The sequence below is a fragment of the Microbacterium maritypicum genome, assembly GCF_008868125.1.
In the GTDB taxonomy this organism is placed as follows: Bacteria; Actinomycetota; Actinomycetes; order Actinomycetales; family Microbacteriaceae; genus Microbacterium; species Microbacterium maritypicum.
Map to the genome: position 1 here is coordinate 2,096,300 of NZ_WAAQ01000001.1, position 57,671 is coordinate 2,153,970.

At 67.2% G+C, this 57,671-nt stretch carries 56 protein-coding genes (1 of these 56 cut by a window edge); 14 read left to right on the top strand and 42 right to left on the bottom strand.

From position 1 onward, the window contains the following. On the top strand, positions 1-416 hold the 3' portion of the coding sequence (locus tag F6W70_RS10160) for a hypothetical protein (RefSeq protein ID WP_318278854.1). 361 nt of this gene lie to the left of the window's left edge; 416 of the gene's 777 nt are visible here — the last part of the coding sequence; its start codon lies beyond the left edge, outside the window; it ends in the stop codon at positions 414-416. 15 nt (positions 417-431) lie between these two features. On the opposite strand, the gene F6W70_RS10165 is transcribed toward F6W70_RS10160, so the two are convergent. After that, complete coding sequence (locus F6W70_RS10165; protein WP_151486529.1) at positions 432-1,157, bottom strand: hypothetical protein; 726 nt, start codon at positions 1,155-1,157, stop codon at positions 432-434. Between the two features lie 89 nt (positions 1,158-1,246). On the opposite strand from F6W70_RS10165, the gene F6W70_RS10170 reads away from it, so the two are divergent. Continuing rightward, positions 1,247-2,185 carry a 5'-3' exonuclease gene (locus F6W70_RS10170; RefSeq protein ID WP_151486530.1) on the top strand — a complete coding sequence of 313 codons (939 nt, stop codon included), beginning with the start codon at positions 1,247-1,249 and terminating at the stop codon, positions 2,183-2,185. Between the two features lie 18 nt (positions 2,186-2,203). Here F6W70_RS10170 and F6W70_RS10175 read toward each other — a convergent pair whose 3' ends face one another. Beyond that, entirely contained in the window at positions 2,204-3,190 is a 987-nt protein-coding gene (locus F6W70_RS10175) for a PHP domain-containing protein (protein ID WP_206516679.1), read from the bottom strand. Between the two features lie 2 nt (positions 3,191-3,192). After that, positions 3,193-4,263: an anthranilate phosphoribosyltransferase gene (gene trpD, locus F6W70_RS10180; protein ID WP_151486531.1), complete on the bottom strand. Its 1,071-nt coding sequence runs from the start codon at positions 4,261-4,263 to the stop codon at positions 3,193-3,195. A gap of 192 nt (positions 4,264-4,455) precedes the next feature. Between trpD and ctaE the strand changes: the two genes are divergently transcribed. The 7 genes from ctaE (at position 4,456) to F6W70_RS10215 (ending at position 10,391) form a co-directional block, all read left to right on the top strand. Next, a complete protein-coding gene (ctaE, locus tag F6W70_RS10185; RefSeq protein ID WP_131491265.1) occupies positions 4,456-5,109 on the top strand; it encodes an aa3-type cytochrome oxidase subunit III in 654 nt (217 codons plus the stop codon). Positions 5,110-5,129: 20 nt separating this feature from the next. Next, positions 5,130-5,933: a cytochrome bc1 complex diheme cytochrome c subunit gene (qcrC, locus tag F6W70_RS10190; RefSeq protein ID WP_151486697.1), complete on the top strand. Its 804-nt coding sequence runs from the start codon at positions 5,130-5,132 to the stop codon at positions 5,931-5,933. A gap of 36 nt (positions 5,934-5,969) precedes the next feature. Then, positions 5,970-7,046: a cytochrome bc1 complex Rieske iron-sulfur subunit gene (gene qcrA / locus F6W70_RS10195; protein ID WP_151486532.1), complete on the top strand. Its 1,077-nt coding sequence runs from the start codon at positions 5,970-5,972 to the stop codon at positions 7,044-7,046. Then, positions 7,043-8,854, top strand: coding sequence for a cytochrome bc1 complex cytochrome b subunit (gene qcrB / locus F6W70_RS10200; RefSeq protein WP_055867417.1), 1,812 nt, complete (start codon positions 7,043-7,045; stop codon positions 8,852-8,854). The genes qcrA and qcrB overlap by 4 nt, the downstream gene beginning before the upstream one ends. Before the next feature lie 81 nt (positions 8,855-8,935). Further along, positions 8,936-9,340, top strand: coding sequence for a RidA family protein (locus F6W70_RS10205; protein ID WP_151486533.1), 405 nt, complete (start codon positions 8,936-8,938; stop codon positions 9,338-9,340). A 2-nt stretch (positions 9,341-9,342) separates the two neighbouring features. Further along, positions 9,343-9,855: a GNAT family N-acetyltransferase gene (locus F6W70_RS10210; protein ID WP_151486534.1), complete on the top strand. Its 513-nt coding sequence runs from the start codon at positions 9,343-9,345 to the stop codon at positions 9,853-9,855. Positions 9,856-9,971: 116 nt separating this feature from the next. Beyond that, entirely contained in the window at positions 9,972-10,391 is a 420-nt protein-coding gene (locus F6W70_RS10215) for a rhodanese-like domain-containing protein (RefSeq protein WP_055867402.1), read from the top strand. A 68-nt stretch (positions 10,392-10,459) separates the two neighbouring features. Here the strand turns inward: F6W70_RS10215 and F6W70_RS10220 are convergent, their stop codons facing one another. The 5 genes from F6W70_RS10220 to F6W70_RS10240 all read right to left on the bottom strand — a co-directional run bounded on the left by F6W70_RS10220 (position 10,460) and on the right by F6W70_RS10240 (position 15,514). Then, positions 10,460-10,894 (bottom strand): cytochrome c oxidase subunit 4, encoded by a 435-nt coding sequence (locus F6W70_RS10220; protein ID WP_017830250.1) that lies wholly within the window; start codon positions 10,892-10,894, stop codon positions 10,460-10,462. Positions 10,895-10,897: 3 nt separating this feature from the next. Then, positions 10,898-12,631, bottom strand: a complete 1,734-nt coding sequence (gene ctaD / locus F6W70_RS10225) for an aa3-type cytochrome oxidase subunit I (RefSeq protein ID WP_373695310.1) — start codon at positions 12,629-12,631, stop codon at positions 10,898-10,900. Positions 12,632-12,634: 3 nt separating this feature from the next. Next, complete coding sequence (gene ctaC, locus F6W70_RS10230) at positions 12,635-13,537, bottom strand: aa3-type cytochrome oxidase subunit II (RefSeq protein ID WP_055867399.1); 903 nt, start codon at positions 13,535-13,537, stop codon at positions 12,635-12,637. Between the two features lie 140 nt (positions 13,538-13,677). Then, positions 13,678-14,040 carry an iron-sulfur cluster insertion protein ErpA gene (gene erpA, locus F6W70_RS10235; RefSeq protein ID WP_017830247.1) on the bottom strand — a complete coding sequence of 121 codons (363 nt, stop codon included), beginning with the start codon at positions 14,038-14,040 and terminating at the stop codon, positions 13,678-13,680. A 70-nt stretch (positions 14,041-14,110) separates the two neighbouring features. Then, a complete protein-coding gene (locus F6W70_RS10240; protein ID WP_151486536.1) occupies positions 14,111-15,514 on the bottom strand; it encodes a dipeptidase in 1,404 nt (467 codons plus the stop codon). A gap of 46 nt (positions 15,515-15,560) precedes the next feature. Here F6W70_RS10240 and F6W70_RS10245 point away from each other — a divergent pair, with 46 nt between their 5' ends. Continuing rightward, positions 15,561-16,133: a DUF3043 domain-containing protein gene (locus tag F6W70_RS10245; protein WP_017830245.1), complete on the top strand. Its 573-nt coding sequence runs from the start codon at positions 15,561-15,563 to the stop codon at positions 16,131-16,133. On the opposite strand, the gene F6W70_RS10250 is transcribed toward F6W70_RS10245, so the two are convergent. The 29 genes from F6W70_RS10250 to F6W70_RS10390 form a co-directional block, all read right to left on the bottom strand. Continuing rightward, positions 16,108-17,145 (bottom strand): quinone-dependent dihydroorotate dehydrogenase, encoded by a 1,038-nt coding sequence (locus F6W70_RS10250; RefSeq protein WP_055872343.1) that lies wholly within the window; start codon positions 17,143-17,145, stop codon positions 16,108-16,110. The two genes, F6W70_RS10245 and F6W70_RS10250, sit on opposite strands and share 26 nt — an antisense overlap. Positions 17,146-17,155: 10 nt before the next feature. Further along, entirely contained in the window at positions 17,156-17,626 is a 471-nt protein-coding gene (gene nrdR, locus F6W70_RS10255) for a transcriptional regulator NrdR (RefSeq protein WP_017830243.1), read from the bottom strand. Positions 17,627-17,636: 10 nt separating this feature from the next. Further along, the gene (hisD, locus tag F6W70_RS10260) at positions 17,637-18,941 is read right to left on the bottom strand and encodes a histidinol dehydrogenase (RefSeq protein ID WP_151486537.1); all 1,305 of its coding nucleotides are present in this window, start codon (positions 18,939-18,941) and stop codon (positions 17,637-17,639) included. 1 nt (position 18,942) lies between these two features. Then, on the bottom strand, positions 18,943-20,178 hold the full coding sequence (locus F6W70_RS10265) for a hypothetical protein (RefSeq protein WP_151486538.1): 1,236 nt from the start codon (positions 20,176-20,178) through the stop codon (positions 18,943-18,945). Between the two features lie 72 nt (positions 20,179-20,250). After that, positions 20,251-23,769: a DNA polymerase III subunit alpha gene (dnaE, locus tag F6W70_RS10270; RefSeq protein ID WP_151486539.1), complete on the bottom strand. Its 3,519-nt coding sequence runs from the start codon at positions 23,767-23,769 to the stop codon at positions 20,251-20,253. A 69-nt stretch (positions 23,770-23,838) separates the two neighbouring features. Beyond that, complete coding sequence (locus F6W70_RS10275; RefSeq protein WP_151486540.1) at positions 23,839-24,939, bottom strand: hypothetical protein; 1,101 nt, start codon at positions 24,937-24,939, stop codon at positions 23,839-23,841. Continuing rightward, positions 24,914-25,519, bottom strand: coding sequence for an RNA polymerase sigma factor (locus F6W70_RS10280; RefSeq protein WP_151486541.1), 606 nt, complete (start codon positions 25,517-25,519; stop codon positions 24,914-24,916). The genes F6W70_RS10275 and F6W70_RS10280 overlap by 26 nt, the downstream gene beginning before the upstream one ends. A 41-nt stretch (positions 25,520-25,560) precedes the next feature. Further along, the gene (locus F6W70_RS10285) at positions 25,561-26,691 is read right to left on the bottom strand and encodes a hypothetical protein (RefSeq protein WP_151486542.1); all 1,131 of its coding nucleotides are present in this window, start codon (positions 26,689-26,691) and stop codon (positions 25,561-25,563) included. Then, complete coding sequence (locus tag F6W70_RS10290) at positions 26,684-27,337, bottom strand: RNA polymerase sigma factor (protein ID WP_318278855.1); 654 nt, start codon at positions 27,335-27,337, stop codon at positions 26,684-26,686. Before F6W70_RS10290 ends, F6W70_RS10285 begins: the two co-directional genes overlap by 8 nt. Further along, on the bottom strand, positions 27,306-27,905 hold the full coding sequence (locus F6W70_RS10295; RefSeq protein ID WP_151486544.1) for a GNAT family N-acetyltransferase: 600 nt from the start codon (positions 27,903-27,905) through the stop codon (positions 27,306-27,308). Before F6W70_RS10295 ends, F6W70_RS10290 begins: the two co-directional genes overlap by 32 nt. Before the next feature lie 48 nt (positions 27,906-27,953). After that, positions 27,954-28,874, bottom strand: coding sequence for an RluA family pseudouridine synthase (locus F6W70_RS10300; RefSeq protein WP_151486545.1), 921 nt, complete (start codon positions 28,872-28,874; stop codon positions 27,954-27,956). A gap of 2 nt (positions 28,875-28,876) precedes the next feature. After that, positions 28,877-29,557, bottom strand: a complete 681-nt coding sequence (lspA, locus tag F6W70_RS10305; RefSeq protein ID WP_235562485.1) for a signal peptidase II — start codon at positions 29,555-29,557, stop codon at positions 28,877-28,879. Positions 29,558-29,566: 9 nt separating this feature from the next. Then, positions 29,567-30,163, bottom strand: a complete 597-nt coding sequence (locus tag F6W70_RS10310; protein ID WP_055867351.1) for a DivIVA domain-containing protein — start codon at positions 30,161-30,163, stop codon at positions 29,567-29,569. Between the two features lie 181 nt (positions 30,164-30,344). Next, a complete protein-coding gene (locus F6W70_RS10315; protein ID WP_017830234.1) occupies positions 30,345-30,644 on the bottom strand; it encodes a YggT family protein in 300 nt (99 codons plus the stop codon). 3 nt (positions 30,645-30,647) lie between these two features. Further along, on the bottom strand, positions 30,648-31,121 hold the full coding sequence (locus F6W70_RS10320) for a cell division protein SepF (RefSeq protein WP_017830233.1): 474 nt from the start codon (positions 31,119-31,121) through the stop codon (positions 30,648-30,650). A gap of 43 nt (positions 31,122-31,164) precedes the next feature. Beyond that, entirely contained in the window at positions 31,165-31,872 is a 708-nt protein-coding gene (locus F6W70_RS10325; protein ID WP_151486546.1) for a YggS family pyridoxal phosphate-dependent enzyme, read from the bottom strand. Next, complete coding sequence (ftsZ, locus tag F6W70_RS10330) at positions 31,869-33,011, bottom strand: cell division protein FtsZ (RefSeq protein WP_017830231.1); 1,143 nt, start codon at positions 33,009-33,011, stop codon at positions 31,869-31,871. The genes F6W70_RS10325 and ftsZ overlap by 4 nt, the downstream gene beginning before the upstream one ends. Before the next feature lie 165 nt (positions 33,012-33,176). Further along, the gene (locus tag F6W70_RS10335; protein WP_127482202.1) at positions 33,177-34,109 is read right to left on the bottom strand and encodes a cell division protein FtsQ/DivIB; all 933 of its coding nucleotides are present in this window, start codon (positions 34,107-34,109) and stop codon (positions 33,177-33,179) included. Between the two features lie 3 nt (positions 34,110-34,112). Beyond that, positions 34,113-35,513: a UDP-N-acetylmuramate--L-alanine ligase gene (murC, locus tag F6W70_RS10340; protein WP_151486547.1), complete on the bottom strand. Its 1,401-nt coding sequence runs from the start codon at positions 35,511-35,513 to the stop codon at positions 34,113-34,115. Between the two features lie 40 nt (positions 35,514-35,553). Further along, positions 35,554-36,630, bottom strand: a complete 1,077-nt coding sequence (locus tag F6W70_RS10345) for a UDP-N-acetylglucosamine--N-acetylmuramyl-(pentapeptide) pyrophosphoryl-undecaprenol N-acetylglucosamine transferase (protein WP_017830228.1) — start codon at positions 36,628-36,630, stop codon at positions 35,554-35,556. Then, positions 36,627-37,832, bottom strand: coding sequence for a putative lipid II flippase FtsW (gene ftsW / locus F6W70_RS10350; protein WP_055867335.1), 1,206 nt, complete (start codon positions 37,830-37,832; stop codon positions 36,627-36,629). The genes F6W70_RS10345 and ftsW overlap by 4 nt, the downstream gene beginning before the upstream one ends. Then, a complete protein-coding gene (gene murD, locus F6W70_RS10355) occupies positions 37,801-39,336 on the bottom strand; it encodes a UDP-N-acetylmuramoyl-L-alanine--D-glutamate ligase (protein WP_151486548.1) in 1,536 nt (511 codons plus the stop codon). Before murD ends, ftsW begins: the two co-directional genes overlap by 32 nt. Continuing rightward, entirely contained in the window at positions 39,326-40,432 is a 1,107-nt protein-coding gene (mraY, locus tag F6W70_RS10360; protein WP_055872332.1) for a phospho-N-acetylmuramoyl-pentapeptide-transferase, read from the bottom strand. Before mraY ends, murD begins: the two co-directional genes overlap by 11 nt. After that, a complete protein-coding gene (locus F6W70_RS10365; protein WP_151486549.1) occupies positions 40,429-41,841 on the bottom strand; it encodes a UDP-N-acetylmuramoyl-tripeptide--D-alanyl-D-alanine ligase in 1,413 nt (470 codons plus the stop codon). The genes mraY and F6W70_RS10365 overlap by 4 nt, the downstream gene beginning before the upstream one ends. 27 nt (positions 41,842-41,868) lie before the next feature. Beyond that, positions 41,869-43,638, bottom strand: a complete 1,770-nt coding sequence (locus tag F6W70_RS10370; RefSeq protein ID WP_151486550.1) for a peptidoglycan D,D-transpeptidase FtsI family protein — start codon at positions 43,636-43,638, stop codon at positions 41,869-41,871. Positions 43,639-43,663: 25 nt separating this feature from the next. Beyond that, complete coding sequence (gene ftsL / locus F6W70_RS10375; RefSeq protein WP_151486551.1) at positions 43,664-44,230, bottom strand: cell division protein FtsL; 567 nt, start codon at positions 44,228-44,230, stop codon at positions 43,664-43,666. After that, positions 44,227-45,165 (bottom strand): 16S rRNA (cytosine(1402)-N(4))-methyltransferase RsmH, encoded by a 939-nt coding sequence (gene rsmH / locus F6W70_RS10380; RefSeq protein ID WP_017830221.1) that lies wholly within the window; start codon positions 45,163-45,165, stop codon positions 44,227-44,229. Before rsmH ends, ftsL begins: the two co-directional genes overlap by 4 nt. Positions 45,166-45,267: 102 nt before the next feature. Next, the gene (gene mraZ, locus F6W70_RS10385) at positions 45,268-45,699 is read right to left on the bottom strand and encodes a division/cell wall cluster transcriptional repressor MraZ (protein WP_017830220.1); all 432 of its coding nucleotides are present in this window, start codon (positions 45,697-45,699) and stop codon (positions 45,268-45,270) included. Between the two features lie 265 nt (positions 45,700-45,964). After that, complete coding sequence (locus tag F6W70_RS10390; RefSeq protein ID WP_151486552.1) at positions 45,965-46,339, bottom strand: SCO2097 family morphological protein; 375 nt, start codon at positions 46,337-46,339, stop codon at positions 45,965-45,967. Between the two features lie 97 nt (positions 46,340-46,436). Between F6W70_RS10390 and F6W70_RS10395 the strand changes: the two genes are divergently transcribed. Continuing rightward, on the top strand, positions 46,437-47,525 hold the full coding sequence (locus F6W70_RS10395; RefSeq protein ID WP_318278856.1) for a polyprenyl synthetase family protein: 1,089 nt from the start codon (positions 46,437-46,439) through the stop codon (positions 47,523-47,525). Positions 47,526-47,537: 12 nt separating this feature from the next. Here F6W70_RS10395 and F6W70_RS10400 read toward each other — a convergent pair whose 3' ends face one another. Continuing rightward, complete coding sequence (locus F6W70_RS10400; RefSeq protein WP_327037748.1) at positions 47,538-47,906, bottom strand: Rv2175c family DNA-binding protein; 369 nt, start codon at positions 47,904-47,906, stop codon at positions 47,538-47,540. Between the two features lie 121 nt (positions 47,907-48,027). On the opposite strand from F6W70_RS10400, the gene F6W70_RS10405 reads away from it, so the two are divergent. Beyond that, complete coding sequence (locus F6W70_RS10405) at positions 48,028-49,203, top strand: lytic transglycosylase (protein WP_318278857.1); 1,176 nt, start codon at positions 48,028-48,030, stop codon at positions 49,201-49,203. A gap of 78 nt (positions 49,204-49,281) precedes the next feature. Beyond that, on the top strand, positions 49,282-51,228 hold the full coding sequence (gene pknB / locus F6W70_RS10410; protein WP_151486554.1) for a Stk1 family PASTA domain-containing Ser/Thr kinase: 1,947 nt from the start codon (positions 49,282-49,284) through the stop codon (positions 51,226-51,228). Between the two features lie 106 nt (positions 51,229-51,334). Here the strand turns inward: pknB and F6W70_RS10415 are convergent, their stop codons facing one another. Together F6W70_RS10415 and F6W70_RS10420 are read right to left on the bottom strand one after the other, a co-directional pair. Beyond that, the gene (locus F6W70_RS10415) at positions 51,335-52,675 is read right to left on the bottom strand and encodes a class II 3-deoxy-7-phosphoheptulonate synthase (protein ID WP_055867309.1); all 1,341 of its coding nucleotides are present in this window, start codon (positions 52,673-52,675) and stop codon (positions 51,335-51,337) included. Positions 52,676-52,722: 47 nt separating this feature from the next. After that, positions 52,723-53,412, bottom strand: a complete 690-nt coding sequence (locus F6W70_RS10420; RefSeq protein WP_017830213.1) for a lysophospholipid acyltransferase family protein — start codon at positions 53,410-53,412, stop codon at positions 52,723-52,725. A gap of 152 nt (positions 53,413-53,564) precedes the next feature. On the opposite strand from F6W70_RS10420, the gene F6W70_RS10425 reads away from it, so the two are divergent. Next, positions 53,565-55,397 carry an AMP-dependent synthetase/ligase gene (locus F6W70_RS10425; RefSeq protein WP_055867306.1) on the top strand — a complete coding sequence of 611 codons (1,833 nt, stop codon included), beginning with the start codon at positions 53,565-53,567 and terminating at the stop codon, positions 55,395-55,397. 58 nt (positions 55,398-55,455) lie between these two features. Here the strand turns inward: F6W70_RS10425 and def are convergent, their stop codons facing one another. Beyond that, the gene (def, locus tag F6W70_RS10430) at positions 55,456-55,947 is read right to left on the bottom strand and encodes a peptide deformylase (RefSeq protein WP_017830211.1); all 492 of its coding nucleotides are present in this window, start codon (positions 55,945-55,947) and stop codon (positions 55,456-55,458) included. After that, positions 55,947-57,644 (bottom strand): MinD/ParA family ATP-binding protein, encoded by a 1,698-nt coding sequence (locus tag F6W70_RS10435; RefSeq protein WP_151486555.1) that lies wholly within the window; start codon positions 57,642-57,644, stop codon positions 55,947-55,949. The genes def and F6W70_RS10435 overlap by 1 nt, the downstream gene beginning before the upstream one ends. Between the last annotated feature and the right edge of the window lie 27 nt (positions 57,645-57,671).

The following is a 57,671-nucleotide window of genomic DNA, read 5'->3' on the forward strand; positions in this document are numbered from 1 at the left end:
ACAACGTCGGCGTGGCCGGGATGCCGACGAACTTCATCGCAGCGGCATCCGTGCACACGCGCTCTGGCACGCTTTTCGGCGCACCGCTCAGCGTGCGCTTCACGCCTGTCGGCTATGAGTTCGTGCACGGCGACGGCACGTCCGCCACTTCGAGCACAGGCGGACAGACGTGGTCGGCGCTCGGTCAATCACCGTTCACCCCCACTTCCACCAGCCATGTGTACAGCGAACGGGGCACCTACCAGGCGCACGTCACGGTCCGTTACGCCGCCGAAGTCGACCTCGGCGGCGGCTGGTTCCCGGTGGTCGGCGACCTCACGATCCGCGGCCCCGCGCGGGAGATACGCATCTTCGAGGCGCACACCGCGCTCGTGGCGTTCACCTGCGCGCAGCGACCGTCGGCACCCGGCTGCTGAGACGACGCACCCGGACTAGCGCACGGCGGTCACGACGACCGGAGCACCGTCCGCATCCACATAGCCTTCCAGCGTCAGCTTCGCATCCGCGGCGACGCCCTCCGCCTGCACGAACGTGACCTGCGGAACCAGATCCATCGTGCAGACCTGGTTCGCGCTCGGCTCCAGCCGGACGATCCCCTCCGTCTCGCTGACGACTTCGACGGTTCCGGCGGCCGGCATACACGTCGACGACCCCCATGTCAGGATCGCGAGCTCGCGCTCATCGATCCACGTCGCCGCCGGTGTCTGCGGAGACATCCTGTCCGCAGGGATGATCTCCCCGTCCGCGAGCCCGGGCAGAGTGAGCTCGCTCTTCACGCCTGCCGCGTCGGTCACCGTCAGCTCCACCGGGCGTGAGGAATCGAACCCGGCCGGCAAGCCCATGTAGGTTCCGTGCGCGGTCTGCACGTCCGCACACGCCTCGTCCTCCCCGTCGACGAGCACGATCTCGAGCGACTGATCCCCCGCGACGATGTCCCCGATCTGCGGCACGCACGCATCGCCCCATGTCTTCAACACAAATGACGTTCCATCGAGCCACGCCGCCTTCGGGGCATATGACGTGTCAGAGGTGTTCGGATCGGACGTCGACTCCGGAACCGGAGAAGTTCCCGCCGACGTCGCGCATCCGGTCAGTGCCGCGGCGAGCACCACCCCGCCCAGGACGAGAGACGAGAACGTGCGAAGAGGAGCTTTCATACCCGTGAGTGTCCCCACCGAGCGGATCGTCTCAGTCCGCGACCGACAAGCGCCGGCCCGCGCCACATGCCCGTGCCAGACTGTCGTTCGTGACCGATCGCCTCATGCTGCTCGACACCGCCAGCCTCTACTTCCGTGCCTTCTACGGCGTCCCCGACAAGGTGACCGCACCGGACGGCTCGCCGATCAACGCAGCACGCGGTCTGCTCGACATCATCGCCAAGCTCGTCACGTTCTACGAGCCCACTCATGTGGTCGCCTGCTGGGACGACGACTGGCGCCCGCAGTGGCGCGTCGACCTCATCCCCAGCTACAAGACGCACCGCGTCGTCGAAGTCGTCGAGAGCGGGCCAGACGTCGAAGAGGTTCCCGACCCTCTCGAAGCCCAGATCCCCCTCATCCGCGAGACGCTCGCGGCGATCGGGATCCCCATCGTCGGGGTCGCGGAGCACGAGGCCGACGACGTGATCGGCACGCTCGCGACCACCGCGACGATGCCGGTCGACATCGTCACGGGCGACCGTGACCTGTTCCAGCTCGTCGACGACGCCCGCGACGTGCGGGTCATCTACACCGCACGCGGCATGAGTAACCTCGAGATCGTGACCGATGCGACGGTGGTCGCGAAGTACGGCGTGCTCCCCTCGCAGTACGCCGACTTCGCCACCATGCGCGGCGATGCCTCAGACGGACTCCCCGGGGTGGCTGGCGTCGGCGAGAAGACCGCGGCGACCCTGCTCCAGGCTCACGCCGATCTCGAGGGCATCCGTGCCGCCGCGGAGGCAGGCGAGGGCATGAGCGCCGGAGTGCGTGCGAAGCTGCTCGCGGCATCCGCCTACCTCGATGTCGCGCCGACGGTGGTGGCCGTCGCCACCTCCCTCCCCCTCACCGCACCCGACGTTCCGCTTCGAGTGCTCGACCCCGCAGAGGTGGACGCGGCCACGGCACTCGCGGAGAAGTGGAACCTCGGCGGCTCCATGACGCGTGCGGTCGCCGCGGTGTCCAACGCCGCGCTCAAAGCCGGCTGACAGGGCGACGGAGCGGGTCTACTCCGCCCAGGCGAGCAGACGCGAGAGCCCCCAGGTCGTCACGATCCGCGACGCGGGGATCCCCGCCCGCTCCGCGCGCTCGGCGCCGTGGTCCAGCAGTGAGAGCTGGCCGGGAGCATGAGCATCCGAATCGATGGAGAACAGGCATCCCGCCTCCAGGGCGATCGCGATCAGCTCATCCGGCGGATCCTGACGCTCAGGCCGGGAATTGATCTCGACGGCCACTCCGTTGTCGGCGCAGGCGGAGAAGACCGCTGCCGCATCGAATGCCGACTGCGGGCGCGTGCCCCGCTCGCCCTGTACGAGTCGACCTGTGCAGTGTCCGAGCACGTTCACCCTCGGGTGTGACACCGCGGCGATCATCCGCGCGGTCATCGGACGCGAGTCCATGCGCAGCTTGGAATGGACCGATGCCACGACGATGTCGAGCTCGGCGAGCAGGTTGTCTTCCTGATCGAGCGCCCCGTCTTCGAGGATGTCGACCTCGATGCCGGTGAGAAGGGTGAAACCGTCGCCGGATTCCGCACGCACGAGGGGCATCTGCTCGCGCAGCCGCTCCGCAGAGAGCCCTCTGGCCACCCGAAGGCGTGGCGAGTGATCCGTGATCGCTTGATACTCGTGCCCGAGGGCGCGTGCAGCAGCAGCCATCACCGAGAGCGGAGTCGTTCCATCGGACCAGTCGGTATGCGCGTGCAGGTCGCCGCGGAGCTTCGCGCGAAGCTCGGAGACGCGCTCGGGTTCGACATCTCCCCGCAGCTCGACGAGATAGTCGGGAATCTGCCCCGCCTGGGCCTGACGGATCACCGCGAACGTCGACTCGCCGATGCCCCTCGCCGCACGCAGTCGGGTGGGATCGGCGCGGACGTCGTCGGGAAGGTCCTGCAGTGTCGCCGCGGCCTGACGAAATGCCTTCGCTCGATAGCGCGACGCCCGCTCGCGCTCCAGCAGAGAGGCGATCTCCAGCAGCGCGTCGACGGGGTCCACGGTCACTCCTTCGGAGCAGCCAGTTCGCGACTCACCGAGATCCACTGGTCGAGCTTCGCCAGGGCGCGACCGTCGTCGACCGCCGCCGACGCCTTGTCGTAGCCTTCACGCAGGCGCTCCAGGATCGGCCGCTGCACCTGAGTGGCATCCTGCGAGAGCTCGAAGGCGACGATGCCCGCCGCGGCGTTGAGCAGCACGATGTCACGCACGGCGCCGGTCTCCCCCGCCAAGGTGCGCCGGAGCACCTCCGCATTGTGCTGGGGCGAGCCGCCGATGAGGTCGGCGAGATCAGCGATCGGGATGCCGAGGTCGCGGGGGTCGAGGTCGTGCTCGTGGATGTCCCCGCGGGTGACCTCCCAGATGCGACTGTGTCCGGTGGTGGTGAGTTCGTCGAGTCCGTCATCGCCACGGAAGACGAGCGCCGTCGCACCACGAGTACGGAACACACCCGTGATCAGCGGGACGCGCTCGATCTGCGCGACGCCAACCGCGTTGGCCTCGGCACGAGCGGGGTTGCACAGCGGTCCGAGCATGTTGAAGACGGTCGGCACTCCCAGCTCCGCCCGCACGGGACCGGCGTGCTTGAAGCCCGGGTGGAAGGCTCCGGCCCAGGCGAAGGTGATGCCGGTGCGGTCGAGGATGGATGCGACGGCGGCAGGGTCGAGGGACAGCTCAAGCCCGAGGGCCCCCAGCACGTCGGAGGACCCGGAGGCGGAGCTCGCCGCGCGATTGCCGTGCTTGACCACGGGCACACCCGTCGCGCCGATGATGATCGCCGCCGTGGTCGAGACGTTCACCGTGCCGACTCGGTCACCACCGGTTCCGACGATGTCCAGCACGTCGGGTGAGACGGGAAGGGGAACCGCAGCCTCGAGGATCGCATCGCGGAAGCCGACGATCTCGTCGATCGTCTCCCCCTTCGCACGGAGGGCTACGAGGAAGCCCGCCAACTGCGCTTCGGTGACGCCTCCCTGCATGATCTGACGCATGGCCCACGTGGACTCCCACACACTGAGATCACGGCGCTCCAACAGAGTGGTGAGCACGTCGGACCAGGTCAGGGAATCAGCCATGTGTGCGATCCTATCGGCGCAGAGAAAACATGCAGATGCTTCCGAACACACGTGCACAGGGGCCTCACCCCTTGTTTCCCGCGGATTCACCGGGTATTCGCAGTGTTTTCTTAGGGTCCCCTAAGTCCAAGGCAGGCTATTCGAGGGCCGTCGGTGCAAGAATCACGCCCGCGGATCGGCCATAATGGAGGGGTGACGACCTCAGCGACGTATGCCCCGGCGGCGAGAACGATTAAGCGGCCCAACCCGGTAGCTGTCGGCACCATTGTGTGGCTCGGCAGTGAGGTGATGTTCTTCGCGGGACTCTTCGCGATCTACTTCACCCTCCGCAGCACCTCCCCGGAGCTGTGGGCAGACCGGACCGAGCTGCTGAACGTCCCGTTCGCCGCAGTGAACACTGCGATCCTCGTGCTCTCCTCGTTCACGTGCCAGATGGGCGTGTTCGCGGCGGAGGACCTGCAGCCCTACAAGATCGGCAAGGGACAGAAGAACGGCGCCGGACGCCGTCGCCTGTTCGGCTGGGGAATGGTCGAGTGGTTCTTCCTCACCTTCGCCCTCGGCGCGATCTTCGTCTCCGGCCAGGTCTGGGAGTACGCCCAGCTGGTCGCTGAAGGCATGCCGATCGGCGCCGACTCCTACGCTTCCGCGTTCTACCTGACGACCGGCTTCCACGCCCTGCACGTCACCGGTGGTCTGGTCGCGTTCCTGCTCGTCATCGGCCGTGCATACGCCGTCAAGAACTTCCGGCACAAGGAGGCGACCTCCTCGATCGTGGTGTCCTACTACTGGCACTTCGTCGACGTCGTCTGGATCGTGCTGTTCCTCGTTATCTACTTCCTGAAATGAGAGCGGAGCTGATCCCCGAGATGGCACGAGAGAAGAAGCGCCGTTCCGGCGGTCGTCGCAGCCCTTTGGCGGCAGCGGCGCTCATCGGAGCAGGCCTCATGATCACCGGCGCTGTGTACGCCGGAGCGACCGCCGCGTTCGCTGCATCCGACACCCAGTCGGCCGCGACCTCGCAGCTGACCGTTGAAGACGGCGAGAAGCTGTTCACGGCCAACTGCGCCACCTGCCACGGTCTCGACCTGGAGGGAACGGCCAACGGCCCCAGCCTCTACGGCGTGGGCGAACTGGCAACCGAGTTCCAGCTGTCGACCGGTCGCATGCCCCTGCAGATGCAGGGACCGCAGGCACCGCAGAAGGCACCGCAGTTCACGGAGGACCAGATCCTCGCGATCTCGTCCTTCGTCCAGTCCGAGGCACCCGGCCCGACGTTCCCGTCGGACCACATCCTCGACGGCAAGGGTGACGTGTCCAAGGGCGCGGAGCTGTTCCGCGTCAACTGCGCGATGTGCCACAACGTGGCCGCCGCCGGTGGAGCGCTCACCGAGGGCAAGTACGCCCCCGGACTCAGCGAGACCAGCGCACTGCACATGTACGCGGCCATGGTCACCGGCCCGCAGAACATGCCTGTCTTCGGCGACATGAACCTGTCCGACGAAGACAAGCGCGACATCATCTCGGCGCTGCTCTTCCAGCAGCAGTCCGTGCAGATCGGCGGATTCTCGCTCGGCTCGCTCGGACCGGTCTCCGAGGGCCTGTTCGTGTGGATCTTCGGTATCGGCGCACTCGTCGCCGTCACCGTGTGGATCACGGCGAAGTCCAACTGACGCTTAATCATCGAAGAGGAACGTACGAGGAGCACCATGGCACACGACGACGACTCGCAGGCTCTTGACAGGGCCTACCAGCCCTCTCCGGGGCTGGGTGTCGCAGTCAGCGATCCCGTGCAGAACCCCGGGCTTCCGCCGCACCGCGAGCGGATGACCGATAAGGACCCGCGCGCTGAGAAGGCCGCTGTCCGCACTGTCTACACGCTGTTCTACCTCTCGCTCGCCGGCAGCATCTGGGCGGTCGCCGCCTACATGCTGTTCCCGATCGAGAGCGGCGCGCTCATCGACATCCGGCAGAACAACCTCTTCATCGGTCTCGGCATCGCCCTCGCGTTGCTGGCCCTCGGTATCGGTGCGATCCACTGGTCCAAGGCGCTCATGTCCGACAAGGAGTTCATCGAGCACCGCCACCCCACCAGTGGCACGGATGCAACGCGCGAAGCTGCCATCAAGGCCTTCTCCGACGCGAACGAGGAGTCCGGCTTCGGTCGTCGCTCGATGATCCGCAACTCGCTGTTCGCAGCGATCGTCGCCTCGATCATCCCCGGCGTGACGCTGTTCCGTGGCCTGGCGCCGCACTCCACTCCGGAAGACCCCACGGCGGGCGACCCGGTCGTGCTGCTCAAGCACACGATGTGGGAAGAGGGAGCGCGCCTGGTGCGCGACCCCGACGGCACCCCGATCCGCGCCGCTGATGTCACGCTCGGCTCCGCGTTCCATGTGATCCCGGAAGAGCTCGCGACGCTGAGCCACCACGACGGCTACCTCGAGGAGAAGGCCAAGGCCATCGTGCTGATGATGCGTCTGCGCCCCGAGCAGCTGATCGAGGCCGAGGACCGCAAGGACTGGTCCTACGACGGCATCGTCGCCTACTCCAAGGTCTGCACGCACGTCGGTTGCCCCGTGGCACTGTACGAGCAGCAGACCCACCACCTGCTGTGCCCGTGCCACCAGTCGCAGTTCGACGTCACGGACCACGCAAAGGTCATCTTCGGCCCGGCGGCACGTCCGCTGCCGCAGCTGCCCATCACCGTCGATGACGAGGGCTACCTGATCGCACGCAGCGACTTCACGGAACCCGTCGGCCCGAGCTTCTGGGAGCGCCATTGAGCACCGCAACGCTGTCCAAAGACGACAACGACACCAAGGCACCTCTCGGCGGCCGCTTCGTCGGTGCCGCGTCGAACTACATCGATGAGCGCACCAGCCTCTCCGGCTTCGTCAAGGAGCTCGGACGCAAGATCTTCCCCGACCACTGGTCGTTCATGCTGGGCGAGATCGCGCTGTGGAGCTTCGTCGTCGTGTTCCTCTCCGGAACCTTCCTGACGTTCTTCTTCGACGCGTCGATGGTCGAGACCCACTACACCGGCGCCTACGCGCCGATGCGTGGAATCGAGATGTCCGCAGCGCTGGAATCGTCGCTGCACATCTCCTTCGACCTGCGAGGCGGTCTGCTGGTCCGTCAGATCCACCACTGGGCCGCGCTGGTGTTCATCGCCGGAATCGGCGTGCACATGCTCCGCGTGTTCTTCACCGGTGCGTTCCGCAAGCCGCGTGAGCTCAACTGGGTGATCGGCTTCATCCTCTTCATCCTCGCCATGGCAGAGGGCTTCACCGGCTACTCGCTTCCCGACGACCTGCTCTCGGGCAACGGTCTTCGCATCATCGACGGCATGATCAAGGGCCTCCCCCTGATCGGCACCTGGACCTCGTTCCTCCTCTTCGGCGGAGAGTTCCCCGGTACCGACATCGTCGGACGCCTGTACACGCTGCACATCCTGCTGCTGCCCATGCTCGTCATCGCACTGATCGTGGTGCACCTGATGCTCATGATCATCAACAAGCACACGCAGTTCGCCGGCCCCGGCCGCACGAACGACAACGTCGTGGGCTACCCGATGATGCCGGTGTACATGTCGAAGATGGGCGGATACCTGTTCATCGTCTTCGGCACCATCGTGCTGATCGCGACCTTCTTCCAGATCAACCCGATCTGGAACTACGGACCGTACGACCCGTCCCCCGTCTCCGCCGGCACGCAGCCGGACTGGTACATCGGCTTCGCCGACGGCGCCCTGCGTCTGGCACCGTCGAACTGGGACATCGTCTTCCTCGACCACACCTGGTCGTTCGGCATCATCGCGCCGGTCCTCGTGCTCGGTCTGTTCATCGTGCTCGTCGCGATCTACCCCTTCATCGAGGCGTGGGTCACGGGCGACAAGCGCGAGCACCACATCGCTCAGCGCCCGCGCAACGCCGCGACGCGCACGGCGATCGGTGTGGCCGGCGTCATCTTCTACGCGGTGCTGTGGGCTGCAGCCTCGTCCGACCTCATCGCGACGCACTTCATGCTCACGATGGAAGGCGTCATCCACACGCTGCAGGCGATGCTCTTCCTGGGCCCGATCCTCGGCTACTTCGTCACGAAGCGCATCTGCATCGCGCTGCAGAAGAAGGACCGCGAGATCGTGCTGCACGGCTTCGAGTCCGGTCGCATCGTCCGCCTTCCCGGCGGAGAGTTCATCGAGGTGCACCAGCCGGTCGACAAGTACGACCGTTGGAAGCTCATCGACGTCGACACGTACGAGCCCCTCGTGGTACGCCCGAACGCCAAGGGACGTATCCCGTGGACGGAGAACCTCCGCTCCTCGATCTCCCGCTGGTTCTTCGAAGACCGCCTGGCACCGCTCACGCAGGCCGAGGTCGAGGCAGCAGACGCTCACCAGCACCACGTCACGGCTCACAACGACGAGACCGAGGCCGCGGAGATCCAGGGCGCTCACGAGCGCGCAGGCTTCCCCGACGCCCCGCTCACGGTCGATGAGACGCACGTCGACGAGACGCCGAACACCCCCAGCACGGTCATCGCGACCGAGCCGGTGAAGAAGCCTCGCAAGAAGTCGGAGGACGGCGAGTAGTCGCCACTCCCCCATCTGATGAAGGCCTCGTCCATACGGACGGGGCCTTCATCGTTAGTACCCGAATGAGAGGATCCACCCATGTCATCCGCCGTCCAGCTGATCCGCGCCACCTCCCTCGCCGACACTCCTTACGCCTACGCCGCGACCGCACCGGCGGGATCCCGGCTCATCTTCCTCGCCGGAGCATGCCCCCTGAACGATGACGGCACGACCGCGGCACCGGGCGACTACGCGGCCCAGGCGGCGCGCTGTGTGGAGACCCTGCACGCGGCGCTCGACGTGGCCGGCGCCACGCTCACGGATGTCATCAGCACCCGGGTCCTGGTGGCCTCCTCCGCGCAAGCCGACCTCGTGACGGCATGGGACGTGGTCCATGCCGCTTTCGGCGCTCACGACGTCCCCAGCACCCTCCTGGGCGTCACCGTGCTCGGCTACGACCATCAGCTCGTGGAGATCGAAGCGATCGCCGCCGTCACCGACTGATCATGGACATCGTCATACGCCCTTCCACGCCGAGGGACGATGCTCTGACCGAACAGATCGAACGCGCCGCCGATGCCCTGCTCATCGACCTGTTCGGCGCGGTCACTTGGCCTCCCCCGACGCCGCCGCAGGATCGTACGGAGTCACCGGGGTTCGTCCTGGTCGCCGAGCTCACCGACGACGTCGCGGCACCGATCGTCGTCGGCTACGTCCATGTCCTCGAGATCGACGGACACGCCCATCTCGAGCAGCTCTCGGTACTCCCCTCGTTCGGACGTCGTGGCATCGGTCGTCAGCTCGTCACGGCCGCGCTGGCGGAGGCGCGGCGACGCGGCCACACCGACGTCACGCTGCGCACCTACACCGACGTGCCCTGGAACGCGCCGTTCTACGCTTCGTGCGGCTTTGTCGAGAGCGAACCGGACACGGCGCTGCTCCGAGAGCTCGTGGCCATCGAAGAGAGTCTGGGACTCTTCGAGCACGGACCTCGTGTGCAGATGACCGCCACGCTCTGACCAGTCGGCGCTCCGAGCACCATCACGCGCTCTGTCCGACTGTCGTTGACGGCAATCGGACGCCGGCCGACCGGAATCCGCTGGGGACGACGCCGCCGCCTCCCTAGGCTGAGGTCATGATCGATCGCACTGACTTCTTCGCTGCCAAGCTGGCCTATGAGACAGACCCCAGCGACGTGCATGCCGCCCTGGAGTCAGGCGAGAGCATCGTCGTCGTCGACGTCCGCTCCGACGCAGCCTGGGCGCAGGGCCGCGTCGCCGGCGCCGTGCACATGCACTACAGCGAGATTTCCGCTCGTGCACCCGCGGAGGTGCCGAAGGACGCTGACGTCGTCGTCTACTGCTGGAGTCCCGGATGCAACGCCGGCGCGAAGGGCGCGCTCGAGTTCGCCCGTCTCGGCTACCGAGTCCGCGAGATGATCGGCGGCTTCGAGTACTGGGTCAGAGAAGGGTACGCGGTCGAGGACTCGGATGGCGTCCACCACCGTCCGGTCGATCCGCTGACCGGCATCCCCCGCATCCGTGCCCGCGCCTGATCGCGGCGCCGTCCGCACACGAAGAAGGCCCCCGGAGGAATCCGGGGGCCTTCTTCGATGAGGAAGTATCAGCGGGCGAAGTTGCCGCGGTAGTACTCGTACACCCAGCCGACGATGGCGACCACGAAGATCGCGAGACCGATCGGCAGAAGGAAGTGTCCGACCGCGAGACCGACGACGAAGACTCCCGCCGAGGCCGCCAGCACGATCGGCCACCAGGACCACGGGCTGAACTCGCCCAGCTCCGGGTCACCGTCATCGATGTCGGACGTCAGGATGTCCTCGGGAAGCTCGCCCCGCTGAGCCTTGTGCGTGCGGTCGAGGTAGAACGCGATCATGGCTCCCATGAAGGCGCCGAAGAACAGGGCGACCGTTCCGACCCACTCGATCCGCATGGCGAAGTTGTCCGCCGGCGTGGCCAGGATGTGCCAGCCGGTGTAGACCACACCGACGAGGGCGAAGAACGCCGTCAGGATCCACCAGAGAATGACATTGTCGCGCATGACTTAGTGGGCCTCTCGCTCGCCGGGAGCCGTCGTAGCGAACTCGGCGGCTTCGGGGTGATTCAGATCGAACGCAGGACGCTCGCTGCGGATGCGCGGGATCGACGTGAAGTTGTGTCGCGGCGGCGGGCAGGAGGTCGCCCACTCGAGCGATCCGCCGTAGCCCCACGGGTCGTTGACCGTGACCTTCGGAGCCTTGCGCGCCGTGATCCAGACGTTCAGGAAGAAGGGCAGCATCGAGGCGCCGAGGATGATCGCACCGATCGTCGAGACCTGGTTCTGCCAGGTCCAGCCGTCCGCCTCCGAGTAGTCGGCGTAGCGACGCACCATGCCGTCAACGCCCAGCCAGTGCTGGATGAGGAAGGTCATGTGGAAGCCGATGAACAGCAGCCAGAAGTGCACGTAGCCGAGGCGCTCGTTCAGCATGCGTCCGGTCCACTTCGGCCACCAGAAGTAGAAGCCGGCGAACATGGCGAACACCACGGTTCCGAACACCACGTAGTGGAAGTGCGCGACGACGAAGTACGAGTCGGAGAGGGCGAAGTCCAGCGGCGGTGCTGCCAGGATGACGCCGGTCAGACCACCGAAGACGAAGGACACGAGGAAGCCGAGGGAGAAGACCATCGGAGTCTCGAATGTCACGGACCCTCGCCAGAGCGTGCCGATCCAGTTGAAGATCTTCACACCCGTCGGCACGGCGATCAGCATGGTCATCAGCGCGAAGAACGGAAGCAGGACCGAGCCCGTCACGTACATGTGGTGAGCCCACACCGCGACCGAGAGCGCCGCGATGGCGATCGTCGCGTAGACCAGGGTCTTGTATCCGAAGATCGGCTTGCGGCTGAAGACCGGGAAGATCTCGGAGACGATGCCGAAGAACGGCAGCGCGATGATGTACACCTCAGGGTGACCGAAGAACCAGAACAGGTGCTGCCAGAGCAGGACGCCACCGTTGGCCGGGTCGTAGATGTGAGCGCCCAGGATGCGGTCTGCCGCTGCAGCGAAGATCGCGGCTGCGAGAACGGGGAACGCCATCAGGATGAGCAGGCTCGTGATCAGCGTGTTCCACGAGAAGATCGGCATGCGCCACATCGTCATGCCGGGCGCACGCATCGTGATGATCGTCGTGATGAAGTTCACGGCACCGAGGATCGTTCCGAAACCGGAGATGCCGAGTCCGACCATCCACAGGTTTCCACCCGCCCCGGGCGAGAAGGATGCTCCTGCCAGCGGCTGATAGGCGAACCATCCGAAGGAGGCCGCGCCCTGCGGGGTGAGGAAGCCGGCGACCGCGATGGTGGAGCCGAAGAGGACGAGCCAGAACGCGAAGGCGTTCAGACGCGGGAAGGCGACGTCGGGAGCACCGATCTGCAGCGGCAGGATGGCGTTGGCGAAGCCGGCGAACAGCGGCGTCGCGAACATTAGCAGCATGATCGTGCCGTGCATCGTGAACAGCTGGTTGTACTGCTCCTTCGTCGGGATGATCTGCATGCCCGGCGCGAACAGTTCGGCACGGATGACGAGTGCCATCACGCCGCCGAGCAGGAAGAACATCACCGAGGCGATCAGGTACATGTACCCGATGGTCTTGTGGTCCGTGGAGGTGATCCACTTGACGACGATGTTGCCCTTCTGCTCCACACGCGAGGAGCTCATCAGAGCAGCCTGGCGTGCAGGCAGGGTGTTAGGACGCGAGCGGGGAGACTCGTCGGTACGGGGAGCTTCTGTGGTCGACATGGCTTACTCCCCTCCTTCCTCGGTGTCGGTCTTCGGGGTCGTCCCCGGGAGGTTCGAGAGACGGTCGTAGGCGCCGGTGATGTCACCGGTGTTGCCCTGCTCCTCGAGCGACGCGAGGTAGGAGTCGTACTCGCTCTGCGAGACGACCTTCACGTTGAAGAGCATCATCGAGTGGTACTCGCCGCAGAGCTCGGCGCACTTACCGGCGTACTCGCCCTCTCGCGTCGGGATGAACGACCAGGAGTTGTCCTTCCCGATGAACATGTCCTTCTTGTAGAGGAAGTCGATGATCCAGAAGGAGTGGATGACGTCACGGGACTGAAGGTTGATCGTCACCTTCTTGTCGACGGGCAGCACCAGCGTCGGCAGCTGCGCCTGGTCGATGTTGCCGTCCTTGTCGGGCTGGGCCTGGATGCCCATGGTCCACACGGCGTCGGAGTTGTCCTTCTCGTCGCCGTCGTACTGGAAGTCCCACGCCCACTGCTTCGCGATCGCGGTGACCTCGACGTCGGGCTGGTCCCACTTGGCTTCGATCTCGGTCTGATCACGAGCGGTGAAGAAGAACATTCCCAGCACGAGGATGAGCGGCACGATCGTGTAGAAGATCTCGATCGGCATGTTGTAGCGCATCTGCACCGGAAGACCGGTCTGGCCCTTGCGGCGGCGGTAGGCGATCGCAGCCCAGGCCATCAGGCCCCAGGTGATGATGCCGACGGCGAGAAGCACGATCCAGGAGTTCACCCAGAGCGAGGAGACGCGCTCGGTCTGGTTGGTGGCTGCGGGGCCACCCTCCACGAAGCCCGGAAGAAAGCCGTTCAGCTCGGTGGGAGAGCATCCCGCCAGGGCCAAGGCTGCCGCAACTCCCACAGGGAGGGCGGCCCAACGAAGGCTGCGTTTCGAGGGCACGATGCACCTTTCAGATCGCGAACAGAGCACACCCAAGTCTAGGGCAACCTCACACCTGATTCATGCCATCCACGCAGGTTCCGGAACCAGAACGGCCGTCGTCACCAGTGGTGACGACGGCCGAGTCGGCGAAGCGAGGGTCAGTGGAAGCTGTCGCCACAGGCGCAGCTGCCCGCTGCGTTGGGGTTGTCGATCGTGAACCCCTGCTCGGAGATGGTGTCCTTGAAGTCGATCGCCGCTCCGTCGAGGTACGGGACGCTCATGTTGTCGATGATGACCTCGACGCCGTCGAAGTCGACGGTCTCGTCGCCCTCGAGGTAGCGCTCGTCGAAGTAGAGCTGGTAGATCAGCCCCGAACACCCGCCCGGCTGCACCGCGACGCGCAGACGCAGGTCATCGCGGCCTTCCTGCTCGAGGAGGTTCTTCACCTTCGTGGCGGCAGCGTCGGTCAGGGTGACGCCGTGTGCGCGGGTGGTCTCTGGGGAGAGTGTGGTGTCGCTCATGTCGCTCCTTGTGACGGGCCGCAGGTGCACGGCTTCTCGGACGATTCTACCGCCGCAGATGCGGGGAGGCTCAGAGTTCTGCGGCATTCATGCGAGCGAGCAGCAGCGCCTCGGTCGCGACCGCGTGGCGGAAGGTGTCGAGGTGCAGCGACTCATTCGGGCTGTGCGCGCGCGAATGCGGGTCCTCGACACCCGTGACGAGGATCTGTGCGGCGGGGAATTCCCGCACCAGGTCGGCGATGAACGGGATCGATCCGCCCACGCCCAGGTCCACCGGAGGCACCCCGTACCCGTCGCGCATCGCGTCCCGGGTCAGCGCGACCGCCCAGCCGCTGGTGTCCACGAGGAAACCGTCGCCGAGGTCGACATCCGAGAAGGTGAGCTCGGCACCGAAAGGTGCGTGTGCGCGGAGGTGGCGCTCCAAGGCCTCGTATGCCTCCTGGCCGCTCTGGCCCGGAGCCACGCGAGCACTGATCACGACGGTGACCTCGGGGAGCAGCGTATTGGAGGCTGCCGCCACGCTGGTGGCGTCGATCCCGATCACCGTGACCGACGGCTTGTTCCAGATCCGGCTGAGGATGCTGCCGTCCCCGATAGGAGTGGTGCCGGGAAGGAGTCCTGCTTCGTCCCGCAGCGTCGCCTCGGTGTAGTCGGGGGTGGGGGCGTCGCGCTCGGTCATCCCCTCGACCGCCACCGAGCCGTCGGCGTTCCACAGCGTGGACAGCAGCGTGACGGTCGCCATCATCGCGTCGGGTACGGCGCCGCCGAACATTCCGGAGTGCGAGGCGTGGTCCAGGGTGCGCACGCGCATCGTGAACCGGGCGTTGCCACGGAGGGAGACGGTGAGACCGGGAGTCACGGAGTCCCAGTTGCCCGAGTCGGCCACGACGATGGCGTCGGCGCGGAGAGCATCCTTGTTGTCGGAGAGGAACTGGGCGAACGAACGGGACCCGTACTCCTCCTCCCCTTCGATGAACATCGCGATGCCGAGGTCGAGGTCATCGCCGAGCACCTCGCTCACCGCGCGGATCGAGGCGATATGCGACATGATGCCGGCCTTGTCGTCGGCCGCACCGCGCCCGTAGAGACGCCCGTCGCGCACCGTCGGCTCGAACGGCGGGGTCTCCCAGAGGGCATCGTCTCCCGGAGGCTGCACGTCGTGGTGCGCGTACAGAAGGATCGTGGGCTTGCCGTTGCGGGCCGCGCGCGCGGCGAGGACGGCCGGCTGCCCCTGCTCGTCGGTGCCGGGAATCGCGGCGCGGAGGACGCGCACCTCGTCGAAGACTCCGGTGCCCGACGCCAGCGCGGCCACGGCTTCCGCGCTGCGCTCCAGCTGGGTCTGATCGAACGCGGGCCAGGCCATCCCCGGAATGCGCACGAGGTGGCCGAGGTCCGACAGCGCTGACGGGATCCCGATCGCCACCGCCTCGAGGACGGCGGCATCGGACTCACGGGGAGGAACAGGAGAGGTCATGCGAGTAATCTTAAGGTGATCCCCCGCCGGCGAACCGAGGAACTCCGTGTCCACTACCCCTACCTCCCCTTCCACGAACGACGACACCCCCGAGACGACTGCCGTCGGCAAGGGGCGCGCGACGCCGACCCGTGCGGAGCAGGAGGCAGCTCGTCGCCGCCCCCTGGTCGCCAACACCAAGGAGGCGAAGGCGGCCGCGAAGGCGGAGCTCAACGAGCGTCGCGCACGAGCGCAGGCCGGCATGGCCGCCGGCGAGGAGAAGTACCTCCCGGTCCGTGACAAGGGCCCGCAGCGCCGCTGGGTCCGCGACTACGTGGATGCGGGCTGGCACCCGGCCGAGTTCGTGATGGGAGTGATGGTCCTGGTCATCCTCGCCTCGCTGGTGCCGGCGAACACGGTCATCTCGTTCTACGCGTACATCGTGATGATGGGTTACCTCGTCATCGCGATCGGCGGCATGATCCTGCTCGGCATGCGCGTCAAGCGCAAGGCCGCGGCGAAGTTCGGCAAGGAGCGTCTCGAGCGCGGTCTGGGCTGGTACGCCGCGATGCGCGCCCTGCAGATGCGATTCATGCGTCTGCCGAAGCCGCAGGTCAAGCGCGGCCAGTACCCCGACTGATCAGTCCCCTGTTGATCTCCCGGCCCCAGAACGGGCCGCGGTACAGGAAAGCGGTGTAGCCCTGCACGAGGGTCGCACCGGCCGCAAGGCGCTCCTGCACGTCGGATGGCGTCTCCACTCCCCCGACGGCGATCACGCAGAAGTCGGCGGGAACGGCTTCGCGCACGACCCGAAGGACTTCGAGCGAGCGCTTCTTCAGCGGTGCACCGGACAGTCCTCCCGCGCCTGCCGCCTCGACCGTCGCGGGATCCGTGAGCAGACCGTCTCGGCTGATGGTGGTGTTGTGCGCGATGATTCCCGCGAGTCCCTCGGCGACGGCCATCTGGGCGATCGCAGTGATCTCCTCGTCGGGAAGATCCGGTGCGATCTTGACGAGCAGCGGTGTGGCGCCGGAAGCCTCTCGAACGGCGCGCAGCAGCGGAGCCAGCGTCTCCACCGCTTGCAGTCCTCGCAGTCCCGGAGTGTTCGGCGACGACACGTTGACGGCCAGGTAGTCGGCGAGCGGAGCGAGCCGTGTCGCCGAGGCCACGTAGTCCGCCGTCGCATCCTCGACCTCGACCACACGGCTCTTGCCGATGTTGACCCCGATGATCGTGTCAGGCGCGCCGCGCCGCAGGCGGGCGAGCCTGCGCGCCGCCGCATCCGCTCCGGCGTTGTTGAAGCCCATCCGATTGATCACGGCGCGATCCGCGATGAGACGGAACAGCCGCGGCTTCGGGTTCCCCTCCTGGGCGATCGCGGTCACGGTGCCGACTTCCACATGTCCGAAGCCGAGAGCTGCGAGTCCTCGCACGCCGACCGCGTTCTTGTCGAAGCCCGCGGCGACGCCGAACGGCGAGGGGAAGGTGAGACCGAGCGCCTCGACGCGCAGCGACGGGTCAGGGCGGGTGATCGCGCGCGTGGCCCACGAGAACGGAGGCACACCGAGCACGCGGATCACCGCCATGCCGGCGTGGTGGGCGAACTCGGGATCGAAGCGCGAGAGGACAGCGCGGAAGAGCAGCGGATACATCCCTGCCAGATTACCGCTCCTCGGACTCCCGCTTCGTGTGGTCGGCGCGCAGATCTGTGATCGCGGCCTCGAAATCCTCGAGCGAATCGAAGGCCTGGTAGACACTGGCGAAGCGCAGGAACGCGACCTCATCGAGGTCACGCAGCGGACCGAGGATGGCGAGACCGATCTCGTTGGTGTCGAGCTGCGACACGCCTGTCTGTCGGACGGCCTCCTCCACGCGCTGTGCGAGCACCGCGAGGTCGCCCTCCGTCACCGGGCGCCCTTGGCAGGCCTTCCGCACACCCGTGATGACCTTCTCCCGACTGAACGGCTCCATCACGCCGGAACGCTTGATCACGTTGAGACTCGCGGTCTCGGTCGTCGTGAAACGGCCGCCGCACTCCGGGCACTGTCGACGACGCCTGATCGAGAGCCCGTCGTCGCTCGTGCGTGAATCGATGACGCGGGAGTCGGGGTGTCGACAGAAGGGGCAGTGCATCTGACCGATCCTACGCGGTGAAACGGGCCTCGATCGCTTCACCGTGCGCGGGAAGCACCTCGGTGTCGGCGAGGGCGACGACCCCGGCGCGCACGGCCGCCAGCGCAGCCCTGTCGTAGGAGATCACCTGCTGCGGTCGAAGGAAGGTGTACGAGCCGAGCCCGGGAGCATAGCGTGCCTGTCCCCCGGTCGGCAGCACGTGATTGCTGCCAGCCATGTAGTCACCGAGGCTCACCGGCGTCTGGTCGCCGACGAAGACGGCTCCGGCGCTGGTGAAGTCGGCGGCCGCCTCTTCGGCATCCACGAGGTGCAGTTCGAGGTGCTCCGGCGCATAGGCGTTGCTGAACGCCGTGGCCATGGCCCTGTCGTCGACGAGGACGATGGCGGACTGAGGCCCCGACAGCGCGGCGGCGACGCGTTCGCTGTGCCGGGTGATCGTGGCGATCCGCTGCACCTCGACGGCGACCTGTTCTGCGAGCTCGGCCGCGTCGGTGACAAGCACGGCGGACGCCTGCTCATCGTGCTCGGCCTGGCTCACGAGGTCGGCGGCGATGAGACGCGGATCCGCGTGTGCATCGGCGACCACGAGGATCTCCGTCGCCCCGGCTTCCGAGTCCGTGCCGACGACGCCGGCGACGGCACGTTTGGCCGACGCGACATAGTTGTTGCCCGGCCCGGACACGACATCGACCGGATCGAGGCCGAGCGACGGCACGCCGTACGCCAGGGCGCCGATCGCGCCGGCACCTCCCATCGCGTACACCTCGGTCACACCCAGCAGCGCCGCCGCCGCGAGGATGGTCGGGTGGATTCTTCCACCCTGATCTGCCTGCGGCGGCGAAGCCAGGGCGATCTCCTGGACGCCGGCGACCTGCGCGGGGACGACGTTCATGATCACGCTCGACGGGTAGACGGCCTTGCCGCCGGGAATGTACACGCCCACACGGTGGACCGGTTGCCAGCGCTGCGTGATGACAGCTCCCTCGCCGATCCTGGTGACCTGTGTGGCGGGGACCTGCGCGGCGGAGGCGAGACGGACTCGGCGGATGGCCTCCTCGAGCGCACTGCGCACCTCGGGAGCGAGCTCCGCGAGAGCCGTGGTGATGTGCTCGGCGGGCACGCGCACGGCGTGGTCCGTGACCGCGTCGAAACGCTCGGCCTGCTCGCGAAGAGCGGCCTCGCCGCGGTCACGCACGTCCTCGACGATGCGTGCGGCGGTGTCGAGTGCTTCGGCGCGTGCCTGGGTCGCCCGGGGTACTGCGGCGAGCATGCCTGCGGGCGAGAGCTCGCGCCCTCGCAGATCGATTGTGCGCATTTCAGCCCTTCGTGATGTCGGAGATGTCGTGGAGGTAGCCGATCCGTCCGTCGTCATGTCGGACGACGAACGCACCCCCACGGTCCTCGATCACGAGAGCCCAGGCGTTCGGACCGATACGGAAAAGCGGTTCGCCCCGCTCGTCGTGGACGTCGCGCTCAGAGGGCGCGAGGATCCAGAACGGCTGTGCCACGGCGGCGTTCTCACGCGGGTTCGTCGCCTCGAGATCGGCATCGGTCACGCCCTCGAGTAGCAGCGGCGCAGGCTCTTCCTCGACCGCGCCCGTCTCGTAGGTCGCGGCCGTCTCCAGCAGCGACTCGATGCTTCCGGTGTCCGAGACGATCTCCGGTTCCTGTCCACGCGAACGGCGCGAATAGGCCGGCACATACTCCTCGTCGGTGCTCGCCTGCTCGGTGCCGATGCCGCCGCCCGAGGCGTGCGCCGTCAGCGGCACCTGTGCAGCCAGGTCGAAACGAGCGATCTCGTCGGTCGCCTGCTGACCCGATGCCTCGTCGTCGAGCGCAACGACGAGGGGGGACGCGGAGCCGTCCGCGATGACGTCGGTCGGGCTCGCGGCGTGCGCCTCGAGTGCGGCGGAGGATGCCGCCGAGGCGGATGTGTCGACGGATTCTTCGGAGGCTTCCGGGACCGGCACGGGTTCGGGACGCGGTCTCGCGATGACGGGGCGCACCGGATTCGCATTGCGGTGGGCGAGAGTCACCAGGCGACCGTGGAAGTCTTCCTTCAATCCCGGGATGATCGGGGCGAAGACCGTGAGGACGACGAGAGCCAGGGAGGTGATGACCATGGCCACCCCGTTCCACGTGAGGCTCCAGTTCCCGGTGGACACCACAGCGGAGATCGCGAGCCAGAGGCTGCCGGCCCAGACCGTGGCCGACACGGAGAAGGCGACCGAGGCGAACTGATCGATGCCGAGCGAACCGACCCGGCGGATGCCCTCGGGCGAGAATCGGCGCAGCACCAGCAGGAAGACGGCGACCGTCGGGAGCGCGACCGGGAGGACCCATTGGATGCCGACACTCCACAGCGAGAGGTCGCCGATCAGCGGGAAGAACGAGAACACGAAGGACAGCAGCCAGACGCCGACGATGAGCAGCTCCCGCAGCGTGAATCCGAGGATGCCGAACTCAGGGGTGACCTCTTCGTCGTACAGGACACCGTCATCGTCGCCGAAAACCTCGTCCTCGGGTTCTGTTTCGGGGAGATCCGTGCTCATGCGTGGTCCTTTCGTCACAGGGCTCGACGGGGTGATTCGTCGTGCTGCCGACGGCTCACGATCCTACCCCGCTCACCCGAGGCAGGTGGGTCCGAGCAGTGACTTGAGGTCACCGAACAGATCCGCGGACACCTTGACCGGCATGGGCACTTCGAAGACCTTCGCCGTGCCGCCACGGTGCACGCGAAGGAGTACCTCGGTGTCGCCGTTGTGTCGTCGCAGCACTTCCGCGAGCTCCATCATCACGCGCTCGGTTGCTCTCTGCTCGGCCAGGACCAATGCCAGAGGGCCGGCAGCATCGAAGGAGCCCACATCGGGTGCGAATGCGGACTGCGCATGGAGGTTGAGCCCGTCGTCGCGCCGGGACACCCGCCCGCGGACAGCGAGGATCGCGTCCTGCTGCAGCGTGTGCTGGAACTCGGTGTAGGTCTTCCCCATGAACATCACGGTGACCTCGCCGTTGAAGTCCTCGACGGTGATCATGCCGTAGGGGTTTCCACTCGCCTTGGCGACACGATGCTGCACGCTGGTCACGAGGCCCGCCACCGTCACCTGGTCTCCGTCCTGCAGGTCTTCGGAGTTGTTGAGGTCATGGATCGAGATCGATGCGTGCTTCGCGAGCGGGACCTCGAGCCCCGCCAGAGGGTGGTCCGACACATAGAGGCCGAGCATCTCGCGCTCGAAGGCGAGCTTGTCCTTCTTGACCCACTCGGGACGCGCGGGGACCTTCGCCGGGGCCGCCTCGTCCATGCCGTCATAGAGACTGTCGAAGTCGAATCCGATCGCGCCCTGTGCTTCGTTGCGCTTGCGGTCGACTGCGGCCTCCACCGCATCTTCGTGCACCTCCATGAGCGCGCGACGGGAGTCACCCATCGAGTCGAAGGCGCCGGCCTTGATCAGCGATTCGATGGTGCGCTTGTTCGACACGTGCAGCGGCACTTTGTCGAGGAAGTGATGGAACGAGGTGAAGCGCTCATCCTTGCGGGCCTGCACGATGCCTTCGACGACGTTGCTGCCGACGTTGCGCACGGCACCCAGGCCGAAGCGGATGTCGTCGCCGACGGCGGCGAAGAAGTTGATCGAGTCGGACACATCCGGCGGGAGCACCTTGATGCCCATTCGGCGGCACTCGTTCAGGTACAGCGCCATCTTGTCCTTGGAGTCGCCGACGCTGGTGAGCAGCGCCGCCATGTACTCGGCGGGATAGTGCGCCTTGAGGTAGGCCGTCCAATACGACACGAGGCCGTATGCGGCGGAGTGCGCTTTGTTGAAGGCGTAGTCCGAGAACGGCAGCAGGATGTCCCACAGCGCCTTGATGGCCGCCTCACCGAAGCCGCGCTCTGTCATGCCGCCCGCGAAGCCCTCGTACTGCTTATCGAGCTCGGACTTCTTCTTCTTGCCCATCGCGCGGCGCAGGATGTCTGCCTGTCCGAGGCTGAACCCGGCGACCGCCTGGGCGATCGCCATGACCTGCTCCTGGTAGATGATGAGCCCGTAGGACTCCTCCAGGATCTCGGCGAGCGGCGCTTCCAGCTCGGGGTGGATCGGGGTGATCTCCTGCACCCCGTTCTTACGCAGCGCGTAGTTCGTGTGCGAGTTGGCACCCATGGGGCCTGGTCGATACAGGGCGATGAGTGCCGAGATGTCACCGAAGTTGTCGGGCTTCATCAGGCGCATGAGCGAACGCAGTGGCGGGCTGTCGAGCTGGAAGACACCTAGGGTGTCACCACGGGCGAGCAGCTGATACACGCCGGGGTCGTCGAGGCCGAGATGTTCGAGATCGAGCTCTTCGCCACGGTTCGTGCGGATGTTGTCGAGGGCATCCGAGATGATCGTGAGGTTGCGGAGCCCCAGGAAGTCCATCTTGATCAGGCCGAGAGATTCGCACGACGGGTAGTCGAACTGCGTGACGATCTGCCCGTCCTGCTCGCGTCGCATGATCGGGATGATGTCGAGCAGCGGATCCGACGACATGATCACGCCAGCGGCATGCACGCCCCACTGGCGCTTCAGACCCTCGAGCCCCAGCGCGCGGTCGAAGACCGTCTTCGCCTCGGGATCGGTATCGATCAGCGTGCGGAACTCGCTCGCCTCCTTGTACCGGGGGTGTGCCGAGTCGAACATGCCGTCGAGGGGCATGTCCTTGCCCATCACGGGCGGCGGCATCGCCTTCGTGAGCCGCTCCCCCATGCTGAACGGGAAGCCGAGCACACGACCGGCATCCTTCAACGCCTGCTTTGACTTGATCGTTCCGTACGTGACGATCTGCGCGACGCGCTCGGACCCGTACTTCTCCGTGACGTAGTCGATGACCTCGCCGCGGCGCCGGTCGTCGAAGTCGACGTCGAAGTCGGGCATGGAGACACGGTCGGGGTTGAGGAAGCGCTCGAAGATGAGTCCGTGCTCGAGCGGGTCGAGGTCGGTGATCTTCATCGCGTAAGCGACCATCGAGCCGGCACCGGAGCCACGACCCGGCCCCACGCGGATGCCGTTGTCCTTCGCCCAGTTGATGAAGTCGGCGACGACGAGGAAGTACCCGGGGAAGCCCATCTGCAGGATGATGCCGGTCTCGTACTCGGCCTGCTTGCGCACCTTGTCAGGGATGCCGCCGGGATACCGGTAGTGCAGGCCCGCCTCGACCTCCTTGATGAGCCAGCTGTCCTCGGTCTCGCCGTCGGGAACCGGGAAGCGCGGCATGTAGTTGGCCGACGTGTTGAACTCGACCTCGCAGCGCTCGGCGATCAGCAGCGTGTTGTCGCAGGCCTCGGGGTGGTCGCGGAACAGCTGGCGCATCTCGGCCGCGGTCTTGATGTAGTACCCGTCGCCGTCGAACTTGAACCGGTTCGGGTCGTCCATCGTCGAGCCCGACTGCACGCACAGGAGTGCCTCGTGCGCGTCGGCCTCGTGCTGATGCGTGTAGTGCGAGTCGTTGGTGGCGACCAACGGGATGTTGAGGTCTTTCGAGAGCCGCAGCAGATCGGTCATCACGCGCCGCTCGATCGACAGCCCGTGGTCCATGATCTCGGCGAAGTAGTTCTCCTTGCCGAAGAGGTCTTGGAACTCGGCCGCGGCGGCGCGCGCGGCGTCGTACTGCCCGAGACGCAGGCGTGTCTGGATCTCACCGGAAGGGCAGCCGGTGGTCGCGATCAGTCCCTTGGAGTAGGTCTGCAGCAGCTCGCGGTCCATGCGCGGCTTGAAGTAGTAGCCCTCCATGCTCGAGCGGGAGCTGAGCCGGAACAGGTTGTGCATGCCCTCGGTGCTCTGACTCCACATGGTCATGTGGGTGTACGCACCGGAGCCCGAGACGTCGTCGCTCTTCTGATCGGGCGAGCCCCACTGCACGCGCGTCTTGTCGCTGCGGTGGGTGCCGGGAGTGACATAGGCCTCGAGCCCGATGATCGGCTTGACACCCGCGGCATTGGCCGCCTTGTAGAACTCGAAAGCCGCGAAGGTGTTGCCGTGATCGGTCACCGCGATGGCCGGCATCTTGTAGTCGGCGGCCGCCTGGGTCATCGCGTTGATCTTCGCCGCACCGTCGAGCATCGAGTACTCGCTGTGCACGTGCAGGTGGACGAAAGAGTCGGATGCCATGCCTTCGATTCTACGGCGGAGCCCCGACACCGGAGGTCGGTGTCGGGGCTCTGGAAGTAGTCTGCACGCCTACATTCGCGAGTTCACCACTGACACCGAATAGGTCATCCGGATGTCCGGCACGCTGTTCGGCACGAGGTGGTTGGAGGTGGCGTCCGATTGCGTCCACCGCGCGGTGTACTCGCTCACCCACCCCGTGGTCATATCCACCGAGATGGTGTCCACGCGACGATCGAGATGCGCGTAGCTCATGCGGTATGTCACGACGCCATCGGCGCCCGCGGTCTGCTCGGCGAGCCCCGAGAGATCCAGTGCCGCCAGAAGCGACTGCCTGAGGCTAGCGGGGGCCACATTCGATCGGAGCGTGTCGAAGATGGTGCTGACCGCGGCCTCGCCTGCCTGCTCCGGGCTCTGCTCGTATCCTCGTTCGTGAGTTCGCGCGTAGTCGAGAAGGGCGGGTGGGTCGAGGGGGAATGCTGCGAACCACTCCGTCGAACCACGAAGCGGGTACTCCTCGCCCTCGAAACCACCGGGGCTCGTCCAATCCTTGGTTCCCGTCGACGGAGGCAGGAGTCTGTCCCACACAGACTTCCCTTCTGGCCCCTGGTCATCGGGGAAGTATGCGAGCCTCTCGCTATCGCCGTAGCGACCGGACCACTCGCCTGATCTGTCGGCAGGAACATACACCTGGCTCACTTCGCGAACCAGCAACGCCGAGATCGGCGGGCCGCTGCCGTATGCCGACCACTGCGTGAACATCTGCTGGTCATCTCGATACAGAAGAGACTCCGTTGAATTGACGATGCTCAGATACTGCCCTGACTGCGGGGTCGTGCCGGGGAACGGTTCTGTGACCGTCGTCCCCGAGGTGGGAGTGGGCTGCGGTGTCGGCGACGTCTGCGGCGTCGGTCGGACGCTCTCCCGCGGGATCGCCTCGACGCTCGGGGTCGGCGCCGTCTGCTGACTGACCACCGCGACACCGGCCGTCACCGCCGCCACTCCGGCCACGGCCCCGGCGATCACGAACATCGGACGCCGGGCGATCCGCTTCCGCTCCACGCTCCGTCCCTCGTCGATTCCGGTGAGAAGCCGCGCTCTCGCCGCAGTGATCTGCTCCTCTGGCAAGCCAGCCCCCCGGTTGACCTCACGCACGCGCTCGAAAACGTCCATCGACCTCTCCTTCCTTCTCATTCACGACTCGTTCCCGGCCGCTCACGCGCGCCGGGTTCAACCGCGTCCGCACCCGGTTGATGCGCGATCGGACTGTCCCCACCGGAACGCCGAGAGCGATGGCGATCTCCTCATAGGTGAGGTCTCCCCATGCGTACAGCAGCAACGTCTCGCGATCCTTCGCCGAGAGCGACGCGATCAGCGGCGCCAGCTCGCGGGTGGAGATCTCCGCATCGAGTCGGGCGATCGTCATGTCGAGATCGCCGTGGGAGATGTGCTCGTCCCGCGCGGCCGATGCCGCGCTCGATCGCAGATGCTTGGCCTCGCGCGCCCGATGCTTCTTGATCAACCGGGACGCGATCCCGTACAACCACGGAAGCGCCGAGTCCCAGGCCGTGTCGAACGACTTCCGCCGTGCGAACGCGACCAGGAACGTCTCACTGAGGATGTCCTCGCCCGCATCGGCACCGAGACGGCGGGCGGCGTAACCGCCCACCGTCCTGGCATGCCGATCGAACAGCTCAGCGAAGGCTCGGGGTTGCCCGAGCGAGCGCTGAATGATCTCGCTGTCTGTGCTCACACTATGTATTGCCCCAGAACGCGAGGACGGTTCGAAATTGGTCACGGCAGGGAATCGACGACACTCATTTGGAAGGTCATCCGGGAGTCGGGAATGCCACCGGGGATCAGCCCCTCGCCCACTTCGCTGGTCTCTGTGGTCTCCGTCACGATCCCTGTCCCCATGTCAATCGTCAACGTGTACCTCTTCAGCGACGTCTCCGCGTTCTCAGAGGAGGCGAGATGAGAATCGAATGTGACAGTGCGTTCTCCGTCGTGTTCGGCCCCCACCGTCGAGCCGGGAAGCAGACTGAGCGCCCGATACATCGAGGCACGCATCTCCGGATCACCGACGTTGTGCGAGAGCAAGCCGATGAGCAGCCACCCGACCTTTCCGTCGGCCCACCCCTGCACGTCGGGGCCAAGGTAGTCGTGTATCCACGCGATCATCGCGCCTGGATCGCGTGGCATCGTTTCGAAGAACCACAGGACGTCTTCGGCGCCACCCTCGGGAAGCCGCGGAGCCTCCGACGGGGACAGTTCCTGTCCTTGTCCAAAGCCCTGGATGGCAGCTTCCTGCTGAGCGCGAGCTTCTGCCAGGTCGCCGAAGATGTCGCCGGCATCCAGCGCTCCCGATTCCTGGTACCACTGCGCCTTCAGATCAGCGGGCGCATAATCCACACCACTGCGATGGAGCACCCAGCCGCTCGTCGCGGTCGAGCGCGATGCGTTGTATCCCGGCGCCCCTCCGTAGCCGAGCGCGGCGTCATAGACGCCGAGGAACTCCTGTGTCCACGCGCGCCGAAGATACTGCCCGGGAGCGAGCACAGGCGGGGTGAACCCGGCCGCCGCGTTCGCTGCCCCCATCAATACCTCCGGTCCCGTCATCGGCGTGGCCGTCGGTGACGGCAGCGGACTCGGAACGAGCACCGGACCCGGCTCACGCGTCGGCACCGCCTCTGCCGTGGGTGCGGGGGTCGGCGCGGTGATCCCGCTCACCACGAGCACGCCGGCAGTGACCGCAGCTGCTGCGCCGAGAGCACCGGCGGCGATGAACCACGGCCGCCGTGCCGCCCGCGAACGGGCCGGCCTCCGCTCGCCCTGGATCTCCATCAGGAGGAGCGCACGCGCAGCGACGAGGTTCTCCTCCTCGCCCTCGATCTCGGGCCTGGTCTGCTGAACCTTCTCAAACACGTCCAAGGGTCTCTCCCTTCTTCTGCTGCTGCTCGAATGCCTGAATCCTGCGGGTCGGGTCCAACCGTCTGCGGACCCGGTTCAAACGTGATCGCACGGTGCCCACGGGAACGCCGAGAGCCGCCGCGACTTCGTCGTAGCTCATCCCTTGCCAGGCATAGAGCAGGAGCGTCTCCCGGTCTCTCGGCGCGAGCGCTGCGATACGTGCTCTCAGCATTTCGACCTCGCGTTCGGCATCGACGCGAGACATCGCGTCCTCCAGGCCGCCGAGCGATGAGTGCTCCTGCTGCGAGATGGACGCCGCGAACGACCTCCACTGTCTGGCCTCCATCGCACGGTGCCGCCGGATCAGACGCGAGGCGATGCCGAGAAGCCACGGCGCGGCCGATTCGACGTCCGTGTCGAAGTCGGCGCGTCTGCGGAACGCGACGAGGAAGGTCTCGCTCAGCACGTCTTCCGCCGCATGCCGGCCGACGCGATACGTCGCGAACGCGTTGACCGCGCGCGCATGTCTGTCGAAGAGGTCGGCGAACGCCGCCGGCTGCTGGAGAGACCGTTGGATGATCTCGCTGTCTGTGGTCACGCTATGTATTGGCCGTGCGCCGTCGAGCGGTTCACGCTTTCTTCGACGACTTCTCAGATGCACCCAGATCGAGCCTCATGAGCACTCGAGGGAACCCGTCGAGCACAGACCCGGTGTCTGCCGCCTTCACAAAGCCCGCGCTCTCGAACAGGGTTCGCGTGCCGACGTACGCCATCGTCAGGTTCACCTTCTCCCCGCCGTTGTCCACCGGATAGCCCTCGATGGCGGGCGCGCCGCGCTCCTTCGCGTATGCGACCGCACCGTCGATCAGGGCGTGGGAGATGCCCTGCTTGCGGTACCCCGGACGCACGCGGAAGCACCACAGCGACCACACATCGAGGTCGTCGATGTGCGGGATCAGCCGATTTCGAGCGAAGCTCGTCTCCCGTCGGGGATGCACGGCGGCCCACCCGACCGGTTCGTCGTCGAGATACGCGACCACGCCGGGCGGAGGGTCCTGATGGCACAGCTCGCGCACGCGGGCGGCGCGAGCGCTCCCCTTCAGCGCCACGTTCTCTTTGCTGCCGATGCGATAGCTGAGGCAGAAGCAGACGTTCGACGTCGGGTTCTTCGGCCCGACGAGCGTGGCGACGTCGTCGAACACCGTCGCCGGTCGAACCTCGATGGTCATGCGCCCAGTGTTGCGCACATCACGGACATCGTGTCGGCGCAGCGCGGTCTACTCGCCTCGAAGCACATCCAATGCGTGGCGGAAGTCCTCGGGGTACGGGGACTCGAACTGTACCCAGTCCCCCGTCGTCGGGTGGGCGAAGGCGAGCTGGTGCGCGTGCAGCCATTGACGGGTGAGCCCTAGCCGCGCCGACATCGTCGGGTCGGCTCCGTAGAGCGGGTCGCCGACGCAGGGGTGACGGTGCGCCGCCATGTGCACGCGGATCTGGTGGGTGCGTCCTGTCTCGAGGTGGATCTCGAGCAGCGAAGCGCCGGGAAAAGCCTCCAGCGTCTCGTAGTGCGTGACCGAGGGTTTGCCTTCAGGGACCACCGCGAACTTCCAGGAGTGATTCGGGTGACGTCCGATGGGTGCATCGATCGTCCCCGCGAGCGGGTCGGGATGCCCCTGGACGACTGCGTGGTAGATCTTCTCGACGGTGCGGTCCTTGAAGGCCTGCTTCAAGACGGTGTACGCGTGCTCGGACTTCGCCACGACCATCAGACCGCTGGTGCCGACATCGAGTCGGTGCACGACACCCTGACGTTCCTGGGCACCGCTGGTTGCGACGCGGAAGCCTGCGGCGGCCAGAGCGCCGACGACCGTGGGACCTTCCCATCCGACTGACGGATGGGCGGCGACGCCCGTCGGCTTGTCGACCACGATGATGTCTTCGTCGTCGTAGACGATGCCGAGTTCGGGCACCGCGATGGGAACGATCTTCGGCGCCTCCTTCGGCTGCCACTCGATGTCGAGCCAGCCGCCACCGCGTAGACGGTCCGACTTGTCGAGCGTCACGCCGTCGAGTCTGACTCCGCCGGCCGCGGCGACGTCAGCGGCGAAGGTGCGGGAGAACCCCATCAGCTTCGCCAGCGCCGCGTCGACGCGCGCACCGTCCAAACCGTCGGGGACGGGAAGCGACCGCGACTCCACGGTCAGCGCCCTTCGGGTGCGGGAGTCGCACCCTCCGAAGGCGCATCGTCATCGGACGCACGCAGCGGCACGGAATCGCCTGCGTCGACCATCTCGTCGTCGGTCTCGGTTCCCGTGACAGCGGCCGCGGCAGCCGCCTCGGCTTCTGCCTCGGTCTCGACGATCTCGTGATCGCGCTCCCGCGTGCCGTCGAAACGGAGGCCGAAGACGACCAGCAAAGCCACGGAGATCATGCCCGTGACGATGAAGATGTCGGCGACGTTGAAGATCGCCGGCATCATCCACGGCATCGAGATCATGTCGACCACATGCCCCACCGGGAAGCCGGGCTCACGGAGGAGACGGTCGCTCAGATTGCCGAGCACCCCGCCCAGAAGACAGCCGAGGACGACCGCCCACAGCCGCGACTTGAGTCCGAACGCCTTCCAGACGATCACGCAGGCCACGACGGCGAGGGCGATCGTGAAGATCCAGGTGACCTCGGACCCGAGGGAGAACGCCGCTCCGGGATTGCGGACGTAGTACAGCTGAAGGAACTCCCCCAGGACCGGAACCGGCTCCTGATACGGAAGGTTCTCGATCGTGAGGTGCTTCACAAACTGGTCGGCGGCCAGTACGAGCGCTGCGAGAATCGCAACGACCGCACCGGCCGCCGACCGACGAAGGGGACGGCGTCCTGACAAGAGGGCGCCTTACAGACCGATCGCGGAAACGGGCGTCGAGTCCGTGGAGGTCGACTTCTCGTCGAGCTCGCGGAGCTGACCCTCGATGTAGCCGCGCAGCTGCGAGCGGTAGTCGCGCTCGAAGTTGCGGAGTTCGGTGATACGAGCCTCGAGCGTGTTGCGCTCGCGCTCGAGTCGGGCCGACTCCTCGCGCTGCTTGGCCTCGGCCTCGGTGCGGATGCGGGCGACCTCGGTCTCGGCCTCGGCGATGAGCGCGTTGCGCTTCGCCTCACCCTCGGCGACGTGCTCGTCGTGCAGACGCTGTGCGAGTTCGATGATGCCGGCGGTCGCGGTGGCGGAGCCGGTCGGAGCGGGCTCAGCAGGAACCTCGGCGACAGGGGCGGCGGCGGCCGGAGCCTCGGCGGCAGCGGGAGCGGCGGCTTCAGGAGCAGCACCGGACTCGTATGCGGCCAGCTTGGCCTTCAGCTCGACGTTCTCCTCGAGGGCCTTGCGCCACTCGATGACGATCTCGTCGAGGAAGTCGTCGACCTCGTCCGGGTCGAAGCCGTCCTTGAAGCGGACGTGCTGGAACTGCTTGGTGACGACGTCATCCGGGGTAAGTGCCATGGGTGGCTCCTCTTTCGATGAGTTCGATTGCCAGTATCGATGTATGGCGTGGTCGTGATGTGGCGCGAACCCGGGGCGCGCACCTGGGTGCCAGCATAGCCCCCGCGCATTGGCGCCGCGATGTCACGACACCCAGAGTGGGCGAAGTGGTCGAGGTCCGATCGGGAGACACGCCTGGATTTCAGCGGATGAACAGCCCGACGACGTTCATCAGAATCAGAACGATCAGAAGGGTGAGCGTGAACCCGAAATCAAGAGAGAGCGAACCGATCCGCAGCGGCGGAATGATCCGCCGGAAGAACCGGATGGGCGGATCGGTGAGCGTGTAGACCGCCTCGGCAGCCACCAATCCGAAACCCTTGGGACGCCACTCCCGATTGAACATCGGGATGTAGTCCAGGATCAGGCGCGCGAAAAGCACGAAGACGTACAGGAGGAGCACCAGATGGACGATGCTCGCGAGAACGGAGACCAGCTGCACGGGCTACGACTGGTCGAAGCCCGCAGACTCGGCGTCTGCGTGTGCGATGCCCCCGTGACCCGAGACGGCGATGTTCTCCGGCGACAGCAGGAACACCTTCGAGGTCACGCGCTCGATACGGCCGTAGAGACCGAGAGAGAGCCCGCTCGCGAAATCGATGAGGCGACGCGCGTCGGCGTCGCTCATCTGGGAGAGGTTGATGATGACCGGGACGCCCTCGCGGAAGCTCTCCGCGATCAGCTGGGCGTCGCGGTACTGCTTCGGGTGGACGGTGAGAATCTCGTTCACGGCTCCTGCAGACGGCTGGCGGACGGCGACGGGGCGACGAAGCGGCGTGACGGGGGCCGGTGCCGGCTCCTCGCGGTCACGGTCACGTTCGCGGTGAGCGCGGGCGGGTGCCTGCGTCTCCTCCTCGTAGACCTCTTCTTCATCGGCGAGGCCGAGATACACCATGGTCTTCTTCAGCGGGTTACCCATCGTGTCCTCCGGTTCGAACGTGTCGGGCTGGTCTTTTCACAGGTTAACCCCGGTCTGGTCGGGGGCCGGTGATTGCGGAGCCGATCCGCAGGTGTGTCGCGCCGGCGGCGATCGCCTCGACGAAGTCTCCGGTCATCCCGGCAGAGATCCAGGAGGCGGAAGGGTCCACTGCGCGGACGCCGTCGGCGACATCACGCAGACGGGCGAAGGCCGACGCGGGCTCCTCGTCGAGGGGCGCCACGGCCATGACGCCGCGCAGACGCAACGACGGCAGCGCCAGGACGTGCTCGGCGAGTGCGACCGCCTGAGCGGGCGTCGCTCCCCCGCGACCGGGATCATCGGTGAGGTTGATCTGCACGAGCACGTCGAGCCGATCGTCGCCGTCCGCCGCCCGGTGGAGGGCATCGGCGAATCGATCGCGATCGACCGAATGCACGACGCCCGCACTCCTGCGGATCGCGGCAGCCTTGTTCGTCTGCCCCTGCCCGATGAAATGCCAGCGCAGATCCAGAGCCGCGAGTTCGTCCTGCTTGGCCGACAGCTCTTGCTGGCGATTCTCGCCGACATCGCGCACACCGAGCTCGTGCAGGTCGCGCACCAGGGATGCCGGGTGGAACTTCGTCACCACGATGCGGGTGATCTCCTCGGCGCTGCGCCCTGCAGCGTGCGCGGCCATGGCGATCTTCTCGTCGATCGCCGACAGCCGCGCCGCCAGGAGGGACGACCCCGAGGCGTCGACCGGCGGGGTCACTTCAGGAATTCGGGGATGTCGATGTCGTCATCCGCGAAGGCCGGCTCGATGCTGGTCGCCGGCACACGCTGCTGCACGGGCTCGGGCTTGACCGTCTCGGTCTTGCTCTCGGTCTCTTCGGTGAGCGCGACCTCGGGAAGCGTCGTCGCGGCCGGCCGAGACACGACCATCGGGTCCAGACGCAGAGAGGGCTCGCCGCCGTCGAAGCCTGCCGCGATGACCGTCACCCGCACCTCGTCGCCGAGCGTGTCGTCGATGACGGTACCGAAGATGATGTTCGCCTCCGGGTGAGCGGCTTCCTTGACGAGGTCGGCCGCATCGTGGATCTCGAAGATGCCGAGGTTCGAGCCACCCTGGATCGAGAGGAGCACGCCGTGCGCGCCCTCGATGCTCGCTTCCAGGAGCGGAGACTCCACAGCCAGCTCGGCGGCCTTGATCGCACGGTCGGCACCGCGCGCCGATCCGATGCCCATGAGCGCGGATCCCGCGCCCTGCATGACCGACTTCACGTCGGCGAAGTCGAGGTTGATGAGACCCGGGGTCGTGATGAGGTCGGTGATTCCCTGCACACCGGCGAGGAGAACCTGGTCAGCGGTGGCGAAGGCCTCGATCATCGAGATGCCGCGGTCGCTGATCTCGAGGAGACGATCGTTCGGCACCACGATGAGGGTGTCGACCTCTTCCTTGAGCTTGGACACGCCGGCCTCGGCCTGGCTCTGGCGACGACGACCCTCGAACGAGAACGGCTTGGTCACGACACCGATGGTGAGGGCACCGATGGACTTCGCGATGCGAGCCACGACGGGCGCGCCACCGGTTCCGGTGCCACCGCCCTCGCCGGCCGTGACGAAGACCATGTCGGCACCGGTCAGCGCCTGCTCGATCTCCTCGGCGTGGTCCTCGGCGGCACGACGACCCACCTCGGGGTCGGCACCGGCACCGAGGCCGCGGGTGAGTTCGCGACCCACGTCGAGCTTGACGTCGGCGTCGCTCATCAGCAGCGCCTGGGCGTCGGTGTTCACGGCGATGAACTCGACTCCGCGGAGGCCGAGATCGATCATGCGGTTGACGGCGTTGACGCCGCCACCGCCGACGCCGACGACCTTGATCACGGCGAGGTAGTTCTGGTTCTGGCTCATGGCCGGCCTCCGATTATTCGAGCCTGGAAGTGGGTGAACCTTAAACCTCAAGTAGAGGTGTAAAGTATTTCCCGGTATTGCGTTCTCTTTGATCGAAGGTAAGCGCCGCCCGGCCGCGTGCGCGCGAAGACACGGGCGTGTCGCGCCATTGCCCCGCGAAAGCGATCAGCCCGCGACCGCGACCTCGGGAGAAGTGACATCGATCGAGGCGGCATCCGGCTTCGCCGCCATGGTCTTCGAGAGGACGATGGCCTTCAGCGCGGACTTCTCGGCGCTCCCCCAGACGACCGTCAGCCCGCTGCTGAGGGTCAGGGTCACGTCATCGGCCGTCGTGGCCCTGATGCCGGTCAAGGCGGCGCGCACGTCGGAAGGCAGAGAGCGGACGACGAGACCGGCGCTGCGGAACGCCGCGGAATCGACACCACCCGCCACATCGATCACCGGCTGCCCCGCCGGCTGATCCGAGGTGGTGGAGAGGGCGACACCGGCGGCATCCACCAGCGTGTACCCGGCCTCCGAACGGATGACGCCCACCGGGGTGCGTTCCACGATGCGCACCGTGAGGTCGTGCGGCGGGCGCGCTTCGAGGGCATACGTCTCGATGAGCGGGAAGGCGAGCAGCGCCGCTTTCACCTTGCTCGAATCGACGAGCGCGAGGGGGGTTCCGAGCTGGTCGCCGAGGGCGGCCTCGATCGCTGCGGGGTCGAGGCTCGTGGCACCGTCGACGGTGATCTTCTGCACGGCGAAGAGCGGACTGTAGGCCGCCGCGACGCTGCCCCCGACGAGCAGGAGCGCGGCGCCGATGCTGCTCAACCAGATGATCCTGCGCCGTCGGGATCGCTGGGTGAAGCGTCGGATCTCGGCGCGAAGGGCCTTGCGTCGCGCACGCGCCGCACGCCAGACATCTCGCGTCGATGTCGGCTGCGGGTCATCGCCCGAGTCATCGTCCGCGCTGTCGCCGGGAGTCATCGCGTCGATCGAGGCGAGCTCTTCCTCCACTCCGGCGTCGCGACGTCGTCGGCGAGACGTCGCCGCCGGCGCGGCGGCCTCCTCCCCCGGGCGCCCCGGGGTGGTCGGAAGCGGTGCGGGCCGACGCATCGACTACGCCTCGTCGGTCCGACGCAGCGAATCCAGGACCTGCGGGATGATCTGGTAGACGTTTCCGCAGCCGAGCGTGACGACGAAGTCGCCGTCTCGTGCGACCGTCGCCGTGTAGTCGGCCGCCTGCTGCCAGTCCGCGACGTAGTTCACGTGCGCCGGGTCGCGGAAGGCTCCGCTCACCAGCTCACCGGTGACTCCGGGCACAGGGTCTTCCCTGGCTCCGTACACGTCGAGCATCACCGTGTGATCAGCGAACTCCTCGAGTACGTCGGCGAACTCCTGGTACATGTGCTGCGTGCGGGAGTACGTGTGGGGCTGCTGGATCGCGATGATCCGCCCCTCCCCGGCGATGCTGCGCATCGCCTCGAGAGCCGCGCGGACCTCGGTGGGGTGGTGCGAGTAGTCGTCGTACACCGTGACGCCGCGCTCGACGCCGTGCTGCTCCAGGCGACGCACGGTGCCCGCGAACCCCTCGACCGCGCGAACGGCGTCGGCGAGCGGGTAGCCGAGCGCGCGCAGAACCGTGACGGCTCCCGCCGCGTTGATGGCGTTGTGCACACCGGGAACGGCGAGCTGCATGCGCGCCTGCTCCTCGCCATGCGTCAGCGTCGCAGCGACGGGACCTGCGGCGACGATGTCGGTGACCCGCACATTCGCACCCTCGGCCTGACCGAAGGTGAGGATGTTCGGATGCGAGAGCCCGGCGCCGACCCGCAGCGCCCCGGCGTCGTCGCTGGAGATCACGACAGCCTCGGTGGCGGCGTCAGCGAACTGCACGAACGCCTGGTGGAACGCCTCGTCCGAACCGTAGTGATCCAGGTGGTCGGGATCCACGTTGGTGATCAGCGCGACCGCGGTGTCGTACAGCAGGAAGGTGCCATCGGATTCGTCGGCCTCGATGACGAAGAGGTCGCCGGAACCCGTCGCGCTCGACGCACCGAGCTGCTCGATCACACCGCCGTTGACGAAGTGCGGGTCGGCGCCGAGCTCACGCAGCGCGGTGACGATCATGCCCGTCGACGTCGTCTTTCCGTGCGCACCCGCGACCGAGACGAGGCGACGGGAGCCGATCAGCCAGTGCAGTGCCTGCGAACGATGGATGACGTGGAGTCCGCGGGCCTTCGCCGTCACGAACTCGGGATTCTCGGGCCAGATCGCGCCGGTGTGCACGACCGTGTCGGCGTCGCCGAGATGGGCGGCGTCGTGACCGACGTGAACAGTCGCTCCCGCGGCAGCCAGTGCCCGCAGGTTGTCGCTGTCGGCACGGTCGCTGCCGGAGACCCGGATACCGGCGTCGAGGAACATCTTCGCGAGACCGCTCATGCCGGAACCGCCGATGCCGATGAAGTGCGCGGCGGTGATCGTGTCGGGAATGGGGAGGGAGAGGTCGGGTCTGATCATGTCCGCTTCAGTCTACTTTTCTTCGGTCTCACCGACCGCGTCAGGCGGCGACGAGTGCGCGATCGATGAGAGTGATGACGTTCTCGGTGCCCGTGCGGGTGCCGGCCGACTCCGCGGCCGCCGCCATCCGCGCGATCCGCGCCGAGTCCCCGAGCAGCGGAACCACGATGCGCCGAACCGCGTCACCGTCGAACGTGGCATCGTCGAGGAGTTCGGCGGCCCCGGCCGCGACAGCGGAGGCGGCGTTCAGACGCTGCTCGCCGTTGCCCACGGAATAGGGCACGTAGAGTGCGGGGATACCCAGGGCGCTGATCTCGCTCACGGTCGCCGCCCCGGACCGGGAGACGATCAGATCGGCCAGCGCGAAGGCGAGATCCATGCGGTCGACGTAACGGCGCAGGGCGTAGCCGGTGACGCCGGGGTCGGGGAGGTCGCTGCGCTCTCCCGTGACGTGCAGCAGCTGCCACCCGGTGTCCAGGATGTCGCGCCACGAGTCCTCGAGCGCCTCGTTGAGACGCTGGGCGCCCAGCGACCCCCCGAAGACGAGGAGCACGGGCCGCTCGACGTCGAGGCCGAAGTACTCCGCGGCCTCCGCGCGAGAAGCCGCGCGGTCGAGGGCGATCACTTCCTGGCGCAGCGGCATGCCGACGACCTCGCCGCCGCGCAGCGGGGTGCCCTCGAAGGCGACGCCCACTGCGGCCGCGCGGCGGGCACCGAGCACGTTCGCCAGCCCCGGCTTGGCATTGGCCTCGTGCACCACGAAGGGCACACCCTCCCGACGGGCGGCGACGTACGCCGGGGCCGAGGCGTACCCGCCGAAGCCGACCACCACGTCGATGCCGTGCCGACGGATGTGGGCGCGCACCTGGGCGATGGCCCGGCGGAAGCGCCCGGGGAAGGACAGGGCCTGCCGGTTGGGGCGCCGGGGGAACGGGACCTTGTCGACGATCAGGAGCTCGTAGCCGCGGGCGGGGACGAGACGGGACTCCAGCCCCTCGGCCGTGCCGAGCACGAGGACGGACGCGTCGGCATCGCGCGCGCGAAGACCATCCGCGACCGCAAGCAGGGGATTGACATGACCGGCGGTGCCACCGCCGGCGAGGAGATACGAAGTCACCTGGTGACCCTACCCCGCTCGGCTGACTGCTTCTCGGTCACGGGGATCGTGCGCGCGAACGCGAGCAGCACACCGCACGCGATCAGCACCGCGAGCAGGGCTGTGCCGCCCTGGGACATGAACGGGAGCGGGACACCCATCACCGGGAAGACGCCGATGACGACACCGACGTTCATGACGGCCTGGCCGACGATCCACACCGTGATGCCGCCGGCCGCCACCCGGATGAACGGGTCCGGGGTCTTGCGGATGATATGGAAGGCGCCGATCGTGAAGAACGTGAACAGGGCGAGCACGACGATGCAGCCGATCAGGCCGAGCTCCTCACCGACGATGGCGAAGATGAAGTCGTTGCCCGCGGCCGGGAGCCACCCGTACTTCTCCTGCGAGTTCCCGAGTCCGAGACCGAAGATGCCACCGGTGGCCATCCCCCAGATCCCGTGGATCGACTGGTAGCAGTCCGTGTAGTAGAGCGCCATGTTGTCGCAGGTCGCCGTGATGCGCCGCATGCGGTCTTCGCTCGACAGCGCGTAGGCGAGCACGGCGATGATGCCGAGGATCAGCGGAATGATGAACAGCCGGAGCTTGACCCCGGAGAAGAAGAGGCACCCGAGCAGGATGAGCACCAGCACCATGGCGGTACCGAGGTCCTTACCCGCGAGCACCGTGCCGATCGCGAGTGCACCGACCGGGATCACCGGGATGAACACGTGATGCCAGGTGCCGAGCATCGTGCGTTTACGCAGGAGGACGGCCGCGATCCACAGGACGAGGGCGAGTTTGAGGAACTCGGAAGGCTGCAGCGTGAAGCCCGCGATCTTCACCCAGTTCCGGTTTCCGCCGTCTTCGATGCCCAGGGGCGTGAACACGAGCATCTGCAGCGCCACGGCGCCGAACAGCGCCGGCCATGCCATCCTCTTGAGGAAGTCGACGGGCAGGCGGCTGATCAGGAACATCAGCGGGATACCGAGGAGCGCGAACACTCCCTGGCGCAGCACGCCGTCCATGGGGTTGACGCCCTTGGAGACGGCGGTCGCGCTCGTCGCCGAGAGCACCATGACGAGACCGAAGAGCGTGAGCAGAAGCGCGGTCGAAGCGATGAGCAGGAACTCGGTGGACACCGGGGTGAACCGGCGCCCGAGCGACACCCGGGCTGCGAGTCCGCCCGACTCAGAGCGCGGAGGGCGAGATACCTGTGTCATCGGCGCTCCCCCGGTCGATCCAGTCCCGCACCGCCTCGGCGAAGCGATGGCCTCGTTCCGCGTAGCCGGAGAACTGATCGAAGGATGCCGCCGCCGGGGCCAGCAGGACTGTTCCCTCGTCGTCGACGATTCCCGCGGCGATCTCCACGACACGGTTCATGACCTGTCCAGTCTCGCCAGCATCCACCTCGAACACCGGCACCCCGGGCGCGTGTCGCCGGAATGCCGTGACCACGGCGGAGCGCTCGACCCCGATAACGACGGCAGCACGTGCCGTCGAGCCGACCTCGGAGACGAGGTCGGAGATGTCTACGCCCTTCAGATCCCCGCCGAGCACCCACACCGCTCCGGGGTACGCGCGCAGCGACGACGCCGCGGCGTGCGGATTCGTCGCCTTGGAGTCATCGATCCAGGTGATGCCACGATGCCGGGCGATCACCTGGATGCGGTGCGCATCGAGCTGGAAGGCCTGCAGGGCGGTGTGGATGGCCTCCGGCTCGACGCCGAGCGAACGCGCCAGGGCGCTCGCGGCGAGGATGTTCTGCACGACGTGGGGGGCGGCGAGGCCCGCGGCGTCGAGATCGGCGACGGTCGTCAGCTCGAGGGCGCTGCGCGAGCGATCGTCCAGGAACGCTCTGTCGACGAGCAGTCCCTCCACCACGCCGAGATCGCTCGGTCCGGGGATGCCCAGATCGAAGCCGATCGCCCGAGCGCCTTCGACGACCTCCGCCTCCTCGACCATCCGCCGAGTGGCCTCGTCGGCCTTGTTGTAGACGCACGCGACCCTGGTGTTGCGGTACACCACAGCCTTCGCGTCGCGGTACGCCTCTGCGCTCCCGTGCCAGACGAGGTGGTCGTCTGCGAGGTTGAGGCACACCGATGCGTAGGGGAACAGCTCTCCCTCGGGACTCGACTGCCCCAGATACCAGAGTTGGTGGCTGGAGAGCTCGACCACGAGCACGTCGAAGCCGGCAGGGTCGCGGACGGCGTCGAGCACCGGAACCCCGATGTTGCCGCACGGAGCCGCTCGCAGTCCACCCGCGACGAGCAGCGTGGCCGTCAGCTGGGTCGTCGTCGTCTTGCCGTTGGTGCCGGTGATGAGCACCCAGTCCGCCGGCGTGCCGTCGGGTCGGACGACCTTGTCCCGCACGCGCCAGGCGAGTTCGACGTCGCCCCAGATCGCGATGCCGGATTCCTGCGCCCAGCGGATGAGCGGATGAGCGGGCGAGAACCCCGGCGAGGCGATGATCACCTCGGGGGCGAACTCGACGAGGACGCCGGGAACCTCAGCGAGCGGACCCAGCTCGAGCCGCGCGCCGATGACCGGAAGCAGACGCTCGTACTCCTCTTCGGCGGACTCGCTCAGCACGAGCACGTCGGCGCCGAGCTCGGCCAACGTGTCCGCCACCGAGAAGCCCGTCATCGAGAGACCGAGCACGGCGACGCGCAGACCGCGCCAGTCGGCGTTCCAGCTCGTCAGCCCTGCGAGACGATCAGTCGACACGGGTCAGCCATTCCACATAGAAGAGTCCGACGGCCGAGACGGCGAGCAGCCCGGCGATGATCCACATCCGCACCACGATCGTGACCTCGGACCACCCGCGCATCTCGAGGTGGTGATGGAACGGACTCATCAGGAAGAGACGCTTGCCACGCGTGAGCTTGAAGTACGTGCGCTGGAGGATCACCGACCCGGAGGACAGGACGAAGACGCCGGCGATCACGAGCAGGAGGAGCTCGGTGCGGGTCAGGATCGCCATCGCGGTGATGACGCCGCCGATCGCCATCGAGCCGACGTCGCCCATGAAGACCTTCGCCTTGGGCGCGTTCCACCAGAGGAATCCGATGAGGCTCGCGGCGAACGAGGCGGCGATGATCGCCAGGTTGAACGGGTCGCGCACCTCGTAGCACCCGCCGAGGGCGTCGAGATCGCCGCCGATGCACGGCTGCTTGAACTGCCAGAAGGCGATGACGCTATAGGCGCCGACGACGATGACGCCGGCGCCGGCGGCGAGCCCGTCGAGACCGTCCGTCAGGTTCACGCTGTTCGAGGTCGCGACGCCGATGATCGAGATCCACACGAGGTAGAGGATCCAGCCGAGCACCACGCCGAACGCGAAGAGATTGAGCCAGGTGATGTCACGGAACAGCGAGATGGCAGAGCTCGCCGGTGTCTGACCCCACTTGTTGGGGAAGTTCAGCGCGACGATGCCGAAGGGGATGATGACCAGCAGCTGGCCGATCACTTTGCGCCAGCCCGAGAGCCCGAGGCTGCGCTGGCTGCGCACCTTCATGTAGTCGTCGATGAATCCGACGGCACCGAATCCGACCATCAGCCAGATCACCAGCAGCGCGGAGAGGGCGGGGACTTCCCCGCTCACCAGCACGCCGGTGAAGTAGCCGACCATCGAACCGACGATGAAGATGACACCGCCCATAGTGGGGGTGCCGCGCTTGGCCTCATGGCTCGGGTTGTGGACGGACTCCGGGGTGCGGATGACCTGCCCCCAGCCCCACTTCCGGAAGAGCCGCAGGAAGACGGGAGTCAAGAACAGGGTGAAGGCGAGCGAGATCGCCGCCGACATGATGAGAGACCTCACGAGAACAATTCTCCCAGACGATCGCCGAGATGCCGGAGGCCCACGGAGTTGGATGACTTCACGAGCACGCGGTCGCCGTCGCGGAGCTCGGTGCGGAGGTATTCGAACGCCGCGTCCTGGTCGGGCAGGTGAACGGCCTCGCTGTCCCAGGAACCCTCACCGACCGCGGCGAGGTACAGCCGCCGCGCCTCGGGTCCGACGACCACGATACGGCGGATGTTGAGGCGCACCGCGAGCAGCCCGATGCGGTCGTGCTCCTCCCCTGCGCTCTCGCCGAGCTCGCTCATGGCACCGAGCACCGCGACCGTGCGCTCGTCGGGGCGGGTGATCTGCGCGAGTGTGCGCAGGGCGGCCGCCATGGAGTCGGGGCTGGCGTTGTAGGCGTCGTTGATGATCCGCACCCGGTCGCTGCCCAGGGGCTGCATGCGCCACCGCTCGGCGATCTCGACCGTCTCGAGGCGGGCGACCGCGTCGGCGGGGGCGACACCGAGCACGTGCGCGGCGGCGATCGCGGCCAGGGCGTTGGAGACGTGATGCGCACCGAGCACGCGAAGCCGCAGGGGCAGTCGTTCGCCGTCGACCTCGACGACGCATGCGGTCCCGGCGGCAGACACCTGGATGTCGTGCGCGCGCACGTCGGCTGCGGGGCCCTGGCCGAAGCCGACCGTGCGCAGCCCTCGGGAGTCCGCGAGGTCGCGCATGGCGGCGACCCTGGCATCGTCGACGTTGAGCACTGCGGTTCCGGGCACGCGGGCGGCGGCGACCAGTTCGGCCTTCGCCTTCGCCGTCGCCTCGATCCCGCCGAATCCCCCGGCATGCGCCATACCGACCATCAGCACGACGGCGACATCGGGCTCCACGAGGCCTGCGAGGTGAGCGATGCTCCCCGGTGCCGCCGCTCCGAACTCGCTCACGAGGAAGCGGGTGCTCTCGGTGACCCGGAGCATGGTGACGGGAGCGCCGACCTCGTTGTTGAACGACTTCACGGGGGCGACGGTCTCGCCCTCGGCTTCGAGGATGCGCGCGAGGAAGTTCTTGGTGGTGGTCTTGCCGTTCGATCCGGTGATGCCGACGATGCGAAGGTCTCCGCCGGCACGGACGCGCGCGACGACCTCCTTCGCGAGGGCGCCGAGAGCTGCGACCGCATCCGGTACGACGATCTGGCTGACGGCGACGTCGACGGGGTGCTCGACGATCGCCAGCACGGCGCCTGCCTCGGCGGCAGCACCGACGAAGCGGTGGCCGTCGGTCTCGGCTCCGGGCTTGGCCACGAAGATCGACCCGGGGCCCATCGTGCGTGAATCGGTGTCGACGAGTCCGTCGACCACGGTCTCGGTCGTGTCTTCTCCGGCCACGCGCAGATCACCGCCGACAGCAGCGGTGATCTCAGCGAGCGTCAGGGCGATCATGTCATCTCCATGCGCGGCTCTCGCCGACTATCCGAACTTGGGAAGGAGCTCGTCCATCGGGACAGAGGACGGCATCACGCGATAGGTCTTCATCACCTGCGTCATCGCCTTCTGGAAGGCGGATGCGGTGGCCGCGGACGATACAACCTTAGTCGGCTCGTCCAGGGTGACCACGACGACGTACTGCGGATCGTCGACCGGCGCGAAGCCCACCATGCTGGTGTAGTAGACCCCGGCCTTGTAGCCGCCGTTCCCGTCGGAGACCTGCGCGGTACCGGTCTTGCTGGTCACACGGTAGCCGGGAACCTGGATGCGCTCGGCGTTGCCGCCCTGCACCGCGACGTTCTCGAGCATCCGGGTGAGCTCGGCGGCCGTCTGCTCCTGGATGATCTGCTCGTGCTTCGGATCCGCCGCCTCGGTGACGGTGCCGTCGGCTCCAGTGCACGACTCGACGAGCGAGAGATCGATCTTCTCGCCGCCGTTCGCGATCGCCTGGTAGGCGCCGGCGAGCTGGGCGGCCGTCACGGTGAAGTACTGCCCGAATGTCGTCGTGTAGAGCGACTGGTTGTCCCAGTCGCTGACTGGGTGCAGGATCCCCCCGACCTCGGACGGGAAGTCGAGCGTCTTCTCGCCCACGCCGAACCGCTCGAGGTAGTCGTACCGCACCTCGGGGCTCACCATGGTGCCGAACTTCGACAGCGCGACGTTCGACGAGTCGATGAGCCCACCGGCGAGGGTGTAGTTGTAGGCGGGGTGGCTGAACGCGTCGTTGACGACGGCGCCGTTCGGGAACTTCTCGCGAGAGGAAGCGCTCACCGTGCTGAGGGGCGTCAGACCAGCGCCCTCGATGGCTGCAGCCGCGGTGACGGCCTTGAAGGTCGATCCCGGCTCGAAGTCGCGGTGGAAGATCTGGCTCGCCCTGGTCTCCGGTGTCGAGGCGTCGAGGTCGTTCGGGTCCAGCGCCGGCCACTCGGCCGCGGCGCGGATCTTCCCCGTCTTCACCTCGACAACTGTCGCGGTGGCACCCTTGGCGCCCTGTATCTGGGCCTCTTCGGCGATCATCTGCTGCAGGTACCAGTTGAGGTCGCTGTTGATGGTCAGTTGCACGGAACCGCCGTTCACGGCGTCGATGGTGCGCTCGCTCCCGGGGATCACGACGCCGTCCTTGCCCTTGCGGTACGTCTCCTCCCCGTCGATGGGAGCCAGGCACGAGTCGTCCAGCTTCTCGACGCCGGCCTGCGCCTCGCCCGAGTTGTCGAGGAAGCCGAGGAGGTTGCCGGCGACCGCGCCGTTCGGGTACACCCGCGTCTCGCGTGGCGGCATGCTCAAGTAGGAGGAGATGCCCAGCGCCTTGAGCTTCATGAACTGGTCGGTGTTGAGTCCGCGCTTGAGGGCCACGTACTGGCTGTTGGGGTTCTCGGCGAGAGCGTTCGACACCAACGCGCGAACCTCCTCGCCGGTCTGTCCGGTGATGGCCGCGATCTTGTCCGAGGCCTCGGCCCAGGGCAGCTTCGGGTCCTTCTCCTCCACCAGCATGATGACCTGCGGGCTGAGCTGCGCGTCGTAGACCATCACGCTCGACGCCAGGACCGTGCCGTCGGCGTCGAGGATCGAACCGCGCTGCCCGGGGATGGCCGAGCTCGCGCCCAGATGCTCGAGCGACTCGGAGACGTGCTCGTCGGCGCTGACCACCTGGATATCGACCAGCCGCACCACGAAGGCGACCAGCACCGAGAGGATCACGGCGAGGGCGACGACGGTGCGTCGCCGCGGTCCGCGGGTGGCTCGTGTCGTCATAGGATCTCTCCGTCGATCGTGGGTGTCAGTGCGTCGTGGGGCTGGGGAGGCCGTCGGTGATCGACGGCGGGAGTTCCTGCGCCGGCTGCTCGGTCGTGGCCGTCCCGTCCTCGGTCTCCGCGGGAGGCGGCGGCGGCTCCACGATGAGCGAGTTGCTCACGGCTCCGATGCCGGCGGGGTTGACCGTGGATGTCCAGTCGGCGCCGACCCCGGTGCCGAAGACGGCTCCGTCGCTGAGGCGCAGGTAGGACGGCGAGCCCGCCACGACCATGCCGAGTCCGGCGGCATTGCCCGCCAGTACCTGCGGCGAGCTGACGCCGGTGAGCTCCTCCTGGAGCGCCTGGGCCTTGAGGTTCAATTCGCGCTGCTGCGACGAGAGGCTGGCAAGGGTGAACGAGTCCTGGGTGATGGCGAGCGACAGCGCGATCTGCGCGGCACCGATCGCGAGCGCTCCACCGAGTGCGACGAGGGCGTAGGCGAGCTTCGGCTTGCGACGGACGGCCGGCCGGGTGACCGGCTGCAGCTTCCGCTGCGGGGTCCGCTCCGGTGCGACCGGCTGCACCGGTTTGCGGACGACGGCATTCAGGCTCATACGCTCTCCCGCAGCTTCTCGGCGGCGCGCAGGCGCACCGGGATCGCCCGCGGGTTGCGCGCGCGCTCGTCATCGTCTGCGAGTTCTGCGCCCTTGGTCAGGATGCGGAAGCGCGGAGCATGTTCGGGGAGCTCGACCGGGAGCCCGGCGGGTGCGGTCGAGGAGGAAGCGGCGGCGAACGCCTGCTTCACGAGGCGATCTTCGAGCGACTGGTACGACATCACGACGATGCGTCCTCCGACGCCGAGCGCGTCCATGGCCGACGGAATCGCGTCTGCGAGCACGTTGAGCTCCGCATTCACCTCGATGCGCAGCGCCTGGAACACGCGCTTGGCCGGGTGACCGGCGCGTTGCGCCGCTGCGGGTGTCGCCGCGATCAGGATCTCGACGAGCTCGCCGGAGCGCGTGATCGGCTGCTTCTGACGCGCGTCGATGATGAAGCGGGCGTAGCGGCCGGCGAGCTTCTCCTCGCCGTAGCGTTCGAAGATGCGGCGGAGGTTGCCCTCGCTGTAGGTGGCGATCACGTCGGCGGCGGTGACACCCTTCGTCTGATCCATCCGCATGTCGAGCGGGGCGTCCTTCGAATACGCGAACCCGCGCTCGGCCTCGTCGAGTTGCAGGGAAGAGACGCCGAGATCGAACAGGATCCCCGAAGCTCCCTGCGCGTGCAGCCCGATCTCGTCGTACACCGTGTGCACGAGAGTGACGCGATCACGGAAGCGAGCGAGCCTCTCCCCCGCGATGCGCAGCGCGTCGGTGTCGCGGTCGAGTCCGACCAGACGGATGTTCGGGAAGCGTTCGAGCAGCGCCTCGGAGTGGCCTCCCATGCCGAGGGTGGCATCGACGAGCACCGCTCCGTCCGCCTGGAGGGCGGGAGCGAGCAGCTCGACACAGCGGTCGAGCAGGACGGGGGTGTGTATGTCTCGGAGGTTCATGATCTTTCTCGGGGTGACCTTCGGCTCTGATCCCCCTCCGCTTCTCGACCCGGCACCGGGGAAGTGTGTCGGGGCGGGAGCGGCGGGGCATCACAGCCGTGGTCAGAAGAGTCCCGGAATCACCTCCTGCTCGAGGTCGGAGTAGGTCTCCTCGCCGGCGGCGAGGTAGGCGTTCCAGCTCTCGGCATCCCAGATCTCGGCGTGGGCGCCGACTCCGGTGACGATGAGTTCCTTCTGCAGGCCTGCGTACTGACGCAGGTGCGCCGGGATGGTGATGCGGTTCTGGCTGTCTGGCATCTCCGCGCTGGCTCCGGAGAGGAACAGTCGCATGAAGTCACGCGCCTGCTTGTTGGCGAGCGGGGCCTGACGGATCCGCTCGTGCATCGCCTCGAACTCGGCCGTGCTGAACACGTAGAGGCACCGCTCCTGGCCTCGGGTGACGACGATGCCGCCGCCGAGGTCTTCGCGGAACTTCGCAGGAAGGATGACCCGTCCTTTGTCGTCCAGCTTCGGTGAGTGCGTACCCAGCAACATCGGCCATCACCCCCTCTGCGTCCGGCCAACTCGAGGTGCGCCCCACTTTACTCCACTTTCCTCCACATACCTACGACCAATCCGCAGGCAACGCATGACGACGACGATCGGCGCGCTGAAGAGCCGCGGAATTACGCGGTGGAGGAAGGTGGAGGGCTAGTGGAGGGTTTTCCCACCCATCGAGATGGCCCGTTTCCCGCGGGGGTTAACGGCAGAAGCCCGGATGCTCAGCATCCGGGCTTCTGTCGTGAAGTATCGAGGTCGGTCAGTGACCGTCCTGGCGGCGATCCCACCGGTCATTCATTCGATCCATGAACGAGGCGGATTCCTGCCGCTTGGGAGCGGAACGCTCTCGGGGTTCAGCCGGGCTCGTTCGCCTCACGGGAGTGACGGCGACCATGACGCCGGCGAGCATCGCGGCGAAACCGACGACGCCGACGACGATGCCCCAGACGCCGCTGAGGATGACTCCGGCGACCAGACCGCCGACGCCGGCGAGCAGGAGGAGTGCACCGTAGACGAGATTTCGGTAGCTCAATGCTCGATCGCCGGACGGCGCGGTCACCACGTCGGCATCGTTGTGAAGGAGATGGCGTTCCATCTCGTCGAGCAGACGCTGCTCCTGTTCGGAGAGTGGCATTTCGTCCCCCTCGGGTATCGTGCCTTCCATTCTACGCGCGACGAGGCGTCCGGGGCTAGCAGTTCGGCGTCCCCTTGCTTTACGTATGCTGGGAGTCGTGTCGTCCTCCTCCCCTGTACCCGACGCCGTCGCCGCACATCTCGACCGCTTCCTCGCGCGGATGCGCGACGAAGCGATGGAGTACGGCCCCGATGCGGCATCCTTCCTCTCCGCCGCCGCCGCCACGCTGGACGGAGGCAAGCGGCTTCGTGCGCGGTTCTGCCATGCAGGTTGGCGCGCCGTGGCCAGGTTCCACGACCGAGATGCGACGGAGTCCGATGCTCTGTGGGACATCTGCACCGCACTGGAGATCTTCCAGTCGGCCGCGCTCGTCCACGACGATCTGATCGACAACTCCGACACCCGCCGTGGTCGCCCCGCAGCGCACCGTGCGCTCGAGGCATCGCACCGCGCCGCCGGATGGTCGGGAGATGCGGGGGCGTTCGGTCGGGCATCCGCCATCCTCCTGGGAGATCTCCTGGTCGCGTGGAGCGATGACCTGCTGGAGTCGGCGCTGGAGGGGCAGCCGCAGGCACTCACCGTGCGTTCCGAGTACGCCAGGATGCGAAGAGACGTCACCACTGGCCAGTTCCTCGACATCGCCGAGGAATCGGCGTGGAGCGTCAACGACGGCGGCCTCCATGCGGAACGGGCTCTTCGTGTGGCATCGCTCAAGTCCGCCAGGTACAGCATCGAGCAGCCGCTGGTCCTCGGAGGAGCCTTCGGCGGGGCCGACGCGGATCAGATGGCGGCGCTGCGCCGCTTCGGGCACCCGGTCGGCATGGCCTTCCAGCTCCGGGACGACGTGCTCGGCGTGTTCGGCGACGCATCCGTCACGGGGAAACCGGCCGGAGACGATCTGCGCGAGGGCAAGCGCACAGTGCTGATCGCCCTCACACGGCAGACCCTCGACGCTTCCGCGCGCAATCTCCTGGACGAGATGCTCGGAGACACGGAACTGACGCCGCAGCAGGTGTCGTTCCTGCAGGCGACCATCACCGATTCCGGCGCGCTGGAACAGGTCGAGGCGATGATCGGCGACTATGCGCGCGAGGCTGATCGCGCACTGTCGGGCGCCCGGCTCGACAACGCGGCCGTCGGCGAACTGCGCGAGCTCGCGCGGGCGGCGACGGTGCGTTCCTCCTGAGCGATCCTGCGGTCAGGCGAGGGTACGAGCGAGGCGTCGGACCGCGCTCTTGTGCCCGGCCAGCAGGGCGTCGATCGGCGAGCGACCGAGACTCTCCTCGTCGGCGAGGAGCCAGTCGATCAGCTCGTCGTCCGTGAAGCCGGCATCCTGCAGGACGATCACCGTTCCGCGCAGAGAACTCAGCGGGTGTCCATCGACGATGAACACCGACGGCACCGCGAAGACTCCGCTGCGAGTGGATCCGACCAGGTAGTGCTCGTCGATCAGACGGCGCACACGGCCGAGGGGCTCGTCGAGCACCTCGACGAGGTCGGGCATCGTCAACCACTCGATGGCGGCAGCGGCAGGGGTTCCAGCAACGTTCTCAGACACGTTGCCCACTATCTCACCTCTGCGTGACCGTCGCATGTCGACCCTCCAGTCACATCCTTCACTTGCGTCACTTCAGTTGACTTCTGTTTACATCCGTGTCAGCGTGAAAAACTCGAAAAGGGGGCAAGCCTTGACATTCAAGACCGCCACGCGTCGAACGCGACATCTGCAGATCGGAGTGCCTGCGGCCGTGCTCGGCGCCCTCGCGACCACGCTCACCGCCGCACCGGCCAGCGCGGCTTCCCCCGTGGGCACCGCCACCGTCGAACGCGAGCGCCTCCTCCCCGTACGGGTGGCTCCCACCGAAGCGGCACCACCGAGCTACGTCGTCCAGCCAGGTGACACGGTCTCGGCGATCGCGACGCGCTTCGGGCTGCGCACCGTCGACGTCCTGACCTGGAACGGCCTCTCCTGGCGCTCCGTGATCCACCCCGGCCAGAGTCTGACGCTCCAGCCCGGAGCGGTCGCAGCCGCCGCTCCAGCACCCGCCGCCGCGGCCACGCACCAGGTCGTCGCCGGCGACACCGTGTACGCCATCGCTCAGAGATACGGCACGACCGTCGACGCCGTGCTCTCGGCGAACGGCCTCGACCGCGCGTCGATCATCTTCCCCGGTCAGAGCCTCGTCGTCTCCGGGAGCAGTGCGGCGGCCGCACCGGCAGTTGCTCCGGCTCAGACCCCCGCTCCGGCATCCGCCGCCACGCACACCGTCGCCGCAGGAGACACCCTGTTCGGCATCGCGCAGAGATACGGCACGACGACCCAGACGCTGTATGCCGCCAACGGGCTCGGCCCCTCGTCGATCATCTATCCCGGCCAGACGCTCTCTCTGCAGGGGGCACCGACCCCCGCCCCCGCGACGACTGCTCCCGCCTCCACGGGCGGACAGCAGGCGACGACGCTCTCCGCGGAGCAAGCGGCGAACGCGGCGCTCATCATCCGCATCGGTCGCGAGATCGGCGTCAACGACCGGGCCATCGCCATCGCCCTCGCGACCGGGATGGTCGAGTCGGGGCTGCGCAACCTCGACTGGGGCGACCGCGATTCGCTCGGCATCTTCCAGCAGCGTCCGAGCACAGGGTGGGGAACCCCGGCGCAGATCATGGACGCGGACCGGAGCACACGCGTGTTCTACGGCGGTCAGAGCGACCCGAACGGACAGGCGACCCGCGGGCTCCTGGACATCCCCGGCTGGGACAGCATGCCGTTCACAGCGGCGGCGCAGGCGGTGCAGATCTCGGCGTATCCGGACAGGTACGGCCAGTGGGAGGCCCAAGCATATGCCTGGCTCGCTCTCTACAGCTGACGACATCCGGGAAAACCCGCAGGCCCGAGGGGTGAGGCGCTCCCCTGTCTTTCAGGCAGTTCTCCATAGAATTCTGACGTGACGACCAATCAGCAAGCCGACCCCCTCATCGGGCGGCTTGTCGACGGCCGCTATCGTGTGCGCGCCCGCATCGCCCGCGGAGGCATGGCGACGGTCTATGTCGCGACCGACCTCCGTCTCGAACGGCGCATCGCCCTCAAGGTGATGCACGCGCACCTCAGCGACGACTCGGCCTTCCAGAGCCGCTTCATCCAGGAGGCGAGGGCCGCGGCCCGCCTGGCGGATCCGCACGTCGTCAACGTGTTCGATCAGGGGCAGGACGGCGAGCTGGCGTACCTCGTCATGGAGTACCTGCCCGGAATCACGCTGCGCGAGCTCCTCCGAGAACAGAAGCGCCTCACGCTCCCGCAGACCATCACGATCATGGACGCGATCCTGGCCGGGCTCTCGGCCGCACACCGCGCCGGAATCGTGCATCGCGACGTGAAGCCGGAGAACGTCCTCCTCGCGGAGGACGGCCGCATCAAGATCGGCGACTTCGGACTCGCACGAGCGACGACCGCGAACACCGCGACCGGACAGCAGCTGCTGGGGACGATCGCCTACCTCGCCCCCGAACTCGTCACCCGAGGCACCGCCGACGCCCGCAGCGACATCTACGCGCTCGGCATCATGCTGTACGAGATGCTGGTCGGTGAGCAGCCCTACAAGGGCGAGCAGCCGATGCAGATCGCCTTCCAGCACGCCACGGAGTCTGTCCCGCGGCCGAGCGTTCGCAACCCCGCCGTGCCGGAGCAGCTCGACGAGCTCGTGCTCTGGGCCACGGAGAAGTCCCCGGACGACCGACCGGACGATGCTCAGCAGATGCTCGAGCGCCTGCGGGAGATCGAACGCGACCTCGGCGTCACGCCGACGGCGGCCAGAGCCACGGCTGCGCAGCACAGCCACGGCGACTCCGGCGACCTCACCAAGGTGATGCCGGGAACCATGGTGATCGCCGACCCCACGGCTCCCGTCCCCGCCGCGCTCGACAATGCGACCCTCCTGCGGCGACGCGCGTCCAAGCGCCGCGCGCGCGGAGCGTTCCTCCTCACTCTCGTGCTCCTGCTGGCGGTGCTCGCCGGTGGTGTGGGCTGGTGGTTCGGTTCCGGCCCCGGCTCGCTGATCGCGGTGCCTGCCGTTGCAGGAGGCACCTACGACGCGGCCGCCTCCACGCTGACCGAGGCCGGCTTCGTCCCCGCGCAGAAAGACGAGTTCTCCATCGACATCCCCGCCGGAACCGTGATCGAGACCGACCCTGCCGAGGGTTCGCGACTCGACAAGGGTGCTTCGGTCACGGTGATCGTCTCTGCAGGACCCGCCGCGCACACTCTCGACCCCCTGAACGGACGCGCCGAGCAAGACGCCCGCGACTACCTCGACGGCCTCAACGTCAACGTCACGGACACGTCGCTGATGATGTTCTCCGACGCCGACGCCGGCATCGTCATCAACGCCTACGTCACCCCGAGAGCCGGCGGAGAGGCATACATCTGCGGCGACGGCTGCGAGGTCTTCGAAGACGACACGGTGGAGCTGTACGTCTCGTCCGGCGAGTTCCCCGATGTCGCGGGCATGTCGATCGGCGAGGCGACCTCCACCCTCTCGGACAAGGGCCTCACCGTCACCGCCGAGCCGCAGTACACGTTCAGCGACAGCGTCGCCAAGGATGTCGTCATCGGTGTGGCCGACCGTGCGGAAGAAGGCAACTGGCGGCCCGGCGACAACGTGCAGCTCATCGTCTCGAAGGGGCCGGAGCTGTTCCCCGTGCCCGACGTCTCGGGGAAGACCCTGAACGAGGCCAAGAAGATCCTCGCCGACAAGGGGTTCAAATCGACCTACGCCGCCTGGGGCGACCTGCCGGGCTTCGCCGAGATGGCGAGAGTCACCGGCCAGGATCCCGGTACGGACAAGTCCCTCCCCCGCGGCGGCACCGTGAACCTCTCGATCCAGCTGAGCGGCTGAGCGCTCCCGCGTCGGTTGCTGCAAGAGCACGAACCCACCGACGAAGGAAGCCGCCCTCCCCGATGATTCCGGGAGGGCGGCTTCTTTCGTCTTCGCGACGGGAGCGTCAGCGCTTCTCGAGCTCCTCAGCGACGAGGAAGGCGAGCTCCAGAGACTGCATGTGGTTCAGTCGCGGGTCGCACAGGCTCTCGTAGCGCGTGGCCAGGGCCGCTTCGTCGATCCGCTCCGACCCACCGAGGCACTCGGTGACGTCGTCACCGGTGAGCTCGACGTGGATGCCGCCGGGGAACGTACCCACGGCACGGTGCGCTTCGAAGAAGCCTCGCACCTCGTCGACCACGTCGTCGAAGCGACGAGTCTTGTAGCCGGTCGGCGTGGTGATGCCGTTGCCGTGCATCGGGTCGGTGACCCACAGGGGCTGCGCGCCGGAGTCGCGAACTGCTTCGAGCAGGGGCGGAAGAGCATCGCGGATCTTGCCCGCTCCCATGCGGGTGATGAACGTCAGTCGGCCGGGCTCGCGCTCGGGATCCAGCTTGTCGATCAGAGCGAGGGCGGTGTCCGGCGACGTGGTCGGTCCGAGCTTCACGCCGATGGGATTGCGGATCTTGGAGAAGTAGTCGACGTGCGCGCCGTCGAGCTCGCGCGTGCGCTCTCCGATCCAGAGGAAGTGCGCAGACGTGTTGTACGGGGTGTCCGTTCGCGAGTCGATACGCGTCATCGGGCGCTCGTAGTCCATGAGCAGGCCCTCGTGCCCGGTGAAGAACTCGACGCGCTTCAGCTCGTCGAAGTCCGCGCCCGCGGCCTCCATGAACTTGATCGCGCGGTCGATCTCGGCGGCCATGCGCTCGTAGCGCTGATTGGCCGGGTTCTGCGCGAAGCCCTTGTTCCACGAGTGCACCTCGCGGAGGTCGGCGAAACCACCCTGCGTGAACGCGCGGATCAGGTTCAGCGTGGACGCCGCCGTGTGGTAGCCCTGGAGCAGGCGACCGGGGTCGGCCGTGCGGGACCCCTCGGTGAAGTCGTAGCCGTTCACGATGTCGCCGCGGTAAGCCGGCAGCGTGACATCGCCACGGGTCTCGGAGTCGCTCGAACGCGGCTTCGCGAACTGTCCCGCCATGCGGCCCATCTTGACGATGGGCATCGAGGCGCCGTAGGTCAGCACGACGGCCATCTGCAGCACCGTCTTGATGCGGTTGCGGATCTGTTCGGCGGTCGCCCCTGCGAAGGTCTCGGCACAGTCGCCACCCTGGAGCAGGAATGCCTGACCGGATGCGGCGCGCGCGAGCCGGTCGCGAAGGTTGTCGACCTCGCCGGCGAAGACCAGAGGCGGAAGGGTCGCGATCTGCTGGGAGACGTCGGCGACGCGGTCCGCGTCGGGCCACTGCGGCTGCTGCTTGATGGGAAGCGAGCGCCATGCATCAAGGGCTTCGATGTGGTGCGGGAGCATGCGTTCCAGCCTAGTGGTCGCTGGTGCCGCCCAGATCCGCGCGAGGCCTATGTGACGCGACTCGGGAGCCGCTCCTTGACCGTCGAGGCGTAGACGTCTTCGTACTTCTGCTCACCGAGCCTCTGCAGGGCCACCATGATCTCATCGGTGACCGATCGCAGGATGTAGCGATCGTTCTCCATCCCCGCGTAACGGGAGAAGTCGAGAGGCTCCCCGATCACGATGCCGACGCGCACGATGCGCGGCAGCCGCCGGCCGATGGGCATCGCCGTGTCGGTGTCGACCATGATCACCGGCACGACAGGGACCTTCGCCTCGAGCGCCATCCTGGCGATGCCGGTGCGCCCTCGGTAGAGCTTGCCGTCCGGGCTGCGCGTGCCCTCGGGGTAGATCCCGAGCAGGTCGCCTCCGCCGAGAACCTGGAGCCCCGTGTTCAGCGAGGCCTCGGAGGCCTTGCCACCCGATCTGTCGATGGGGATCTGCCCTGTGGCCTTCATGAAGAACTTCGTCGCCCAGCCTTTGATGCCGCGGCCGGTGAAGTAGTCGCTCTTCGCGAGGAAGGACATCGACCGGTCGATCACCAGGGGAAGGAAGATCGAATCGGCGAAGGAGAGGTGATTGCTCGCGAGGATCGCCGCGCCGTTCGCGGGCACGTTGTTCCGCCCCACGATCCAGGGGCGGAATACCGCCTTGACCACGGGGCCGATCACCACGTACTTCATCAGCCAGTAGAACATCGTGGTGAAGTCTAGCGCCGCGCCCGGCGTCTGTCGGAAGCCTCTTCCCGCGTCGAGCCCGCGCGCGACCCAGTTTCACCCAAGGCGCGACTCGGTTCCATGCCCTAGACTCGTAGCCAAGTCCGTGCCCGACCGGTACCGAAGGAGCTGCCGTGGTCCAGTTTGAAGTCCCTGCGATCGTCCCCGCCGATCCCGACGCGAACGTCGCCGACCTTCTGGTGAAGCGTGTCGAAGCCACCCCTGATCGTGCGTTGTTCTCGGTCCCCGAGGGAGACGGCTGGCGCGACATCTCCGCCGCGGACTTCCAGACGGCCGTGATCGCGCTCGCGAAGGGCTTCGCCGCTGCGGGCATCCGGCCGGGCGAGAAGGTCGGCTTCCTCGCACGCACCACGTACGAATGGACGCTCGTCGACTTCGCGCTCTTCTACGCCGGTGCCGTGATGGTGCCGATCTACGAGACCAGTTCGCCCTCCCAGATCCAGTGGATCCTCGAGGATTCCGGAGCGATCGCGCTCATGGTGGAGTCGCCGGAGCATTTCGCCCGTGTCGACGAGGTCCGCGGCGACCTTCCCCTGATCCGTGAGGTGTGGCAGCTGCACCTCGGAGCCATCGACACCCTGACCGCACAGGGCGCCTCGGTGACCGACGCCGAGATCGAGCGCCGGCGCAGTCTGGCGGTCGGGTCCGACATCGCGACCCTCATCTACACGTCGGGCTCCACCGGGCGCCCGAAGGGATGCGTGCTCACGCACAGCAACTTCGTCGAGTTGTCCCGCAACTCGGCCAAGGCCCTTGATGAGGTCGTCCAGACACCCGGAGCCTCCACTCTCCTCTTCATCACGACCGCGCACGTGTTCGCCCGGTTCATCTCGATCCTCGACGTCCACGCGGGAGTGCGCACGGGTCACCAGCCCGACACCCGCCAGCTCCTGCCGGCACTCGGATCGTTCAAGCCCACCTTCCTCCTCGCGGTCCCCCGCGTGTTCGAGAAGGTCTACAACTCCGCGGAGCAGAAGGCCGAGGCCGGCGGCAAGGGCAAGATCTTCCGCGCCGCGGCCGATGTCGCCATCGAGCATTCCAAGCTGCTCGAGGCGGGCAAGCCGATCCCCTTCGGGATGAAGCTCAAGTTCGCCCTGTTCAACAAGCTCGTCTACAGCAAGCTCCGCGAGGCCATGGGTGGCAACGTCGTCTACGCCGTCTCGGGCTCCGCTCCCCTCGGCTCGCGGCTCGGGCACTTCTTCCACAGCCTCGGCGTGGTGATCCTTGAGGGCTACGGCCTGACCGAGACCACCGCTCCCGCCACCGTGAACCTGGCCGACAAGTCGAAGATCGGCACCGTCGGTCCCGCGCTCCCCGGCGTCGGCGTGCGTCTCGCAGACGATGGCGAGATCGAGGTCCGCGGCATCAACGTGTTCAAGGAGTACTGGAACAACCCCGAGGCGACAGCTGAGGCCTTCAGCGAAGGCGGCTGGTTCCACACCGGCGACATCGGCAGCTTCGACTCCGAGGGCTTCCTGACGATCACGGGGCGCAAGAAGGAGATCATCGTCACGGCCGGCGGCAAGAACGTCGCCCCCGCGGCGCTCGAGGACCCGATCCGCGCGAACCCGATCATCGGCCAGGTGGTCGTCGTCGGCGATCAGCGTCCGTTCATCTCGGCGCTCGTGACGCTCGACCCCGAGATGCTCCCGACGTGGCTGGCGAACAACGGCCTCGACGCGAAGATGTCGCTCGTCGACGCCTCCAAGAACGAGGGTGTGCGCGCCGAAGTGCAGCGTGCCGTCGATGCCGCGAATGCTCGCGTCTCGCGTGCGGAGTCGATCCGCAAGTTCACGATCCTCGACTCCGAATGGACAGAGGCCTCCGGACATCTGACCCCGAAGCTCTCGATCAAGCGGAACATCATCATGAACGACTTCGCCGACGAGATCGCCGCGATCTACGACGAGCCCGTCGCGACCACGAACGTCCCGATCGGCGGCTGACGCGCCGAGATCGAAGAAGGGCCCCGCAGCTGCGGGGCCCTTCTTCATGCTCTGAGGATCAGAACCAGGCGCTTTCGCGCACCTCACGCATGGCGACCTTGCGCGTCTGCGGATCGAGACGGGTCAGGAAGAGCTTGCCGTCGAGGTGATCGGTCTCGTGCTGCAGCGCCTGTGCGAGCAGGCCGTCGCCCTCGAGGACGACGGGATTGCCATCGAGGTCGATCCCCTCGACACGAGCCCAGGGATGACGCTGCGCGTCGTGCCAGAGTCCGGGGACCGAGAGGCAGCCCTCCCCCGTCGGCTCGGGCTCTCCGCGCACCTCGGTCAGGACCGGGTTGATCACGTAGCCGATGTCGCCGTCGATGTTGTAGCTGAAGGCGCGCAGAGCGACACCGATCTGGGGCGCAGCGACTCCGGCGCGACCGGGCAGCTCCACGGTGTCTACCAGGTCTGCCACCAGCGCACGCACTCCGTCATCGATCTCCTCGACCGGCGCACAGACCGCCCGCAGGACGGGGTCTCCGAAGATGCGGATCTCGCGGACGGCCATCAGGCGGCCTTGGCCCGCAGGCCCTCGACGAGCAGCGCGGCAAGTTCACGGGCTGCGATCCGCGTCTCCGGCAGGAGATTCGCGAACACGATGGTCCCTCCCCCGGCGATCTGCGGGTCGTAGGGCACGCGGACGACGCTCCGCGCCCGAGTGGCGAAGTGCGCCTGCAACTCGTTCAGGCGCACGAGCGGCGTCCCCGGCGTCGACTGGTTGAGGACGACGATCGCCTCGCGCGCCTGCTCCTCATACCCGTTGGTCTCCAACCACGTGAGCGTCTCGGAGGCGAGCCGGGCTTCGTCGACGCTGAGACCGGAGACGATGACGATCTGATCGGCGAGATCGAGAGTCGCCGACATCACCGAGTGCACGATGCCCGTGCCCGTGTCGGTGAGGACGAGCGAGTAGTAGTGTGCGGCGACGCCGGCAACATCCCGGTAGTCGCTGTCGCTGAAGGCCTCGGCGATGCGAGGGTCGGCATCGGAGGCGAGGACGTCGAGGCGGGTCGCATCCCGGGCCACGATCGCGGAGATGTCGTGGTATCCCTTGACGTCGTCGTGGATCCGGACGAGATCGCGCACGGACTTGCTGTGGTGCGGGCGCACGATGCGCTCCGCGAGCGTTCCGCGGTCGGGGTTGGCGTCGACCGCGATCACACGATCCTCGCGGGCGTCGGCGAGAGCCATGCCCAGCAGCGCGGTGATCGTCGTCTTGCCCACCCCGCCCTTGCGGGACAGCACGGGGACGAACCGCGCTCCCCCGGCCAGTGGTGCCGCGATCCTCGCCGAGAGCGCCTTCCGCTCCCGCGCACGGCGACCGTCGCCGATGTTGATGCGCCGACCGGAGACGGCGTAGAGGAAATGACTCCATGCCCCCTCGGGCTCCGGCTTCGTGATGCGGTGCGGGTCGAGCAGCCGGTCGGCGGTGAGCAGATCGGCGGACTCGCGCGAGGACTCGCCCAGATCGTCCAGGCGCTTCGAGGTCAGCGTCACATCCGCTCGCGCTGCCGCCCGAGCGGGCTGCGGCACGACGGACCTCTCTTCAGGAGTGGACACGGTGGTCTCCTTCTCGGTGGCCGCCTGCACGGCGGATGCCGGTGCAGGCGGAGCCGTCTCGATCTCGGACCGAGCTTTGGCGAGGAACTGGGCGGCGGCGACTTCCTCCGCTGCGTGCTGGTCGGCGGTGTCTCGATCGTCGGCGATCGTCTCGGACACCTGGTCATCGACGACGACCGCATCGACGACGGCATCCGCGACGGGGGCCGATTCGATTGCCGTCACCTCGATCACGATCGGTTCGATGACGAGCGGCTCGTCGATCACGCCCGTGACGACAGCCGGTTCCGCAGGAGGCTCGACCTCTGACGCCGCCTCGACGACCTGCGCTTCGTCCGGCTCCGCATCCTGCGCGACGGCGGCTGCGGCTGCGGGCACGAGGTCGGGACGGGGTGCTTTCGGAAGCGACTTCGTCTTCGTCGTCGATCCCACGGCGGGGGGCGGATCGATCACGAGGTCGCCGATGACCTCGCCGTCGACCACACCGTCGTCGGCGAGGTCATCGTCGTCGTCGCTCCTGGGCAGGGTCACGCTGACCTGGGCCGTCCCGCCGAGGATGCCGATCACTGCCGTGTCGAGAGACGCGGCTTCGTCGAGCACCCCCAGCGAGTTCTCCTCGGGGTCAGTGGTGTTCTTCGGTGTCACGATGTCGCTCCAAGCCTGCGCGGGCCT

Coding starts and splice junctions, on each gene's coding strand:
- mraZ (WP_017830220.1), bottom strand. CDS start 45,699: ATGTTGCTGGGTACGCACTCACCGAAGCTGGACGACAAAGGACGGGTC.
- nrdR (WP_017830243.1), bottom strand. CDS start 17,626: ATGCACTGCCCCTTCTGTCGACACCCCGACTCCCGCGTCATCGATTCA.
- def (WP_017830211.1), bottom strand. CDS start 55,947: ATGGCCGTCCGCGAGATCCGCATCTTCGGAGACCCCGTCCTGCGGGCG.
- F6W70_RS10205 (WP_151486533.1), top strand. CDS start 8,936: ATGTCATCCGCCGTCCAGCTGATCCGCGCCACCTCCCTCGCCGACACT.
- F6W70_RS10370 (WP_151486550.1), bottom strand. CDS start 43,638: ATGACGACACGAGCCACCCGCGGACCGCGGCGACGCACCGTCGTCGCC.
- F6W70_RS10320 (WP_017830233.1), bottom strand. CDS start 31,121: ATGGGTAACCCGCTGAAGAAGACCATGGTGTATCTCGGCCTCGCCGAT.
- rsmH (WP_017830221.1), bottom strand. CDS start 45,165: ATGAACCTCCGAGACATACACACCCCCGTCCTGCTCGACCGCTGTGTC.
- F6W70_RS10415 (WP_055867309.1), bottom strand. CDS start 52,675: ATGCTCCCGCACCACATCGAAGCCCTTGATGCATGGCGCTCGCTTCCC.
- F6W70_RS10420 (WP_017830213.1), bottom strand. CDS start 53,412: ATGTTCTACTGGCTGATGAAGTACGTGGTGATCGGCCCCGTGGTCAAG.
- F6W70_RS10295 (WP_151486544.1), bottom strand. CDS start 27,905: ATGACCATCGAGGTTCGACCGGCGACGGTGTTCGACGACGTCGCCACG.
- F6W70_RS10265 (WP_151486538.1), bottom strand. CDS start 20,178: ATGAGCACGGATCTCCCCGAAACAGAACCCGAGGACGAGGTTTTCGGC.
- ftsZ (WP_017830231.1), bottom strand. CDS start 33,011: ATGAGCCAGAACCAGAACTACCTCGCCGTGATCAAGGTCGTCGGCGTC.
- ctaD (WP_373695310.1), bottom strand. CDS start 12,631: ATGTCGACCACAGAAGCTCCCCGTACCGACGAGTCTCCCCGCTCGCGT.
- ftsW (WP_055867335.1), bottom strand. CDS start 37,832: ATGACACAGGTATCTCGCCCTCCGCGCTCTGAGTCGGGCGGACTCGCA.
- F6W70_RS10250 (WP_055872343.1), bottom strand. CDS start 17,145: ATGTATCCGCTGCTCTTCCGCGCTGTCCTCTCGCGCTTCGATCCCGAG.
- F6W70_RS10240 (WP_151486536.1), bottom strand. CDS start 15,514: ATGACCTCTCCTGTTCCTCCCCGTGAGTCCGATGCCGCCGTCCTCGAG.
- F6W70_RS10215 (WP_055867402.1), top strand. CDS start 9,972: ATGATCGATCGCACTGACTTCTTCGCTGCCAAGCTGGCCTATGAGACA.
- dnaE (WP_151486539.1), bottom strand. CDS start 23,769: ATGGCATCCGACTCTTTCGTCCACCTGCACGTGCACAGCGAGTACTCG.
- hisD (WP_151486537.1), bottom strand. CDS start 18,941: ATGCGCACAATCGATCTGCGAGGGCGCGAGCTCTCGCCCGCAGGCATG.
- murC (WP_151486547.1), bottom strand. CDS start 35,513: ATGATCAGACCCGACCTCTCCCTCCCCATTCCCGACACGATCACCGCC.
- trpD (WP_151486531.1), bottom strand. CDS start 4,263: ATGGCTGATTCCCTGACCTGGTCCGACGTGCTCACCACTCTGTTGGAG.
- F6W70_RS10390 (WP_151486552.1), bottom strand. CDS start 46,339: ATGCCACTCTCCGAACAGGAGCAGCGTCTGCTCGACGAGATGGAACGC.
- F6W70_RS10365 (WP_151486549.1), bottom strand. CDS start 41,841: ATGATCGCCCTGACGCTCGCTGAGATCACCGCTGCTGTCGGCGGTGAT.
- ftsL (WP_151486551.1), bottom strand. CDS start 44,230: ATGAGCCTGAATGCCGTCGTCCGCAAACCGGTGCAGCCGGTCGCACCG.
- erpA (WP_017830247.1), bottom strand. CDS start 14,040: ATGAGCGACACCACACTCTCCCCAGAGACCACCCGCGCACACGGCGTC.
- qcrA (WP_151486532.1), top strand. CDS start 5,970: ATGGCACACGACGACGACTCGCAGGCTCTTGACAGGGCCTACCAGCCC.
- qcrC (WP_151486697.1), top strand. CDS start 5,130: ATGGCACGAGAGAAGAAGCGCCGTTCCGGCGGTCGTCGCAGCCCTTTG.
- F6W70_RS10310 (WP_055867351.1), bottom strand. CDS start 30,163: ATGGCACTTACCCCGGATGACGTCGTCACCAAGCAGTTCCAGCACGTC.
- F6W70_RS10335 (WP_127482202.1), bottom strand. CDS start 34,109: ATGCGTCGGCCCGCACCGCTTCCGACCACCCCGGGGCGCCCGGGGGAG.
- F6W70_RS10275 (WP_151486540.1), bottom strand. CDS start 24,939: ATGGACGTTTTCGAGCGCGTGCGTGAGGTCAACCGGGGGGCTGGCTTG.
- F6W70_RS10165 (WP_151486529.1), bottom strand. CDS start 1,157: ATGAAAGCTCCTCTTCGCACGTTCTCGTCTCTCGTCCTGGGCGGGGTG.
- F6W70_RS10220 (WP_017830250.1), bottom strand. CDS start 10,894: ATGCGCGACAATGTCATTCTCTGGTGGATCCTGACGGCGTTCTTCGCC.
- F6W70_RS10210 (WP_151486534.1), top strand. CDS start 9,343: ATGGACATCGTCATACGCCCTTCCACGCCGAGGGACGATGCTCTGACC.